General features: G+C 60.3%; 58 protein-coding genes, 1 pseudogene and 1 riboswitch (2 of these 60 cut by a window edge). Of the genes and pseudogenes, 32 read left to right on the top strand and 27 right to left on the bottom strand.

Translation table 11 applies throughout. The features are described from left to right. From WIN67_RS25485 to WIN67_RS25460, 6 genes are all read right to left on the bottom strand, one after another. Positions 1 to 370 carry the 5' portion of a nuclear transport factor 2 family protein gene (locus WIN67_RS25485; protein ID WP_102860266.1) on the bottom strand. 56 nt of this gene lie to the left of the window's left edge, so the window shows 370 of its 426 coding nt (coding positions 1-370); the start codon lies at positions 368 to 370; its stop codon lies beyond the left edge, outside the window. Beyond that, complete coding sequence (gene phrB, locus WIN67_RS25480) at positions 363 to 1,808, bottom strand: deoxyribodipyrimidine photo-lyase (RefSeq protein ID WP_273906683.1); 1,446 nt, start codon at positions 1,806 to 1,808, stop codon at positions 363 to 365. Before phrB ends, WIN67_RS25485 begins: the two co-directional genes overlap by 8 nt. Before the next feature lie 13 nt (positions 1,809 to 1,821). Next, positions 1,822 to 2,754, bottom strand: a complete 933-nt coding sequence (locus WIN67_RS25475; protein WP_306399848.1) for a MerR family transcriptional regulator — start codon at positions 2,752 to 2,754, stop codon at positions 1,822 to 1,824. A 3-nt stretch (positions 2,755 to 2,757) separates the two neighbouring features. Continuing rightward, complete coding sequence (locus WIN67_RS25470; protein ID WP_110652233.1) at positions 2,758 to 3,708, bottom strand: YbgA family protein; 951 nt, start codon at positions 3,706 to 3,708, stop codon at positions 2,758 to 2,760. Between the two features lie 120 nt (positions 3,709 to 3,828). Continuing rightward, complete coding sequence (locus tag WIN67_RS25465; protein WP_102860270.1) at positions 3,829 to 4,044, bottom strand: TIGR02450 family Trp-rich protein; 216 nt, start codon at positions 4,042 to 4,044, stop codon at positions 3,829 to 3,831. Next, the gene (locus tag WIN67_RS25460) at positions 4,041 to 5,027 is read right to left on the bottom strand and encodes an NAD(P)/FAD-dependent oxidoreductase (RefSeq protein ID WP_102880897.1); all 987 of its coding nucleotides are present in this window, start codon (positions 5,025 to 5,027) and stop codon (positions 4,041 to 4,043) included. Before WIN67_RS25460 ends, WIN67_RS25465 begins: the two co-directional genes overlap by 4 nt. Before the next feature lie 194 nt (positions 5,028 to 5,221). On the opposite strand from WIN67_RS25460, the gene WIN67_RS25455 reads away from it, so the two are divergent. Both WIN67_RS25455 and hemH read left to right on the top strand, forming a co-directional pair. Next, positions 5,222 to 6,124: a TIGR01777 family oxidoreductase gene (locus tag WIN67_RS25455; RefSeq protein ID WP_339070187.1), complete on the top strand. Its 903-nt coding sequence runs from the start codon at positions 5,222 to 5,224 to the stop codon at positions 6,122 to 6,124. 13 nt (positions 6,125 to 6,137) lie between these two features. After that, positions 6,138 to 7,163: a ferrochelatase gene (hemH, locus tag WIN67_RS25450; RefSeq protein ID WP_339070186.1), complete on the top strand. Its 1,026-nt coding sequence runs from the start codon at positions 6,138 to 6,140 to the stop codon at positions 7,161 to 7,163. A 55-nt stretch (positions 7,164 to 7,218) separates the two neighbouring features. Here the strand turns inward: hemH and WIN67_RS25445 are convergent, their stop codons facing one another. Further along, positions 7,219 to 8,493, bottom strand: a complete 1,275-nt coding sequence (locus WIN67_RS25445; protein ID WP_016965962.1) for a uracil-xanthine permease family protein — start codon at positions 8,491 to 8,493, stop codon at positions 7,219 to 7,221. Positions 8,494 to 8,495: 2 nt separating this feature from the next. Beyond that, entirely contained in the window at positions 8,496 to 9,134 is a 639-nt protein-coding gene (gene upp, locus WIN67_RS25440) for a uracil phosphoribosyltransferase (RefSeq protein WP_011063386.1), read from the bottom strand. Positions 9,135 to 9,299: 165 nt separating this feature from the next. Between upp and WIN67_RS25435 the strand changes: the two genes are divergently transcribed. The 4 genes from WIN67_RS25435 to WIN67_RS25420 all read left to right on the top strand — a co-directional run bounded on the left by WIN67_RS25435 (position 9,300) and on the right by WIN67_RS25420 (position 11,284). Further along, positions 9,300 to 9,857 (top strand): hypoxanthine-guanine phosphoribosyltransferase, encoded by a 558-nt coding sequence (locus tag WIN67_RS25435; protein ID WP_042941423.1) that lies wholly within the window; start codon positions 9,300 to 9,302, stop codon positions 9,855 to 9,857. Between the two features lie 3 nt (positions 9,858 to 9,860). Further along, complete coding sequence (locus tag WIN67_RS25430) at positions 9,861 to 10,334, top strand: WbuC family cupin fold metalloprotein (RefSeq protein ID WP_273906688.1); 474 nt, start codon at positions 9,861 to 9,863, stop codon at positions 10,332 to 10,334. A 113-nt stretch (positions 10,335 to 10,447) separates the two neighbouring features. Next, complete coding sequence (locus WIN67_RS25425) at positions 10,448 to 10,933, top strand: hypothetical protein (protein WP_102860276.1); 486 nt, start codon at positions 10,448 to 10,450, stop codon at positions 10,931 to 10,933. Between the two features lie 63 nt (positions 10,934 to 10,996). Then, on the top strand, positions 10,997 to 11,284 hold the full coding sequence (locus WIN67_RS25420) for a PA4642 family protein (protein ID WP_102860277.1): 288 nt from the start codon (positions 10,997 to 10,999) through the stop codon (positions 11,282 to 11,284). Positions 11,285 to 11,351: 67 nt separating this feature from the next. Here WIN67_RS25420 and mqo read toward each other — a convergent pair whose 3' ends face one another. Then, positions 11,352 to 12,863 carry a malate dehydrogenase (quinone) gene (gene mqo / locus WIN67_RS25415; RefSeq protein ID WP_102860278.1) on the bottom strand — a complete coding sequence of 504 codons (1,512 nt, stop codon included), beginning with the start codon at positions 12,861 to 12,863 and terminating at the stop codon, positions 11,352 to 11,354. A gap of 740 nt (positions 12,864 to 13,603) precedes the next feature. Further along, positions 13,604 to 13,837, bottom strand: coding sequence for a hypothetical protein (locus WIN67_RS25410; RefSeq protein WP_102860279.1), 234 nt, complete (start codon positions 13,835 to 13,837; stop codon positions 13,604 to 13,606). Positions 13,838 to 14,045: 208 nt separating this feature from the next. Between WIN67_RS25410 and WIN67_RS25405 the strand changes: the two genes are divergently transcribed. Further along, positions 14,046 to 14,630 (top strand): YajG family lipoprotein, encoded by a 585-nt coding sequence (locus tag WIN67_RS25405; RefSeq protein ID WP_102860280.1) that lies wholly within the window; start codon positions 14,046 to 14,048, stop codon positions 14,628 to 14,630. Between the two features lie 90 nt (positions 14,631 to 14,720). On the opposite strand, the gene WIN67_RS25400 is transcribed toward WIN67_RS25405, so the two are convergent. After that, on the bottom strand, positions 14,721 to 14,927 hold the full coding sequence (locus tag WIN67_RS25400) for a hypothetical protein (RefSeq protein ID WP_011063378.1): 207 nt from the start codon (positions 14,925 to 14,927) through the stop codon (positions 14,721 to 14,723). Between the two features lie 189 nt (positions 14,928 to 15,116). On the opposite strand from WIN67_RS25400, the gene WIN67_RS25395 reads away from it, so the two are divergent. Next, on the top strand, positions 15,117 to 15,398 hold the full coding sequence (locus tag WIN67_RS25395; protein WP_162884090.1) for a hypothetical protein: 282 nt from the start codon (positions 15,117 to 15,119) through the stop codon (positions 15,396 to 15,398). Between the two features lie 66 nt (positions 15,399 to 15,464). Here the strand turns inward: WIN67_RS25395 and WIN67_RS25390 are convergent, their stop codons facing one another. After that, positions 15,465 to 16,631: a 1-acyl-sn-glycerol-3-phosphate acyltransferase gene (locus WIN67_RS25390; protein ID WP_102860282.1), complete on the bottom strand. Its 1,167-nt coding sequence runs from the start codon at positions 16,629 to 16,631 to the stop codon at positions 15,465 to 15,467. A gap of 139 nt (positions 16,632 to 16,770) precedes the next feature. Between WIN67_RS25390 and WIN67_RS25385 the strand changes: the two genes are divergently transcribed. From WIN67_RS25385 to WIN67_RS25375, 3 genes are read left to right on the top strand one after another with little or no spacing between them, the layout of a single operon-like run. Beyond that, positions 16,771 to 16,953, top strand: coding sequence for a CPXCG motif-containing cysteine-rich protein (locus WIN67_RS25385; protein ID WP_016967048.1), 183 nt, complete (start codon positions 16,771 to 16,773; stop codon positions 16,951 to 16,953). 16 nt (positions 16,954 to 16,969) lie between these two features. Further along, entirely contained in the window at positions 16,970 to 17,230 is a 261-nt protein-coding gene (locus WIN67_RS25380) for a putative signal transducing protein (protein ID WP_102860283.1), read from the top strand. 35 nt (positions 17,231 to 17,265) lie between these two features. Then, positions 17,266 to 17,886 (top strand): SOS response-associated peptidase, encoded by a 621-nt coding sequence (locus tag WIN67_RS25375; RefSeq protein WP_110596342.1) that lies wholly within the window; start codon positions 17,266 to 17,268, stop codon positions 17,884 to 17,886. 100 nt (positions 17,887 to 17,986) lie between these two features. Here the strand turns inward: WIN67_RS25375 and WIN67_RS31225 are convergent, their stop codons facing one another. Beyond that, on the bottom strand, positions 17,987 to 18,730 hold the full coding sequence (locus WIN67_RS31225) for a methyl-accepting chemotaxis protein (protein ID WP_372820917.1): 744 nt from the start codon (positions 18,728 to 18,730) through the stop codon (positions 17,987 to 17,989). Between the two features lie 111 nt (positions 18,731 to 18,841). Further along, a pseudogene (locus tag WIN67_RS31220) lies at positions 18,842 to 19,039 on the bottom strand (HAMP domain-containing protein); the annotation flags it as partial. A 1,363-nt stretch (positions 19,040 to 20,402) separates the two neighbouring features. On the opposite strand from WIN67_RS31220, the gene WIN67_RS25365 reads away from it, so the two are divergent. Next, positions 20,403 to 21,221, top strand: a complete 819-nt coding sequence (locus WIN67_RS25365; RefSeq protein ID WP_339071743.1) for a M48 family metallopeptidase — start codon at positions 20,403 to 20,405, stop codon at positions 21,219 to 21,221. A gap of 84 nt (positions 21,222 to 21,305) precedes the next feature. On the opposite strand, the gene WIN67_RS25360 is transcribed toward WIN67_RS25365, so the two are convergent. From WIN67_RS25360 to WIN67_RS25350, 3 genes are all read right to left on the bottom strand, one after another. Next, entirely contained in the window at positions 21,306 to 21,890 is a 585-nt protein-coding gene (locus WIN67_RS25360; protein WP_102860988.1) for a TMEM165/GDT1 family protein, read from the bottom strand. A 91-nt stretch (positions 21,891 to 21,981) separates the two neighbouring features. Next, a riboswitch (yybP-ykoY riboswitch) is annotated at positions 21,982 to 22,105 on the bottom strand. Between the two features lie 50 nt (positions 22,106 to 22,155). Continuing rightward, entirely contained in the window at positions 22,156 to 23,154 is a 999-nt protein-coding gene (locus WIN67_RS25355) for a class I SAM-dependent methyltransferase (RefSeq protein WP_110652237.1), read from the bottom strand. A 31-nt stretch (positions 23,155 to 23,185) separates the two neighbouring features. Continuing rightward, on the bottom strand, positions 23,186 to 24,151 hold the full coding sequence (locus tag WIN67_RS25350; protein WP_110596345.1) for a 2-hydroxyacid dehydrogenase: 966 nt from the start codon (positions 24,149 to 24,151) through the stop codon (positions 23,186 to 23,188). 84 nt (positions 24,152 to 24,235) lie between these two features. Between WIN67_RS25350 and WIN67_RS25345 the strand changes: the two genes are divergently transcribed. The 5 genes from WIN67_RS25345 to WIN67_RS25325 all read left to right on the top strand — a co-directional run bounded on the left by WIN67_RS25345 (position 24,236) and on the right by WIN67_RS25325 (position 33,385). Next, positions 24,236 to 24,865, top strand: coding sequence for a LysE family translocator (locus WIN67_RS25345; protein WP_102860289.1), 630 nt, complete (start codon positions 24,236 to 24,238; stop codon positions 24,863 to 24,865). A gap of 171 nt (positions 24,866 to 25,036) precedes the next feature. Further along, positions 25,037 to 26,719 (top strand): fatty acid--CoA ligase, encoded by a 1,683-nt coding sequence (locus WIN67_RS25340; RefSeq protein WP_102860290.1) that lies wholly within the window; start codon positions 25,037 to 25,039, stop codon positions 26,717 to 26,719. A 337-nt stretch (positions 26,720 to 27,056) separates the two neighbouring features. Next, positions 27,057 to 28,949 carry a DUF1302 domain-containing protein gene (locus WIN67_RS25335; protein ID WP_306383191.1) on the top strand — a complete coding sequence of 631 codons (1,893 nt, stop codon included), beginning with the start codon at positions 27,057 to 27,059 and terminating at the stop codon, positions 28,947 to 28,949. A 30-nt stretch (positions 28,950 to 28,979) separates the two neighbouring features. After that, positions 28,980 to 30,344, top strand: a complete 1,365-nt coding sequence (locus tag WIN67_RS25330; RefSeq protein ID WP_115580891.1) for a DUF1329 domain-containing protein — start codon at positions 28,980 to 28,982, stop codon at positions 30,342 to 30,344. A 308-nt stretch (positions 30,345 to 30,652) separates the two neighbouring features. After that, the gene (locus WIN67_RS25325; RefSeq protein WP_102860293.1) at positions 30,653 to 33,385 is read left to right on the top strand and encodes a LuxR C-terminal-related transcriptional regulator; all 2,733 of its coding nucleotides are present in this window, start codon (positions 30,653 to 30,655) and stop codon (positions 33,383 to 33,385) included. A gap of 90 nt (positions 33,386 to 33,475) precedes the next feature. Here WIN67_RS25325 and WIN67_RS25320 read toward each other — a convergent pair whose 3' ends face one another. The 3 genes from WIN67_RS25320 to WIN67_RS25310 form a co-directional block, all read right to left on the bottom strand. Continuing rightward, positions 33,476 to 34,378: a LysR family transcriptional regulator gene (locus tag WIN67_RS25320; protein ID WP_102860294.1), complete on the bottom strand. Its 903-nt coding sequence runs from the start codon at positions 34,376 to 34,378 to the stop codon at positions 33,476 to 33,478. Between the two features lie 224 nt (positions 34,379 to 34,602). Continuing rightward, complete coding sequence (locus tag WIN67_RS25315; protein WP_339070184.1) at positions 34,603 to 35,934, bottom strand: HAMP domain-containing sensor histidine kinase; 1,332 nt, start codon at positions 35,932 to 35,934, stop codon at positions 34,603 to 34,605. Then, entirely contained in the window at positions 35,927 to 36,601 is a 675-nt protein-coding gene (locus WIN67_RS25310) for a response regulator transcription factor (protein ID WP_339070183.1), read from the bottom strand. Before WIN67_RS25310 ends, WIN67_RS25315 begins: the two co-directional genes overlap by 8 nt. A 302-nt stretch (positions 36,602 to 36,903) precedes the next feature. Here WIN67_RS25310 and WIN67_RS25305 point away from each other — a divergent pair, with 302 nt between their 5' ends. The 4 genes from WIN67_RS25305 to WIN67_RS25290 all read left to right on the top strand — a co-directional run bounded on the left by WIN67_RS25305 (position 36,904) and on the right by WIN67_RS25290 (position 39,374). Next, entirely contained in the window at positions 36,904 to 37,158 is a 255-nt protein-coding gene (locus WIN67_RS25305) for a hypothetical protein (RefSeq protein WP_102880883.1), read from the top strand. A gap of 165 nt (positions 37,159 to 37,323) precedes the next feature. After that, positions 37,324 to 37,824 carry a methylated-DNA--[protein]-cysteine S-methyltransferase gene (locus WIN67_RS25300; protein ID WP_265073732.1) on the top strand — a complete coding sequence of 167 codons (501 nt, stop codon included), beginning with the start codon at positions 37,324 to 37,326 and terminating at the stop codon, positions 37,822 to 37,824. 59 nt (positions 37,825 to 37,883) lie between these two features. Continuing rightward, positions 37,884 to 38,528, top strand: coding sequence for an MBL fold metallo-hydrolase (locus tag WIN67_RS25295; protein ID WP_102880881.1), 645 nt, complete (start codon positions 37,884 to 37,886; stop codon positions 38,526 to 38,528). A gap of 111 nt (positions 38,529 to 38,639) precedes the next feature. Beyond that, positions 38,640 to 39,374 (top strand): OmpA family protein, encoded by a 735-nt coding sequence (locus tag WIN67_RS25290; protein ID WP_102860300.1) that lies wholly within the window; start codon positions 38,640 to 38,642, stop codon positions 39,372 to 39,374. A 76-nt stretch (positions 39,375 to 39,450) separates the two neighbouring features. On the opposite strand, the gene WIN67_RS25285 is transcribed toward WIN67_RS25290, so the two are convergent. Beyond that, a complete protein-coding gene (locus WIN67_RS25285; RefSeq protein ID WP_102880880.1) occupies positions 39,451 to 39,885 on the bottom strand; it encodes a YhcB family protein in 435 nt (144 codons plus the stop codon). Positions 39,886 to 40,029: 144 nt separating this feature from the next. On the opposite strand from WIN67_RS25285, the gene WIN67_RS25280 reads away from it, so the two are divergent. From WIN67_RS25280 to zapE, 3 genes are all read left to right on the top strand, one after another. Beyond that, complete coding sequence (locus tag WIN67_RS25280) at positions 40,030 to 40,659, top strand: alpha/beta hydrolase (RefSeq protein WP_110652239.1); 630 nt, start codon at positions 40,030 to 40,032, stop codon at positions 40,657 to 40,659. Between the two features lie 24 nt (positions 40,660 to 40,683). Beyond that, positions 40,684 to 42,039, top strand: a complete 1,356-nt coding sequence (locus WIN67_RS25275) for a tryptophan--tRNA ligase (protein WP_339070182.1) — start codon at positions 40,684 to 40,686, stop codon at positions 42,037 to 42,039. An 88-nt stretch (positions 42,040 to 42,127) separates the two neighbouring features. Continuing rightward, on the top strand, positions 42,128 to 43,222 hold the full coding sequence (gene zapE, locus WIN67_RS25270; RefSeq protein WP_339070181.1) for a cell division protein ZapE: 1,095 nt from the start codon (positions 42,128 to 42,130) through the stop codon (positions 43,220 to 43,222). Between the two features lie 42 nt (positions 43,223 to 43,264). On the opposite strand, the gene WIN67_RS25265 is transcribed toward zapE, so the two are convergent. Next, complete coding sequence (locus WIN67_RS25265; RefSeq protein WP_170001537.1) at positions 43,265 to 44,164, bottom strand: GlxA family transcriptional regulator; 900 nt, start codon at positions 44,162 to 44,164, stop codon at positions 43,265 to 43,267. A gap of 244 nt (positions 44,165 to 44,408) precedes the next feature. Here WIN67_RS25265 and WIN67_RS25260 point away from each other — a divergent pair, with 244 nt between their 5' ends. After that, on the top strand, positions 44,409 to 45,545 hold the full coding sequence (locus WIN67_RS25260; protein ID WP_339070180.1) for an acyl-CoA dehydrogenase family protein: 1,137 nt from the start codon (positions 44,409 to 44,411) through the stop codon (positions 45,543 to 45,545). A gap of 65 nt (positions 45,546 to 45,610) precedes the next feature. Here WIN67_RS25260 and WIN67_RS25255 read toward each other — a convergent pair whose 3' ends face one another. Next, positions 45,611 to 46,651, bottom strand: coding sequence for an NADP(H)-dependent aldo-keto reductase (locus tag WIN67_RS25255; protein ID WP_339070179.1), 1,041 nt, complete (start codon positions 46,649 to 46,651; stop codon positions 45,611 to 45,613). Between the two features lie 247 nt (positions 46,652 to 46,898). Between WIN67_RS25255 and rplM the strand changes: the two genes are divergently transcribed. The 7 genes from rplM (at position 46,899) to WIN67_RS25220 (ending at position 51,771) form a co-directional block, all read left to right on the top strand. Next, a complete protein-coding gene (gene rplM, locus WIN67_RS25250) occupies positions 46,899 to 47,327 on the top strand; it encodes a 50S ribosomal protein L13 (protein WP_007928449.1) in 429 nt (142 codons plus the stop codon). A gap of 14 nt (positions 47,328 to 47,341) precedes the next feature. After that, on the top strand, positions 47,342 to 47,734 hold the full coding sequence (gene rpsI, locus WIN67_RS25245; RefSeq protein WP_003228056.1) for a 30S ribosomal protein S9: 393 nt from the start codon (positions 47,342 to 47,344) through the stop codon (positions 47,732 to 47,734). Positions 47,735 to 47,987: 253 nt separating this feature from the next. Next, the gene (gene petA, locus WIN67_RS25240; RefSeq protein WP_102860308.1) at positions 47,988 to 48,581 is read left to right on the top strand and encodes a ubiquinol-cytochrome c reductase iron-sulfur subunit; all 594 of its coding nucleotides are present in this window, start codon (positions 47,988 to 47,990) and stop codon (positions 48,579 to 48,581) included. Then, positions 48,581 to 49,792: a cytochrome b gene (locus WIN67_RS25235; protein ID WP_102860309.1), complete on the top strand. Its 1,212-nt coding sequence runs from the start codon at positions 48,581 to 48,583 to the stop codon at positions 49,790 to 49,792. The genes petA and WIN67_RS25235 overlap by 1 nt, the downstream gene beginning before the upstream one ends. Continuing rightward, positions 49,792 to 50,571 carry a cytochrome c1 gene (locus tag WIN67_RS25230; protein WP_102860310.1) on the top strand — a complete coding sequence of 260 codons (780 nt, stop codon included), beginning with the start codon at positions 49,792 to 49,794 and terminating at the stop codon, positions 50,569 to 50,571. Before WIN67_RS25235 ends, WIN67_RS25230 begins: the two co-directional genes overlap by 1 nt. 152 nt (positions 50,572 to 50,723) lie before the next feature. Beyond that, the gene (locus WIN67_RS25225) at positions 50,724 to 51,341 is read left to right on the top strand and encodes a glutathione S-transferase N-terminal domain-containing protein (RefSeq protein WP_102860311.1); all 618 of its coding nucleotides are present in this window, start codon (positions 50,724 to 50,726) and stop codon (positions 51,339 to 51,341) included. 16 nt (positions 51,342 to 51,357) lie between these two features. Then, positions 51,358 to 51,771, top strand: coding sequence for a ClpXP protease specificity-enhancing factor (locus WIN67_RS25220; RefSeq protein WP_102860312.1), 414 nt, complete (start codon positions 51,358 to 51,360; stop codon positions 51,769 to 51,771). Between the two features lie 53 nt (positions 51,772 to 51,824). Here the strand turns inward: WIN67_RS25220 and WIN67_RS25215 are convergent, their stop codons facing one another. The 4 genes from WIN67_RS25215 to WIN67_RS25200 form a co-directional block, all read right to left on the bottom strand. Then, complete coding sequence (locus WIN67_RS25215; protein WP_102860313.1) at positions 51,825 to 52,403, bottom strand: BON domain-containing protein; 579 nt, start codon at positions 52,401 to 52,403, stop codon at positions 51,825 to 51,827. Further along, positions 52,400 to 52,993: a phosphoheptose isomerase gene (locus WIN67_RS25210; RefSeq protein WP_015636934.1), complete on the bottom strand. Its 594-nt coding sequence runs from the start codon at positions 52,991 to 52,993 to the stop codon at positions 52,400 to 52,402. Before WIN67_RS25210 ends, WIN67_RS25215 begins: the two co-directional genes overlap by 4 nt. Positions 52,994 to 53,097: 104 nt before the next feature. Continuing rightward, on the bottom strand, positions 53,098 to 53,469 hold the full coding sequence (locus tag WIN67_RS25205) for a YraN family protein (RefSeq protein WP_339070178.1): 372 nt from the start codon (positions 53,467 to 53,469) through the stop codon (positions 53,098 to 53,100). Further along, positions 53,469 to 54,056, bottom strand: partial view of a penicillin-binding protein activator gene (locus WIN67_RS25200; protein WP_339070177.1) — the 3' end only. It continues 1,224 nt past the right edge of the window; the window shows 588 of its 1,812 coding nt (coding positions 1,225-1,812); the start codon falls outside the window, past its right edge — the gene reads right to left on this strand; the stop codon is at positions 53,469 to 53,471. Before WIN67_RS25200 ends, WIN67_RS25205 begins: the two co-directional genes overlap by 1 nt.

Below are 54,056 nucleotides of genomic sequence, written 5' to 3'. Positions count from 1 at the left end.
CATAGAGCAAGGCACCGGCGTCGAAATAGTCCCGATGACGGTAGACCTTGCCGTCGCGCCAGTGCAGGTGCGAGCAGCCGGGGACCCGGATCATCTGGCCGCCCTTGAGGCGCGGGTGGCGGTAGCTCATGGTCCAGCGCAGATAGCCTTGGCCTTCGGTGCAGGTGTCGACACCGTGGAATTCGAAGCGCAGTTCGCTGACATTGGCGTACAGCTCTGCAAAGTAATGCCGCAAGCGTGGCAGACCATTGACCTCGTGCAGCGGGTCGGTGAACTGGATGTCCTCGCTGTAGAGCTGGTCCAGGCGTTGCAGGCTGTGCTTGTCGAGGCTGGCGAAATCCCGGGCGAAGCGGTCGAGGAAGTCACTCATGGGCGCCTCCCACATCCTGGCGCGAAGGCAGCGCCTTGAACGCCGCCAATGCCCGATCCCGGGACATCGACAGGTTGACCATAGGCGCCGGGTAATCGGCGACAGCGAACAGGCCGCCCATGGCTCCGGGGTTGTGGATATCTTTTTTGTTCAACCCCGCCAGTTGTGGCAGCCAGTGCTTGATGAAGCGTCCTTCGGCGTCGAAGCGTTCCGACTGGCTTACAGGGTTGAAGATGCGGAAGTAGGGCGCGGCGTCGGTGCCGGTGGAGGAGCTCCACTGCCAGCCGCCATTGTTCGCTGCCAGGTCGCCGTCGATTAGGTGGCGCATGAAGAAACGCTCGCCCTCGCGCCAGTCGATCAACAGATTCTTGGTCAGGAACATGGCCACCACCATCCGCAGGCGATTGTGCATCCAGCCGGTTTCCAGCAGTTGGCGCATGGCGGCGTCGATGATCGGCAGGCCGGTGCGGCCTTCCTGCCAGGCGGCGAGTTCCTCAGGGGCGTCGCGCCAGGCCACAGCTTCGGTTTCCGGGCGAAAGGCACGGTGCCGGGAAACCCGTGGGTAGCCCACCAGGATGTGTTTGTAGAACTCGCGCCACAGCAGTTCGTTGATCCAGGTGACGGCCCCGGGATTACCGCTTTCGAACTCTCCCTGGTTACAGCGCAAGGCAGCGTGCAGGCACTGGCGGGGCGAGATCACCCCGGCGGCGAGGTAGGGTGAAAGCTGACTGGTGCCGGGCTTGGCCGGGAAGTCGCGTTCGCTCTGGTAGTAGTCGATCTGCTCGTCGGTGAACTGTTGCAGACGGCCCAGGGCTTGATCTTCACCTGCCGGCCACAGATCACGCAGTGACTGGCTGGGGCGTGGGAAACCATCGATATGGCGGGGTACAGGATCGGCTTGGATCGACAGTGGCGATTGCGCCTTGGGGCTGGCGACCAGGGCTGGCAGCGCGCTGTGCAAGCGGCTGTAGCAGACCTTGCGGAACTGGCTGAACACCTGGAAGTAGCCGCCGCTCTGGGTCAGCACGCTGCCGGGCTGGAACAGTAACTGATCGAGGTAACCCTGGACGCTGATGTCGGCTTCTTCCAGGACCCTGGTCACGGCGGCATCGCGGCGGCTCTCGTGAATGCCGTACTCCTGGTTGAAGTGCAGCATGCGTACCTGCAGTTGCCGGCACAGTTCCAGCAGGACGTGGGGCGCCTGGTCCCAGGTGGCTGCGCTGCGAATCAGCAGAGGAATGTTCAGCCGGCCCAGGGCATTGCTCAGGTGCTGCAGGTTGCGCAGCCAGAAGTCGACCTTGCAGGGGGCATCGTCATGGGCTTGCCATTGTTCCGGGCTCAGCAGGTACACGGCCACGGTGGGGCCACGCTGGGTGGCGGCGCAGAGGGCGGTGTTGTCATTTAGGCGCAGGTCGCTGCGCAGCCAGATCAATTGCATGCTGATTCCCGGTTCAAAAGAGTCCTCGCTCAAGCAGCGCCTGGCAGGCCGAGATCGGGTCTTGGGCCAGGTACAGATCAGCGATTTCAGTGATACATACGGACCAGTCGTCGGGGTGGATGCACACCGCGGGTCCGGCGATGATTTTTTTGCAGGCAATGCCGTTGAGCAGCCTGGGCAACAGCGCAGGATTGAGCGCCTTGCTGGAATACAGCAGCAGGCCGCGAGCTTGCAGGCGTTCGATGGCCAGGGCCAGTTCGGCGCCGGGCAGCGGCCAGTCGAAGACCTCCACCGGGCAGTCGGCACTGCTGGCCAGCCAGGCGGTCAGCCACAGATGGGGTTCCAGGGCCAGGTCCGACTGGTTGACCAGCAGCAGCGGTGGGCCCTGCAGTTGGCGGTTGTTGTGGTAGATCCGCGCGCCCAGCTTGCTGCGCAGCCAGGAGTAGAAAAACACCTGTTCCATCTGGCTGCCGAACTGGCCCTGCCAGTGTTGCTCCAGCTCCGCCAGCAGCGGCATCAGCAGGTGTTCGCACAACGTGCGGGGTGGGTACAGCGCCATGGCCTGGTTGAAGGTGTCGTCGACCTTGCGTTCGGCCAATTGGCTGATGGCCAGGCTCAGGGTCTGACGCAGGCGCTGCCAGTCATTCTCGGCCGGTGTGCTGGCGGTGGGGGCACTGTCCAGCAGGTGCTTGACCTGGCTGACCGCGACCCCGCGATTGAGCCAGGTAAGGATGGTCTGGATCTCTAGCACCTGATCCTGGGAATACAGGCGATGACCCTTGGGCGTACGCAAGGGCACGATCAATCCGTAGCGGCGCTCCCAGGCCCGCAGGGTCACGGCGTTGACCCCGGTCTGGCGCGCCACTTCGCGAATCGGCAGCCAACCCTGATCCAGGGCGCGGCGGTACTGGGCGCTGTTGTCGGTTTCTTGAGCGGGTTGTTTCATGGCTCAGATCGCGTTGCGCAGGCTGAGGTTTTCCGGGTGTGGCTGCAGGTACAGCTGCTGGGCGATGTAGGGATCGGGGTGCTGGCGAAAGTGGTGCTTGAGCAGGGTCAGCGGCACGACTAGCGGCACGATGCCGTGGCGGTACTGGCCGATCACGTGTTGCACTTCCTGCTTGTCTTCGGGGCTGATGGACTGCTTGAGATAGCCGCTCAGGTGCTGCAGCACATTGCTGTGGGTGCCCCGGGTCGCGCATTTGCTCAAGGCCGCCATCAGCTCGCTGAAATAGCGCGGGCCGATCAGGTTCGGATCGCCCTTGCCCATGCTGCCCAGCAGATTGCCCAGGGTCTTGTACTGCACGGGATGGTGAGCCATCAGCAGGTATTTGCAGCGCGAGTGGAAGTCGGTGAGGGCGCGGCGGGTCAAGCCTTGCTTGAGCAGCGCTTGCCAGTCGCGATAGACGTAGACCCGGGTCAGGAAGTTTTCCCGCAGGACCGGGTCGTTCAGGCGTCCGGCTTCTTCCACCGGTAGATCGGGGTGCTGTGCGCAGAATGCCTGGGCGTAGATGCCCCGGCCGCCGTTTCTATGGGGAATGCCATTGGCCTGGTACACCTTGACCCGCTCCAGACCACAGGATGGCGAGTTCTGCATGAAGATGTAGCCACAGATGTCATCTACCTGGGCCGCCATGCGCTCGCCGTATTCCGCCAGGGGCAAGGTGACATCCAGGCTGGCGTCCACGGTGCCTACGGCCCGGGGTTGCTCAGGGTCGCCGACCAGCCGAATAGGTTCGCGGGGGGTGCCCATGCCGATTGCGACTTCCGGGCACAGGGGCACGAAATCGAAGTGCTCGCTGAGTACTCGGCTGCACAGGCGAGACTCCTTGTGCCCACCGTTGTAGCGGACCTCGACGCCCATCAGGCAGGCGCTGATGGCAATTTTCGGCTTGGCGGACATGATGCAACCTCCGGGGTTTACCTGTACAAAAACGAAACGTTGTACAACTTGTCTTCATCATAGAATTAAAGTTGTACAAGTCAATTTATTTGTACAGGTATTGCCAGGCAGGTTGTCGAATTACTGCCAGCCCATTCGCCAGTCGCTGTCGTTGAGCAGGGTTTGCCAGCTTAGGCGCTGGCTGCGCCGGGTGAGTACGGCTTGCAGTTCGATGTCCAGCACGGTGCCTTCTTCGTCGCAGAAAAGCTCAGTGACCAGAAAGTGTTTCTCGCGGTGTTGCGGGTGGGCTGCTGTCCATTTCGACAGCAGCAGTTTGCGCGGGTTGAGTCGATTCACTGCAGGCTCTCGTGCAAACGGCGTGCGGCTTCCTGGCCACTGAGCCAAGCGCCTTCGACCCGGCCGGACAGGCACCAGTCGCCACATACGTACAGCCCCAGGTCGGCATCGGCCAGGGCACCCCATTCATGGCTGGCGGCCGGTCTTGCGTAGAGCCAGCGATGGGCCAGGCTAAAGGTTGGGGCGGGCATGACACTGTGCAGCAATTCGGCGAAGGCCCCGTGCAATTGCTCGGTCACGGCCTCTTTGCTGAGGTCGATGTGTTGCCGGCTCCAGGCACTGGTGGCGTGCAGTATCCAGGTGTCGAGATGGCTGTCGCGTCCGGGCTTGCTGCGGTTGCGGGCCAGCCAGTCCAGCGGGCTGTCCTGGACGAAGCAGCCTTCCATGGGGGTTTCCAGGGGCGTATCGAAGGCCAGTGCGACAGCCCAGGTCGGGTCCATTTTCACCCCGGCGGCGACTCCGGCGAGCTTCGGCGCGGCGGCCAGCAAAGCGGTGGCTTGCGGTGCCGGCGTGGCGATCACTACGTGGCTGAAGGGGCCGTGGGTAAAGCCCTCGGCGTCCTGCAGGTGCCAGTGCTGTTCGCCACGGAAGACTTCAGTGATGCGGCAGGCGAAGTGCACTTCGAGGTCGCCGATCAGGGCGCGGGTGATGGCGCTCATGCGTGGCGTGCCGACCCAGCGGGTCTGTTCATCGGGAGAAGGGCTGAGTTGTCCGCCGTGGGAGTTGTAGAGTTGCGGCGCCCATTCGGCGACCCAGCCCTTGGCTTGCCAGCGCTGGACTTCGGTAACGAAACGGCGGTCGCGAGCGGTAAAATACTGGGCCCCCAGGTCCAGGCTGCCGGCATCGCTGCGTTTGCTCGACATGCGCCCACCGCTGCCGCGGCTCTTGTCGAAGAGTTGGACGCTGTGCCCGGCATCTCGAAGTGCCTGGGCGGCGGAGAGTCCGGCGATGCCGGTACCAATGATTGCGATGGGTACTGTCATAGGGGCCTCGTTTACCAGTCTGTACAGATTACGCCGCTACTAAAACCTGTACAATATTGTTTTTTGGTATAGCTTTCGGCGTCATCGGTTGTGCAAGTTGTCTATCGTTAAGTCACAGCCTGTCCGATTGAAAAGATCCCTGCCTATAAAAATAGACTAGTGATTCGGGTAAAACGCCACGCGAGGAAGATGTCATGCATATATTGCTGACCGGCGGTACTGGTTTGATCGGGCGTGCGCTGTGCCGTTACTGGCAGGCCCAGGGTCACCAATTGAGTGTATGGACGCGCCATCCCGAAAAAGTGGCCGCTCTGTGCGGTCCCCAAGTGCGGGCCATCAGAACTTTGCAAGAGCTGGACCAGGCGCCGCTGGATGCGGTGATCAATCTGGCCGGAGCGCCGATTGCCGATCGGCCCTGGACCCACAAGCGCAAGGCGCTGCTGTGGAGCAGCCGTATTGCCCTCACCGAAACCCTGCTGGCCTGGCTTGAAACTCGCGAGCATAAACCCCGGGTTCTGGTTTCTGGCTCGGCAGTAGGTTGGTATGGCGACGGTGGCGAGCGGGAACTGAGCGAGGATTCACCTCCGGTCAACGAGGATTTTGCCAGCCAGTTGTGCATTGCCTGGGAAGAAACCGCTCAGCGGGCCGAGGCCTTGGGCGTGCGCGTAGTGCTGGTGCGCACCGGTTTGGTGCTGTCGTCCGAGGGCGGCTTTTTGTCGCGCCTGCTGCTGCCGTTCAAGCTGGGGCTGGGCGGGCCGATCGGTAGCGGTCGGCAATGGATGCCGTGGATTCATATCGATGACCAAATCGCCCTGATTGATTTTCTTGTGCATCAGGATGAGGCACGCGGTCCTTATAATGCCTGCGCGCCGAAGCCGGTGCGCAACCGCGAGTTCGCCAAGAGCCTGGGGCGGGTGCTGCACCGGCCGGCGCTGATACCGCTGCCGGCCTTTGTCTTGCGCCTGGCGCTGGGTGAGCTGTCGTTGCTGTTGCTGGGCGGCCAGCGTGCCGTTCCCGCGCGTTTGCTGGAGACGGGATTCACTTTCCAGTTCACTGATTTGTCCGCGGCCCTGGACGATGTGTCCAGCCGCCTTTGAAATAGGACGTTGCATGACCGATCACGCGTTGCTCCTGGTCAATCTCGGTTCGCCGGCCTCCACTTCGGTGGCGGATGTGCGCAGCTACCTCAACCAATTTCTCATGGACCCTTATGTCATCGACCTGCCTTGGCCGGTGCGGCGCTTGCTGGTGTCGCTGATCCTGATCAAGCGCCCGGAGCAGTCCGCCCACGCCTATGCATCGATCTGGTGGGAGGACGGTTCGCCGTTGGTGGTGCTCAGCCGCCGGTTGCAACAGGTGATGAGCGAGCAGTGGAAACAGGGGCCTGTGGAGCTGGCAATGCGTTATGGCCAGCCTTCGATCGAGTCGGCACTGCTCAAGTTGGTGGCCCAGGGGCAGAAGAAAATCACCCTGGCACCGCTCTATCCACAGTTCGCCGACAGTACCGTGACCACGGTGATCGAAGAGGCCAAGCGCGTGGTGCGCGAGCACAAGCTGGATGTGCAGTTCAGCGTGCTGCAACCCTTCTACGATCAGCCGGAGTACATCGAGGCCCTGGCGGCCAGCGCCAGACCCTACCTGGCCCAGGAGCATGATCATCTGCTGCTGAGCTTTCACGGTCTGCCGGAGCGGCACCTGACCAAACTGGACCCGACCGGCCAGCATTGCTTCAAGGATGCCGACTGTTGCCGCAACGCCTCTGCGCAGGTGCTGGCCACCTGTTACCGCGCTCAGTGCATGCGGACGGCCTCGGCCCTGGCCGAGCATCTGGGGTTGGCGCAAGGCTCCTGGTCGGTGTCGTTCCAGTCGCGTTTGGGGCGGGCCAAATGGATCGAGCCCTACACCGAGGCACGGCTTGATGAGTTGGCCAGGCAGGGGGTGAAGAAGGTCATGGTGATGTGCCCGGCTTTTGTTGCCGATTGCATCGAGACCCTGGAGGAAATTGGTGATCGCGGTCGTGAGCAGTTCCGCGAAGCCGGAGGTGAGGATCTGGTGTTGATCCCGTGCCTGAATGACGACCCGCAATGGGCGCAGGCCTTGAACACCTTGTGCGCCAGAGCGCCTTTGGCGTTGTAAACAGCTTCGCCGGCAAGCCAGCTCCTGCGGAGCGGACTTGCCGGCGAACGCGTCTTCAGATCAGAGGCTCGTCGGCCTTCTTGTTCTTCCAGCCGTCATTACCCGGCAGTACCAGATTCAGCACGATGGCGACGATGGCGCACAGGGCAATGCCCTTGAGGCCGAAGTCGTCCGGACCGGTACCGGTTCCCACCAGTACGCCGCCGATGCCGAACACCAGGGTCACCGAAACGATCACCAGGTTGCGGGCTTCCCCCAGATCGATCTTGTGACGGATCAGGGTGTTCATGCCCACCGCTGCAATTGAACCGAACAGCAGGCAGAGAATCCCGCCCATCACCGGCACCGGGATGCTTTGCAGCAGCGCGCCGAACTTGCCGATAAAGGCCAGGGTGATGGCGAAGACCGCCGCCCAGGTCATGATTTTCGGGTTGTAGTTCTTGGTCAGCATCACCGCGCCAGTGACTTCGGCATAGGTGGTGTTGGGCGGGCCGCCGAACAGGCCGGCAGCGGTGGTGGCGATGCCGTCACCGAACAGGGTGCGATGCAGCCCGGGTTTCTTCAGGTAGTCGCGACCGGTGACGCTGCCGACGGCAATCACACCGCCGATGTGTTCGATGGCCGGAGCCAGGGCGACCGGGACAATGAACAGGATCGCCTGCCAGTTGAACTCCGGAGCAGTGAAATGCGGCAGTGCCAGCCAGGGAGCGGCGGCGATCTTCGCGGTGTCCACCACGCCGAAGTAGAAGGACAGGGCAAAGCCCACCAGCACCCCGGAAATGATCGGCACGAGACGGAAGATGCCTTTGCCGAACACCGCGACAATCAGCGTGGTGAGCAGCGCCGGCATCGAGATCATCATCGCCGTCTGGTAATGAATCAGCTCACTGCCGTCGCCAGCCTTGCCCATGGCCATGTTGGCGGCGATCGGGGCCATGGCCAGGCCGATGGAGATGATCACCGGGCCGATGACCACGGGTGGCAGCAGGCGGTCGATGAAACCGGTGCCCTTGATCTTCACCGCCAGGCCCAGAAAGGTGTAGACGAAGCCTGCCGCCATCACCCCGCCCATGGTCGCCGCGAGGCCGAACTGGCCCTTGGCGAGAATGATCGGAGTGATGAAGGCAAAGCTTGACGCCAGGAAGACCGGCACCTGGCGGCCGGTCACTACCTGGAACAACAGAGTCCCGAGACCCGCCGTGAACAGCGCCACGTTCGGGTCAAGACCGGTAATCAGCGGCATCAACACCAGGGCACCAAAGGCCACGAAGAGCATCTGCGCGCCAGACAATACCTGGCGCCAGAGCGGATCGTTGAACTCATCCTGCATGATCAGGAGTCCTTCTGCTTGGTGCCGAAGATCTTGTCACCGGCATCACCCAGGCCTGGAATGATGTAGCCATGCTCGTTGAGCTTCTGATCGATGGAAGCGGTGTAGATGGTCACATCCGGGTGCGCCTGCTCGACGGCGGCGATGCCTTCGGGGGCGGCCACCAGGACCATGGCGCGGATATCCCGGCAGCCGGCTTTTTTCAGCAGGTCGATGGTGGCAACCATGGAGCTGCCTGTGGCCAGCATCGGGTCGATGATCATCGCCAGACGTTCGTCGATCTCCGGAACCAGTTTTTCCAGGTAGGTGTGGGCCTGCAGGGTTTCTTCGTTGCGGGCCACGCCCACGGCGCTGACCTTGGCGCCCGGAATCAGGCTCAGCACGCCTTCGAGCATGCCGATACCGGCGCGCAGGATCGGCACCACGGTAATCTTCTTGCCGGCGATTTTCTCGACCTGGACAGGGCCGCACCAGCCTGGAATTTCATAGCTTTCCAGGGGCAGGTCTTTGGTGGCTTCGTACGTCAGCAGGGCACCGACTTCCTGAGCGAGCTCGCGAAAGTTCTTCGTGCTAATGTCTGCGCGGCGCATAAGGCCAAGTTTGTGTCGGATCAGCGGATGGCGGATCTCACGGATGGGCATAGGGAAAGGCTCCGGCGGCGGGCAAAAAAAACGGCCTAGATTAATCTATCCGGGGTTGTTGTCCTATAGACATAAAGTACGTTAGTCCAGAAACGCTTGATCTGATCGGGCCGGATGCGTACCTTTGCCCGCTTTTCCGAAACTGCCACCCCCTTGGAGAGCGCCATGTCCGCTGATCTCGAGCATATCCGTCAAATCATGCGCGAGGCTGACTGCCTGTACACCGAAGCTGAAGTCGAGGCGGCCATCGCCCGGGTCGGTGCACAAATCACTGAAGAACTGGCTGAGCGCAATCCGGTGGTGTTCTGCGTCATGAACGGCGGCCTGATCTTCGCTGGCAAGCTGCTGACCCACCTGCAGTTCCCCCTGGAAGCCTCCTACCTGCACGCCACGCGCTATCGCAACGAAACCAGCGGCGGCGAGCTGTTCTGGAAGTCCAAGCCGGAAGTCTCCTTTATCGACCGTGACGTGCTGATCATCGACGACATTCTTGATGAAGGTCACACCCTGGGCGCCATCATCGACTTCTGCAAACATGCCGGTGCCCGTGCGGTGCACACCGCGGTGCTGATCGACAAGGAGCACGATCGCAAGGCCCGTCCGGACCTGAAGGCCGACTACATGGGCCTGCCTTGCGTCGACCGCTATGTCTTCGGCTACGGCATGGATTACAAAGGTTACTGGCGCAACGCCGCCGGCATCTATGCCGTGAAGGGGATGTAAGGCATGTCCGGGCCGAGCTTTCTCGATCAAGCGTTGTTCAGCGACCTGGCTGAGAAGGCCTTGGCCAATCCCCGTGGGCGTCAGCACCACAACTTCCACGCCATGGAAGAGCCCTGCCATCGCATGGCAGTGGGGCTGCAACCTTCCACCTACGTTCCGCCGCACCGGCACCTGAGTGCCGACAAGGCTGAGACCTTGCTGGTGCTCAAGGGGCGGCTGGGCGTGCTGATTTTCGATGAGGCGGGCCAGGTGCTGGGCAAGCGCGTCTTGCAGGCCGGTGGTGACTGCGTCGGTGTCGATCTGCCGGCCGGGGTTTTCCATGGCCTGGTGGTGCTTGAGCCCGACAGCCTGATGTTCGAATGCAAGGCCGGGCCTTACCGTCCGGTGGGCGAGGGCGAACTGGCCAGTTGGGCGCCTCGGGAAGGCGAGCCGGGAGTGGCGCAATACCACGCCTGGATGCGTGCGCAATTCGACTGATTGTGTTCCCCCGTTTGTCGTATCCGCAGCCTGCGGCAGGCGCCTCAGACTGCGGTGCAGGATTTGCAGCAAAAACCCATGCTAGAGTGCTCAGCCCTTGATTGGAGCCTGTCATGAGCCTGTTGATTCGCACTAGCGCGGCCCTTCTTCTGAGCTTGAGCCTGCCCCTGGCAGCCGCCCCGGCGCCTCTGCACGGGCAATTCTTGCCGCCTGACGACCTGACCCTGCGCGACTCGGTCCCTGAACAGCAGCAGCTGTTGCAGGTGACCGAGTATTCCGTGGTGATCGGCAGCCAGCGCCAATCCAATCAGCAGCCGATTCCGGTGACATCGCCGGTGTGGGTGCGCCTCAAGGGCAAGCCGCTGAACAAGGGGGCCACCATCAGCCAGGTACTGGTGAATTTCGACGGTGAAAGCAAAAGCCTGAAAAAGCCCCAGTACGACGCCAAGTCCAGGACCTTGACCCTGTATTACCCCCTGGCCCAGTACCGGGCAGTGATGGACCTGCTGCGGAACGACACGGTGTATTGCCAGTTTCTCAGTTATGCCAATGGTCATATCTGGGCTGACTTGCACACCGGCAGCGTGCGTCCGCGTTGAGGCCCGAGGCGGGCTGAGGGTAAACTGCCCGCCCCGTGAAATGTCTGCGAGCTGGAGTCGGCGATGCGTAAAGATAAGAAACAAGTGATTGGTGACGAGATCAGCGACGAGCAGATCAAGTTGTTCCTCGATTTCGAGCCGGTCGACGCCACTTCGCCGTCCCTGCACAAACTGATCAAGGCCTACCGTGGCCTGCGCATCGACGATTTCGAGCGCTTCCTGACCTTCTTCGTAGCAGCCGGTCTGGATCTGGATGGCAAGGATGAGCACGGCCAGACCTTCGTTGATCTGATCAAGGATCAGCGCAACGCCGCCGACTACATCGAGCTGATGGACAACGCCCGCGGCTGACCCGCTCGGAAGGCATAAAAAAACGCCCCGTCCTTTGCAGGCCGGGGCGTTTTTTATGGGCGTCAGATCAGGCGCAGCTTTCGGTTTCCTTGCTGGGCTCGACCAGTTCCAGGCTCAGGTTATTTTCGCTGTTGATCTTGTGATACAGCGCTGCGTCGGTTTCCAGGGCCTTCTCCCGCGCCGGGAAAATTTCCTTGAGCTTGGTAGCCCATTCGCCGCTGGCCTTGGCCGGGAAGCAACGCTCGATCAGCTCCAGCATGATCGACACGGTCACCGATGCACCTGGCGAAGCGCCGAGCAGGGCGGCCAGAGAACCGTCCTTGGCCGCCACCAGCTCGGTACCGAACTGCAGGATGCCGCCTTTCTTCGGGTCTTTCTTGATGATCTGCACCCGTTGCCCGGCCACTTCCAGGCGCCAGTCTTCCGCCTTGGCCTGTGGATAGAAGCGGCGCAGGGACTCCAGGCGCTGCTCCATGGACTGCATGACTTCGCTGACCAGGTATTTGGTCAGGTCCATGTTGTCCCGGGCTACGGCCAGCATTGGACCGATGTTGCCGGCGCGAACCGACATTGGCAGGTCGAGGAACGAGCCGTGCTTGAGGAACTTGGTGGTGAAGCCGGCATAAGGTCCGAACAGCAGGGATTTCTTGCCGTCGACCACGCGGGTGTCCAGGTGCGGCACCGACATCGGTGGCGAACCCACGGCGGCCTGGCTGTAGACCTTGGCCTGGTGCTGCTTGACCACTTCCGGATTGTCGCAACGCAGCCATTGGCCGCTCACCGGGAAGCCGCCAAAGCCTTTGCTCTCTTCAATGCCGGAAGCCTGCAGCAGCGGCAGGGCCGCGCCACCGGCGCCGAGGAACACGAACTTGGCGTCGACTTCGCGGCTGTTGCCGCTGTTGACGTCCTTGATGCTCACGGTCCAGCCGTTGTCCTTGTTGCGCTTGAGACCGGTCACGCGCTTGCAGTACTTGACCTGGGCATCGGGTGCGCTGGTCAGGTGCTTGAGCAACTGGTTGGTCAGGGCACCGAAGTTGACGTCGGTGCCATTGATCACCCGGGTCGCGGCGATGGTTTCATCTGCCGGACGGCCTGGCATCATCAGCGGCATCCACTCGGCCATCTTGGCCTTGTCTTCGGTGTATTCCATGTCCGCGAAGGCATGGTGCTGGCTCAGCACTTCAAAACGCTTCTTGAGGAAGGACACACCCTTGTCGCCCTGCACGAAGCTCAGGTGCGGCACTGGGCTGATGAAGGACTTGGACGAGCCGAACGTGCCTTTCTTGGTCAGGTAGGACCAGAACTGTTTCGACACTTCGAACTGGGTATTGATGTGTACGGCTTTCTTGATGTCGATGCTGCCATCGGCGGCCTGTGGCGTGTAGTTCAGCTCACAGAGGCCTGCGTGGCCGGTACCGGCGTTGTTCCACGGGTTGGAACTCTCCGCGGCACCCGAATCCATCAACTCGACGACTTCCAGCTTGATTGCGGGGTCGAGCTCTTTGAGCAGTACAGCGAGGGTGGCACTCATGATGCCGGCCCCAACCAATACGACGTCTACTGCTTCGTTATGCGCCATTAACGCGTCTCCAAAATCTGCAGCACCAAATTGACGGCATGGCTGCCAGGAGTGACGGGGCGGTTCACGTAATGCCCCAGGTTACCCATGGCCAGGATCGCCATGTCCGAATCTTCGCAATTCTTTGCAACTACTGCGGACGCTGCCAACCGGGCCTCAAGGTGCATATGAACGCATCTCGGGGCGCCTCAGGCAATTCGACTTATGGTCGATACATCCGCTCGTGCAACCAAATCCGTCAGCGGACAGGCTTCAAGCACCAGTTCTTGAGGAGTGCTCGGTCCTGTGTAATCGGGCTGTTGTAGAGGCCAATGGTGCCAGTTCAGACGCAAAACTATTCATTTGCTCGCCACACTCTTGTGAAGTTGTGAAAACCCGTTTTTTCACGCTCTTTTGAAGACGTGAACCTCAAAAAAGGGCTGCCTCGGCCTGGCACCTGGCCCGAGCGGTGTTGCCGGCATGCAAGGCATGCGGGCACAACGGGCAAACAGCTTTAAGTGGCCGAGCAATGGCAGCTCTGCAGATTCGCGAAAAGTGGAGGTTTGCAAGGTGGTACAGCAAGCACGCCAGCTTCACTCGATCTGTGTGGGCGGCTCTCTGTGGGCGGTGCGGGGTGCCAATGCAGTGGCGTTGGCGGTACTGCGAGGCCCGATCAGGAGACGTCCTTATAATCGGGGGGAGATTGTAACGAAGAAATGCGCAGAAATGATCCTGTTTCGTGACTTTTATTAGGCTATTGGTCAGGTGGCCAGTATCGGTCGCACCAAGGAGCTGGCGCAGCGTGGGCTGATCCGGGCGCTGGCGGGTAATACCTGGTGCAACCAGTTCAGGCGAATCTCTTGGATTTCCACCCAACCGTCACCCACGGGAGCCGCCGGGCAGTGTTTGAAGGCGCGGCAACGGCCTTGGCCATCGAGCAGGGCAAAACTGCGGAACTGCTGACGCGGGGCGAACAGGGAGCGAAGGAAGTTCATAACCGAACACCTGTGAGTGGGTCATTGACGATAAGAGTGCCCTTGAGCCGTTACATCATGATGTATTGCGAGTGAACGGCAGGTTACAGGAACCTGGTTGTACGGCACCTGTCTGAGACTTGACTAACTCTTGCCTGACGCTGGTTCGTCGCGGTTATGCACCGCTATACTGCGGCCCTGTTTGTGCCTGATTCCTGGAGAGATGAGCATGTTGCAACGCCTGTTGTTCGGTTTGATCACTGTGACCAGCCTGTCGCTGGTGGGTTGCGCCCACAGCCCGCAACAACTGAGCCCGGAGCCGAAGCTCACGACCCAGTTGGCCCCCGTCGGCCATGGCCAGCCGGTGGTGGTGAAAGTGGTTGATGGACGTCCATCGCCAACCCTGGGTACCCGTGGCGGCCTGTACCCGGAAACCAGCGCCATTACTGTGCAGAGCGCGCAGATCCTGCCGAAACTGCAGGCCCAGGCCGAAGCCGCGGTACGTCTGTTGGGCTTCACTCCGACCGCCGGCGGTAGCAATGCCCCGCAGTTGACCGTGACCCTGGCCGAGCTCAAGTACCAGTCGCCCAAAGAGGGCCTGTACGTGACCGAGGCCACCATTGGTGCCACTTTCCGTTCCGATGTGCAGAACGCCAACCGTCGCTACAGCGGTCGTTATGGCGCGTCCCTTGACCAGCGTTTCGGCATGGCGCCGAACCAGGACACCAATACCAAACTGGTGAGCGACGTACTGAGCGATGCGCTGACCCGTCTGTTCAAGGACCCGACCGTCGGCCAGATCCTCGGCGAGTAAGGCGCCGCTGCGGCTTCATGCTCGCTACTGGCTCCGTCACTAAAAAGCCCGGCTGCCCATCAGGCAGCCGGGCTTTTTGCTGTTCGCGTGTCAGGCCGCCTCGACGTAGAAGTCCAGCATGCTGACGCCGGTCAGCAGATCGGTTTCCGGCAAGTCCGCATGCTGATGTCCGCCCAGGGCGCAATACACCAGCCAATGCCGGTCCTGAACGTTGAAGGCCAGGGCGCCCACTAGCGCTTGCTGTTCTTCACTGGGGGCTATCAGGTAAAGGCGATCCTGGTTTTCTGCGTGCAGCATGACAAGCTCCGTGGGGCATCGAGGGGCAACAGACTGGCTTGTTTAGATGACGAAAAGATGACGTTTCAAATTAATTGATCGACACCTCGTTACTGGTCGGAAAGCCCCCGCGTTTATCCGGGGATTGAGTAGAATCCGCGCCGCGGGTGCACTCGACGACCCGAATACAGGTTTCAATCGAGGTTCATGATGTCGCTGCAACTGATCTGGTCGATGTTCAACGCCCACCCTGCCAAATTGATCAACCTGCTGGCCCTGCTGTTTGCTTGCCCGGGCAGTTGGCTGCTGCACGCCACTCGTTGCCGTGAACGGCGGGCCCTGGCCAACCTGGCCGTCCAGAGTGAAGACCGGGGGCTGGGTCAACCCATGCTGGACCCCGCTACTTTGCGAATGAACCGATTCTTCTACCGCTTCGGTTTCGCCTGCCTGGGGCTGGCATTGCTGGTGTCCTGGATCAGTACGCGTTTCTGACCGATCCTTGAACCGCAGACATGACAACGGCGCCCGCAGGCGCCGTTGTGCGTTGCAGTGCCGCGATTACAGCGCCAGGCCTGCCTTGACCCGGTACTGATTGCGCACCGGATTGGCATATTGCAGCACCAGGTAAGGGCGGTGCTCCGGTGGGCAGGCGTCCAGCCGGCGCTGCCATTCTTCCTCGGCCTTGGCCAGTTCCTGTGGCGCGAAGACCTCGGCGGCGCTCGGTACCTGCAGTTGCGGGTCGGCATCGCTCCACTGGGCATACGCCAGGTAATGCACCGGGAACAGGCGGTAGCCGCCGAGAATCTGCCGGTCCATTTCCATGGCCAATTGCTTGGTGTCTTCGAACAGTTCGCTGATGGGGGCGGCGAAGTTCACGTGGACCCGGCCCTTATAGCCAGTGATGCCTTTGGCGATGCTCACGTCATCCTCCCCTGGCGCTTTGGTGTAGCTGCCGGTGGTGGCGCGGATGTACAGCTCCCGGGCCTTGGCCTGGTCGCAGGGGTCATATTCGTAGCTGATGGACACCGGGGTCAGGTTCAGCGATTGGATGACCTCGCCAAACGGCTCGTCCTTGCGGCTCATGTGGAACATCTTGAGGATCGCCGACTCGGTGCGGTCGTCACCATCCTTGGCCCGACCTTCGGCCTGGGCGATCCAGATCGACTGGACGTCGTTGCGGATCGAATGATTGATATAGGCCGAGAGCAGTTGATAGGCCGCGAGTTTTTCCCGTCGCCCGCTGATGGAGCGATGGACGATGAAACTCTTGTTCAGGCGCATCAGGTCGCTGACGAACGGCTTCTGCAGCAGGTTGTCGCCAATGGCGATGCGCGGTGTCGGCAGTCCGGCGTGATACACCGCGTAATTGACGAAGGCCGGGTCCATGACGATGTCGCGATGGTTGGCCAGGAAGACATAGGCGGTGCCGGATTTGAACTGCTCGACGCCGGTATAGGTCACGCCGTCGGTGGCACGTTCAATGGTGTGGTCGACGTAGAACTCGACCTTGTCCTGCAGGGTCGCCACCGAAGTGACCCCGGCGAATTCGCGGCGCAGGCGATGGGCAATCAGGGGTTTGAGCAGCCAGCCGAACGTATTGGCAAAACGCGGGAAGCGGAAGTGGGTGAGGATATCTAGAAACGCCTTGTCGCTGAGCAGCCGGGCCAGCACCGCTGGTACTTCGCTGTCGTGGTAAGGTCGGATGGCATCGAATTCGCCCATCATGCTCTCTTGTTAGAAACGGCTAGGGTAAGAAAAGGTCTGTATCGAAAAAAGCCGGGCATGGTCTGAAAGTTCAGCTCAAACAAAAAAAGCCCTGCAAATAGACCGGCGATTATACGCATAAGTCACTCTGGAGACGGCGATGCTGGAAACCGACCATTATCAATGCCCTTACTGTGGCGAACAGGCAGAAGCTGTATTGGACCTGTCCGCCGGCGACCAGACCTATATCGAAGACTGCCCGGTGTGCTGCCGGCCCATTGTCTTCACGCTGCAAACCGATGGTCGGGAGTGGATGCTCGATGTCCACAGTGAAAATGACTGAGTGGGGCGTGGTTCTTATGCAGCGCATCTATGAGCCGGAAAATCTGATGGAAGGCGAGTTGCTCCAGTGCATGCTGGCGAGCGAGGGTATCGAGGCACACCTGCAAGGGCGCGATTTGTTGGGCGGGGCGGGGGAGTTGCCGCTGTTCGGACTGCTGGGGCTGACGGTGGAGAATGATCAGGCGCAGCAGGCGCTGGAACTGATCGCTGCGTACAATGCGGCCCAGCCATTGCCCTTTGAAGAACCGGATAGTTTTACCGGGGTGCTGGTCTGTTAGGCTGAGCGCCGATTTGCCGAGAGTTGTATTGCCCCATGTGTGGACGTTATGCCCTGTTTCGTTGGAACCCCGCTTTTGCCGCCTTGCCGGGATTTCCCGAGGATCAGCGCGCGCAGTGGAATATATCGCCCAATGATTCGGTGCTGATCCAGCGGGCCGAAAACGGCCAGCGCACTCTGGCTCGGGCCCGTTGGGGGCTGACCCCGCCCTGGCTGACGGACCTGTCGCGTACTCCGGCTCATGCCCGGGCGGAAACCCTGGCGGAGCAGCCGATGTTTCGTCAGGCGTTCCGTGAGCGCCGCTGTCTGTTACCGGCCAACGGCTTCTATGAATGGCGCGGCGGAAGTCGTAAACGGCCTTATTGGCTGACGCCGGGTGAGGGTTCGTCGATCTTCTTTGCCGCGATCTGGGAGGCCTATCCGGTACAGGAACAGGTCTGGCTGAGTACTGCGGTGGTGACTCAGGCGGCTGCCAATCTGCGTCGCCCGTTGATCCTGGATGCCGCCGCCCAGGAAGTCTGGCTCGATCCCGAGACGCCGCTACCTGCCTTGCAAGCCTTGCTCGCCCGCCCACCCGCCGCGTTGCGCGAGCGGGTCCTGGCCAACCTGGTCAACGACCCCAAGCTCAACGGCCCCGAGTGCCTGACCCCCGCCTGATTGGCTGGCAATAGAAGCTGGCTTGCCGGCGAAAGGGCCTTGAGCCACCTTCGCCGAAAGCCGGCTCCCAAGAGGGATGGAGCGGCGGCGTGCTGCCGGATTAAACCTTGAACTGATTGATCAGGCGCCGTTGCTGTTCGGCGAGCTTGGTCAGCCCGGCGCTGGCGGCGCTGGACTCATCGGCACCGCTTGCTACCTCGTTGGCCACCTGGCCGATGTTGATCACGTTGCGGTTGATGTCCTCGGCCACTGCGCTCTGCTCCTCGGCGGCGCTGGCGATCTGGGTGTTCATGTCGTTGATCACCGATACCGCCTGAGTGATGGTTTCCAGAGCCTGGGCTGCCTTGGCCGCATGCTCCACGCTTTGGTCGGTCTTGTGCTGGCTGTCTTCCATGACCCGCACCACTTCCCGGGTGCCCTGCTGCAGTTGCTGGATCATCGACTGGATTTCTTCCGTGGCCTGCTGGGTCTTCTGGGCCAGATTGCGCACTTCGTCGGCGACCACGGCAAAGCCGCGGCCCTGTTCGCCTGCTCGTGCCGCCTCGATCGCTGCGTTAAGGGCCAGGAGGTTGGTCTGCTCGGCAATCCCACGGATGGCAATAAGAATGGCGTTGATGTTCTCGCTGTCCTTGGCCAGGGTCTGCACCACGCCCACTGCGCGGCCGATTTCCTCGGCCAGGGCGCCAATCGAGCTGGAGGTGTCGCGCACGATCTGCATGCCCTGGCTGGCGGCCTGATCGGCATGACTGGCCGCTTGCGCAGCCTGGGTCGCATTGCGGGCCACGTCCTGGGCGGTGGCGGTCATTTCATGCACTGCCGTGGCCACTTGGTCGATTTCCACCATCTGTTTATGTACGCCCTGGTTGGTGCGAATGGCGATATCGGCGGTGTGTTCCGAGGAATCGCTGACGCTTTGCACCGAGGTCACCACTTGGCTGATCATTGCCTGCAGCTTGGCCAGGAAGGTGTTGAACCCTTTGGCGATGGAGCCCAGCTCGTCGGCCCGGTCGCTGGTCAGGCGCCGAGTCAGGTCACCTTCGCCCTGGGCGATATCATCGAGCATGGCCACCATCTGCCGCAGTGGACGTGCGATGCCGTGTCCCACCAACCAGATCACCAGCAGGCCGAGGCCAGCAATCACCAAGCCGACCATGGCCATGCCAAATGTGTCGGCCTTGCGCTGTTCGGCTAGGTCGCCTTGCAGCTTGTCCAGATCGGCCATCACCGCCCCCAGGGGCAGTTGCAGCATCAGCGTCCAGTTGGCATCGGTCTGGCCGATACCGAACGGCAGGTACAGGGCAATCTGGCCGTTGGCCTGGTCGACGTTGTAGGTCACTTCGCCGCGCTTGAGGTTGGACAGTCTGGCCACGGTGTCTTGGCGCAGCACGTCGCTGACTTTCTCGCCGAACTTGCTCGAATCCTTGGTGTAGGCCACCAGACGGCCGTTGCCGCCGATCAGGGCCATTTCCCCGGCACCGTTGTAGAGCTTCTGATTGGCCGCTACCAGCATGTCCTGAATGAAGTTCACCGACAGGTCAGCGCCGACGATGCCCTGGAATTTGCCGTTGAGCAGGATGGGCTGAATAAAGGAGGCGAGCATCACCACCTTGTCGCCGACCTTGTACGGAGCGGGGTCGATGACGCAGGACTTGAGGCTGTCCTGGGAGCACAGGTAGTACTCGCTGGTACGCACGCCGGTGGAGAGCAGGGTCCGGTCGTTGACGTCGGCCAGCTTGTCCAGGCCCAGGCTGCCGTCTTCGTTGCGGAACCACCAGGGCAGGAAGCGCCCGTTGGCGGCGTCCATGCCTACCACCGAGGTGCCGATGTAGGCCGCGTCGTTGTGGTCGATGGCGCCCGGCTCCCAGGCGATGTAGGCGCCGAGGATCTTCGGATTCTGGGTGACGTTCTCCTTGATCAGGGCGATCAGCTGTTCACGGTTCAGGCTGAGTCCGGCATGGCCTTGGGAGTCCTGGGTGCCCATCAGGGCATTGACCCGCACCAGGCCGCCGGCAATCAGCAGTGGCGCTTCCAGTTCCCGTTGGATCTGGCTGACCTGAGTCTGCGCCAGGCCGCTCAGGCGCTGTTCGATGACTTGCTCGAATTGGGCCTGGGTCCGTTCCTGCACCATTTGCTGGGTCTTGGCCCCGGAGAACAGGGCGTACAGCACCAGGGCTACAACCACGCTGAGGACAATGGCACCGGCCAGGGCGGCGACGGAAAACTGGATCGACTTGAACTTCATAGAGGCTCCGGGCGCAGGAATTTAGGTCTGCCGTGCTGTATCGGCCGCAGCCTCACCGGTCATTAGCCTGGAGAGGAGAAATGACTGTTTCAGATGGTTAAAGGTCGTTATTGACGGGGGCGTGTTGCAGGCCGTTGGCGGCCTTGGGCGGTATGTGAAGTTTTTTCGTCAGGCTCTGGATGTATCTGAATTGCGACTGAATGCGTGTTTTGCATCTGGCGCGGACACAGTTCCGCCCTTAGGATACGCGCCATGTTTTCAGGGAGGTTTCATGATGAAGAAGTCGTTACTCGTATGTGCATTGAGCGCTGCTGTGCTGCTGACCGGCTGTGAAACGGTCAATACCACCAGCGGTGGCGTGGTGGGTGTGGATCGCAAACAGTCGATGTTCAGCATGGTGTCCAGCGCTGAAGTCAACCAGTCCTACGCCCAGTCCTATCAACAGACTCTGGGTGAGGCCAGCAGCCAAGGCGTACTGGACAAGACCAGTGCCAATGCCAAGCGCCTGCAGGTCATTGCCAATCGCCTGATTGCCCAGGCACCGACCTTCCGTCCCGACTGCGCGCAGTGGAAATGGGAAGTCAACCTGATCAAGAGCGACGAGCTCAACGCCAACTGCGGTCCTGGCGGCAAGATCATTTTCTATTCCGGGCTGATCGAAAAACTGAAACTGACCGACGATGAAATCGCTGCGGTCATGGGTCATGAAATTGCCCACGCCCTGCGCGAGCATGGTCGTGAAGCGATGTCCAAGCAGTACGCGGTCGGTGCAGGCAAGCAAATCGCTACCCTGTTAGGTGTCTCGCAGGAAACCGTAGCCCTGGGCGACAACGGGGTGAGCCTGCTGATGACTCTGCCCAACAGCCGCGAGAATGAAAACGAAGCGGACCTGATTGGTCTGGAGCTGGCTGCCCGCGCCGGTTACAACCCGAACGCGGCCATCAGCTTGTGGAACAAGATGGGCCAGGCTGCCGGTGGTTCTGCGCCGCCCGAGTTCATGAGTACTCACCCGGCTTCCACCAGCCGTATCGCCTCCCTGCAGGCGGCGATTCCAAAGGTGATGCCGTTGTATGAGCAGGCCAAGAAGTCCTGATCCATTGCTTCATTTGCGCTGACGCTTTCGCCGGCAAGCCGGCTCCTGCAGGTTGTGTAGGAGTCGACTTGCCGGCGATTTCATTTACAGCCAGCCACTGATCTGCATGGCCTTGTACACCGCCACTACGGCGAGGATGAAGAAGGCCGTCGCCGCCAGGCGACGAATCAGGGTCAGGGGCAGCTTGTCCGCGGCGAAGTTACCCGCCAGAACCACCGGCACGTTGGCAATCAGCATGCCCAGGGTGGTGCCGATGATCACCAGCCACAGATCCGGATATTGCGCCGCCAGCATGACGGTAGCGACTTGGGTCTTGTCGCCGATTTCAGCCAGGAAGAACGCGATCAGGGTCGTGAGGAAAGGCCCGAACTTGCGTGCGGTAGTGGCTTCATCGTCATCCATCTTGTCTGGAACCAGGGTCCACAGGGCGGTGGCGGTGAAGCTAGCGGCGAGAATCCAGTGCAGGGTCGCGTCCGAGAAGAAGCTGCCGAACCAGGCACCTACCGCGCCGGCGGCCGCATGGTTGGCCAGGGTCGCGGCGACGATGCCGGCGATGATGGGCCAGGGTTTGCGAAAGCGCGCGGCAAGAATCAGGGCGAGCAGTTGCGTCTTGTCGCCGATTTCGGCCAAGGCAACAATCGCGGTGGGAACGAGGAGAGAATCCAGCATCATCAGGGTTTTCCTAAGGGGCGGGTCGACACGGCTATGACACGTACAGCCTTCCCGCCCCGGGTAAGGTGTGCGTGTCATAGGTCTTGTCAAACCCTGCGGTCCGTCTGTGCGGACTCTTGGGTCGCATGCGCCATGGTCTGAGGACCAAGTATGTTGACGCATGCCGGACGAGCGTGGCGCTCGTGGGAGACTACTCCCCTAGGACGGAGCGGATTCTGCCTAGGCAAACTCCATTCGGCAAGCCTTGTTTGCGAAAAGAAGGTCAGCCGCGTTTGGCCCGATAAATCCGAAATCCCTGGCCTTCGGCCTTGATTGCGCAGGGTCCAAGGTGCTCTTCGATCAGGGGTTGGTAGCGCAGGAAGCTGTTGGCTACTACCCGTAGTTCGCCGCCTTTTTGCAGATGTTTGGCCGCTTTTCGCAGCAGGTTTTCTGTGGCTTGGTAATCGGTGTGGACCCCGGTATGGAAGGGGGGATTGGTCAGAATGCAGTTCAATTCCATGGGCGCGGCATCAATCCCGTCGCCGGTCAGTACCTCGGCTTCAAGACCGTTGGCGGCCAGGGTCAGGCGACTGCTGGCGGCGGCAAAGGCGTCCACATCCAGCAAGGTCACGCTGTTGTCCGGGTAGCGGCGCTTCACTGTGGCCCCCAGCACCCCGGCGCCACAGCCGAAGTCCAGCAGGTGGCCGGCGGGCAAGTGATCCAGATGCTCCAGCAACAGCGCGGTGCCGCGGTCCAGGCGCCCGTGGCTGAACACTCCCGGCAGGCTGACGACCGTCAATGGACCTTCGGCCAGGGGCAGTTCGTATTCCTGGGCCAGACTCTCCAGCGCCACCGGTTCGGGAGCGTTGGCGACCGTGACCTGCCACAGCTGGCAGTGGCGCGCGCTGTCGAGCTTGCGCGGTTTGCCGAAAGGGTTGAGTTGTTTGGCGGCGCTCTCCACGCCGCTGCGCTTCTCGCCCACCAGATACAGCTCGCGTCCGGCCAGGCGTGAGGCCAGGGCGTTGAGCAGGTAGTCGGTGAGGTCCTTGGACTTGGGCAGGAACAGCACGGCGCTGTCGAAGGATTCTGCCGGTGCTTCTACGCCAAAGTGGCTGCGGCCTGGAAAGCGTGCCTCCAGGGCTGCGTGGTCACCGGCGTGCCAGCTCCAGCCACGGGCATTGGGCAGACGCCCGAGCAGGTCATCCGCGGTCAGGCCGGCCAGCAGCAGTGAGCCTTGAAACAATTGAGCCTGGCGTAACAGTACTTCACTGCGTGTGTCCATGATCCGCACCCGAAAAAAGTGGCGAAGTTTATCAACTCACGACACGCAGTGGGGCGCCGCTGAAGAAGGCTTGGGCATTTTCCGTCAGTTGCCCGACGATTCGCTGGCGAGCTTCGCGGCTGCCCCAGGCGTTGTGCGGGGTGACGATCAGGCGTGGGATATCACCGGCTAGCAGTGGATTGCCGTTCACCGGCGGTTCGACGCTCAGGACGTCGGTGGCCGCACCACCCAGATGACCACTGCGCAGCGCATCGGCCAGGGCCTGTTCGTCAATCAGGCCGCCGCGGGCGGTGTTGACCACCAGGGCGCCGGGCTTGAGCAGGGCCAGTTCCCGGGCACCGATGAAGTTTCGGGTGTGTTCGTTGAGTGGGCAGTGCAGGGTCAGGGCATCCACTTGTGGCAGCAGTTCCTCCAGCGGCAGGCGATCCGGTCGAGCCGGGCGTCCGGGGATCTGCCCCAATACCACGCGCATGCCAAAGGCTTCGGCCAGGCGTGCCACGGCGCTGCCCAGCTCGCCATTGCCCAGCAGACCCAGGGTCTTGCCCGCCAGTTCGATGATGGGGAAGTCCAGCAGGCAGAACTGCTTGGCCTGTTGCCAGCGGCCGGCGGCCACGGCTTGTTGGTAGTCGGCAACCCGAGTGGCGAGATTGAGCAGCAGCATCAGGGTGTGCTGGGCCACCGACGGAGTGCCATAACCCTGGCAGTTGCTGACGCTGATGCCTTGTTGGCGGGCAGCGGCCAGATCGACATTGTTGGTGCCGGTGGCGGCCACCAGGATCAGTTGCAGATCAGGGCAGGCCGCCAGGGTCTCGGCGCTCAGGGCCACCTTGTTGCTGATGGCGACCTGTGCACCCTGCAAGCGCTCGGTCACTTGGTCCGCGGGGGTGTGGGCATGCACTTGCAGGGGGCTGAAGCACTCATGCAGCGCACTCAGATCCAGGTCGCCCAGGTCCAGTGAGCTGTGATCGAGGAAGACGGCGCGGCGATTGTTGATCATGAACTGTACCTTTTGCACGAGAGATCTAAGGCGTAATCTGCCGAGCCTAACAGATGAAATAATTAGACATACACAGGAGCCTGCATGTACCTCACCGAGTTCTTGACCGTTGCCCTGATCCACTTGCTGGCGGTGGCCAGCCCCGGCCCGGACTTTGCCGTGGTGGTGCGCGAAAGCGTCACCCACGGCCGCCGCGCCGGTACCTGGACTGCCCTGGGAGTGGGCTGTGCGATCTTCCTGCACGTGGGTTACTCGCTGCTGGGGATCGGCCTGATCGTTTCCCAGTCCATCGTGCTGTTCAACGCCCTGAAGTGGTTGGCGGCGGCGTATCTGCTGTACATCGGCTACAAGGCCCTGCGTGCTCAGCCGGCCAAGCCGGCGGCGGACGACCTGCACAAGGAAGCCGGAGAGCGTACCGCGCGCGGTGCCTTTACTTCCGGTTTTGTCACCAATGGCTTGAACCCCAAGGCGACCCTGTTCTTCCTCTCGCTGTTCACTGTGGTGATCAACCCGCACACGCCCCTGGCGATCCAGGCCGGTTATGGGGTGTATCTGGCGGCGGCCACCGCTGTCTGGTTCTGCCTGGTAGCCATGCTCTTCAGTCAGCAACGGGTGCGTGCCGGCTTCGCCCGCATGGGGCACTGGTTCGACCGCACCATGGGCGCGGTGCTGATCGCCATCGGCGTGAAACTGGCCTTCACCGAGATGCATTGAACACTCTCCCCGGACAGGGCACGCAGGATCTCCTGAACCGCGCGAATACTGGCCTGGAGCTAGTATTGGTGCGGCCCTGCAAATCATCCCTTTGGCTGATTTAGCCGGCGCACGGGAACTTTAGAGTGGTCATCCTCCAGTCACGACCGAGCCGTCAGAAAAGGGATTCTTATGTTGCAGACTCGTGTTATTCCCCCCGCCGAAGGCGCTTATCAATACCCGCTCCTGATCAAGCGGTTGCTGATGTCCGGCGCGCGCTACGAGAAAACCCGCGAAATCATCTATCGCGACCAGTTGCGCTACACCTATCCGACCCTGATCGAGCGGGTGGCGCGTCTGGCCAATGTGTTGACTGCGGCCGGGGTCAAGGCCGGAGATACCGTGGCGGTGATGGACTGGGACAGCCATCGCTACCTGGAGTGCATGTTCGCCATCCCGATGATCGGTGCGGTGATCCACACCATCAACGTGCGCCTGTCACCGGAGCAGATCCTCTACACCATGAACCACGCCGAGGACCGCTTCGTGCTGGTCAACAGCGAGTTCGTCGGTCTGTATCAGGCCATCGCCGGGCACTTGACCACGGTGGAGAAAACCCTGCTGCTCACCGACGCACCGCAGAAGACTGCCGAACTGCCGAATCTGGTGGGCGAGTATGAGACCTTGCTGGCCGCCGCCAGCCCCCAGTATCAGTTCGAGGACTTTGACGAGAATTCGGTGGCCACCACCTTCTACACCACCGGCACCACCGGCAATCCCAAGGGGGTGTATTTCACCCATCGGCAACTGGTGCTGCACACCATGGGCGTCTCCACCATCATGGGCTCCATCGACAGTGTGCGCCTGCTAGGCACCAACGATGTGTACATGCCCATTACGCCGATGTTCCATGTGCATGCCTGGGGGCTGCCTTATGTGGCCACCATGCTTGGGCTCAAGCAGGTCTATCCCGGGCGTTACGACCCGGAGTACCTGGTGGAGCTGTGGCGCCGGGAGAAGGTCACCTTCTCCCACTGTGTGCCGACCATCCTGCAGATGGTGCTCAATGCCAAGGCGGCCCAGAACACCGATTTCGGTGGCTGGAAGATCGTCATCGGCGGCAGTGCGCTGAACCGTGCGCTGTACGAGGCGGCCAAGGCCAAGGGGATTCAACTGACGGCCGCCTACGGCATGTCGGAGACTGGTCCGCTGGTGTCCTGCGCCCACCTCAACGATGAACTGATGGCGGGCAGCGAAGACGAGCGCACCACTTACCGGATCAAGGCCGGGGTGCCAGGGCCCTTGGTGGAGGCAGCGATTATCGATGCCGAGGGCAACTTCCTGCCGGCGGACGGTGAGTCCCAGGGCGAGCTGGTGCTGCGTGCGCCCTGGCTGACTGAAGGCTATTTCAACGAGCCGCAGAAGGGCGCCGAGCTCTGGGACGGCGGCTGGCTGCACACCGGCGACGTGGCGACCCTGGACAGCATGGGGGTGATCGACATCCGTGACCGGATCAAGGACGTGATCAAGACCGGTGGCGAGTGGATCTCCTCCCTGGACCTGGAAGACCTCATCAGTCGCCATGCGGCGGTACGTGAAGTAGCAGTGGTGGGCATCGCCGATCCACAGTGGGGCGAGCGCCCGTTTGCCTTGCTGGTGATCCGCGAAGGCCATGAGATTGGTGCCCGTGAGCTCAAGGAACACCTCAAGCCGTTCGTGGAGCTGGGGCACCTGAGCAAGTGGGCGATTCCCAGCCAGATCGCCCTTGTTACTGAAATTCCCAAGACCAGCGTTGGTAAGCTCGACAAGAAGCGCATCCGCGTCGACATCAGCGAATGGCAAGCCAGTAACAGCACCTTCCTCTCCACGCTTTGAGCGTCCTCTGCCGTGCCCGTCCGGGCACGGCATGCCCATCCGACAAGCCTTTGCCTTGTGCTCACGAGATTTTCAGCCATCCTTACCGCGCCGTCTTTCAACGGTTGTGGCAAAGGACTGTTCCAATGCGGTGGTCGGCTGCAAATCACACTTTAGAGGGATCAAGCAGTAATCCCTGCTGGATATAGTCCGCCTACGGATTTTTCTGAACAACGGAGCACTGTGGGGTGCTCGCGCCATGCAACTTCGGAACCGGGCAAGTGTTCATCCAACCGGTATTCGAAGCGTTTTCAGAAGAGCGTACTGCCATAAAAATAATGCACATGGAGTAGCGTCGATGACATCAGCAAACCAGTTCTGGCGCCGGGCGAAACTGCCCCTGGCCGTCGGTCTCGCCTCCACGCTCGCCGGGCCTGCATTCGGCGTCAGCTTCAATATCGGTGAAATCGAAGGCAGCTTCGATTCGTCCCTGTCGGTGGGGGCCAGTTGGTCGACCGCCGGACGCAACAAGGACCTGATCGGGGTCAACAATGGCGGCAAGGGTCTGTCCCAGACCACCGATGACGGCCACTTGAACTTCAACAAGGGGCAGACCTTCTCGAAGATCTTCAAGGGCATTCATGACCTGGAATTGAAGTACGGCGATACCGGTGTGTTTGTTCGTGGCAAGTACTGGTATGACTTCAAGCTCAAAGACGAAGACATGGACTTCAAGAACATCAGTGACAACAACCGCAAGGAAGGCGCCAAGTCCTCCGGCGGTCAGATCCTCGATGCCTTTGTCTATCACAACTACTCCATCGCCGATGAGCCGGGCTCGGTGCGTTTGGGCAAGCAGGTAGTGAGTTGGGGTGAAAGTACCTTCATTGGTGGCGGTATCAACTCGATCAACCCGATCGACGTGTCGGCATTCCGCCGTCCCGGTGCCGAGGTCAAGGAAGGGTTGATCCCGGTCAACATGTTCTACATCTCCCAGAACCTGACCGAGAACCTGTCGGCCGAAGCTTTCTATCAATTGGAATGGGACCAGACCGTTACCGACAACTGCGGGACCTTCTTTTCGCAGCCGGACAACATTTCCGATGGCTGTGACGACAATCTGCGTCTGCTCGCCAAGCGTTCGACCATCACCGCCACGGCCCCGGGCCGGGCGGCCCTGGCGGCGATGCAGGCTCGTGGCGTCGATGTCAATGAAGAGGGTGCGCTGGTGCGTCGCAGTGGCGACCGCGATGCCCGTGACAGCGGCCAGTTCGGTGTGGCTTTCCGTTACAACTTCGAGCCGCTGGACACCGAGTTCGGCGCCTACTTCATGAACTATCACAGCCGTGCGCCGATCTTCAGCGCCACCGGTGCACCTCGGTCGGCCTATACCATCGCCCCGGGCTTTGGCACGTTGGCGCCGGTGTGGATTGCCGGTAACTCGAAGTACTTTGTCGAGTATCCGGAAGACATCCGCCTGTACGGGCTGAGCTTCTCCACCACCTTGCCTACAGGGACCGCCTGGAGCGGCGAACTGAGTTATCGGCCGAATGCGCCGGTTCAGTTGAACAGCACCGATATCCTCTACTCCGCTGTCCGGCCTCTGGGAGGCAACTTCACCAATGCTTCCTTGCTCGATGGGATTCCTGGACAAGACCTTCATGGCTATCGCCGTAAAGAGATTACCCAGTTCCAGACCACCTTCACGCACTTCTTCGACCAGGTCATGGGTGCCAGCCGCCTGACCCTGGTAGGCGAACTCGGGATCACTCGTGTGGGTGGCCTGGAGAGCAAATCGGATGTGCGTTATGGCCGCGATCCCGTGTTCGGCCCTGGTGCCCTGCCTGCCACTCCCGGTGGACAGAACAGTTGCCGGGTGCTCAATGCCGCCACCATTGCCGGCGCAGGCCCAGGAGCCGATGCCAGTAACCTCACTTCCAACTGCAACAACGACGGCTTCACCACCGCCACCTCCTGGGGTTACCGCGGCCGGGCGATCTGGGAATACCCGGATGTATTCGCTGGTGTGAACCTCAAGCCGAACGTGGCCTGGTCCCATGACGTCAAGGGCTACTCGCCAGGTCCTGGCGCCAACTTCGAGGAAGGCCGCAAGGCCATCAGCCTGGGGCTGGATGCCGAGTACCAGAACACCTACACCGCGAGCCTGGCCTACACCAACTTCTTTGGTGGTGACTACAGCACCGTGGATGACCGGGACTTCCTCGCCTTGAGCGTTGGCGTGAACTTCTAAGCACACTGCATTTTCAGGAAGAACAACAATATGAACATCACCAAGAGTCTGTTGCACATCGGTGTGCTGGGACTGTCACTGCTGGCCACCGGGGTCATGGCCGCGGTCTCGGCCGATGAAGCGGCCAAGCTGGGCACCAGCCTGACGCCGATGGGCGCGGAAATGGCCGGTAACGCTGCCGGTACCATTCCCGCCTGGAAACCCCTGGCAACCAACGCCGGTACCGTGGACAGCAAGGGTTTCCTGTCCAACCCATACGGCAGCGAGCAGCCGCTGTTCACGATCACGGCGCAGAACGTCGAGCAGTACAAGGACAAGTTGGCCCCCGGGCAGTACGCGATGTTCAAGCGCTACCCGGAAACCTTCAAGATGCCGGTTTACCCGTCTCATCGCGGGGCCACGGTGCCTGCTGAGGTGTTCGCCGCCATCAAACGCAATGCCACCAACACCAACCTGGTGTCCGGCGGCAACGGCCTGGAGAACTTCGAAACCGCGATTCCGTTCCCGATCCCGAAAAGCGGTGTGGAAGTCATCTGGAACCACATCACCCGCTATCGCGGTGGCAGCGTGACCCGTCTGGTGACCCAGGCCACGCCACAGGCCAACGGCTCCTACAGTCTGGTGTACTTCCAGGACCAGTTCGTGTTCCGCGACAAGATGAAGGACTACGACCCGAAAAACCCGGGCAACATCCTGTTCTACTTCAAGCAGAAGGTGACGGCCCCGGCGCGTCTGGCCGGTGGCGTGCTGCTGGTCCACGAAACCCTCGACCAAGTGAAGGAGCCGCGTTCGGCCTGGGTCTACAACGCTGGCCAGCGTCGTGTGCGCCGTGCCCCGCAAGTCTCCTATGACGGCCCGGGTACCGCCGCCGATGGTCTGCGGACTTCCGACAACCTGGACATGTACAACGGTGCGCCGGATCGCTACGACTGGAAACTGGAAGGCAAGAAGGAGATGTACATCGCCTCCGACAGCTACAAGCTCGACTCGCCGAGCCTGAAGTACGCCGACATCATCAAGGCCGGGCACATTAACCAGGACTTGGCTCGCTACGAGCTGCGTCGGGTCTGGCATGTGGTCGCCACCTTGAAGGAAGGTCAGCGGCACATCTATGCCAAACGTGACTTCTATATCGACGAAGACACCTGGCAGGCTGCGGTGATCGACCACTATGACGGTCGTGGTCAACTGTGGCGTGTGGCCGAAGCCCATGCCGAGAACTACTACGACAAGCAAGTACCGTGGTATGCCCTGGAAACCCTCTACGACCTGCAGTCCGGCCGCTACCTGGCACTGGGCATGAAGAACGAAGAGAAGCAGGCGTATGACTTTGGCTTCACCGCGACCACCAGCGACTTCACTCCAGCCGCCTTGCGTCAGGACGGGGTTCGCTGATCCGCTGCAAATAGAGGCCGCATCCTCGGAAATTGCCCCGACTGGCTCGGGGCTTTTTTTTGCCTGGAAGATTGTGGATTCGCAGATATGCACAACAATCTAGGCTGTTGCGGCAGGCTTTCTCCAGGTGAATTAGTAGGTTGCCGGATAAACAACCGAAATAACGACTGATCAATCAGCTGTATCTGACCCATTTGGTCATAGTCTTTTTCACTCGAATGGTCGCAAAAATCTTCAACAGGTCGCTTTTTACCGCTAGTCTGCGGGCATCTGCTACGCCGACAACCCTACATCAATAAGAGTTGGCCATGACTGAGCTGTCCCCCCTTCAACGGTCTGCCAGCGCGGTGATTCCTGCGTTGGAAGGGCGTTTCTATCGACCCCCTCTGCCCGACGGATACGTGCAGCGGCCGCGTCTTTGCGAGCGCTTGAGTGCCGGGTTGAAGGGCAGGCTGTTGCTGGTCAGTGCGCCGGCCGGGTTCGGTAAGAGCTCGTTGGCGGTGGAGTTTTGCCAGGGCTTGCCGGGCAACTGGCAGAGCCTATGGCTGGGGTTGAGCCGCCGGGACAGCGATCCCGGGCGTTTTCTCGAACGCTTGCTGGCCGGTTTGCAGCAGTACTTTCCCCAATTGGGCCGGCAGTCTCTCGGTCTGTTGAAAATGCGCCAGCGCCATCAGCCTTTCGCCTTTGAAGAGTGGCTGGATGGCTTGCTGGACGAACTGGCGCTTCACCTGTCTAGCAGCAGGCCGTTGTTGCTGGTCCTGGACGACTATCACCTGGCCCAGGGGCCGGTGCTTGATCGTTGCTTGCAGTTTTTCCTCAATCACCTGCCCGACGGCCTGCTGGTGCTGGTCACCAGCCGCCAGCGTCCGGATTGGCATCTGGCGCGGCTGCGACTTTCACGACAGTTGCTGGAGCTGCATGAGCAGGATTTGCGCCTGACCCATGACGAGTCCCTGAGCTTGTTGGACCGCCACAGCAGTTCCTTGCGCGGCGAGGCTCTGGAAAGTCTGATCCAGCGCAGCGAGGGCTGGGTTGCCGGGCTGCGTTTCTGGCTGTTGGCAGCGTCCGAGGCTGGTGCGTTGGGCACCTTGCCTCAGGGACTGCATGGGGGCGAAGGGCTCATCCGCGACTACCTGCTGGAAGAGGTCATCGACTGCCTGCCCGCCGAGGTCCAGGCATTCCTCTATGACACGGCGCCCCAGGAGCGCTTCTGCGCCGAGCTCTGCGACGCCCTGCGCGAAGCGCATGACAGTGCCGAGATCCTGGGTTTCCTGCAGGCTCACCAAGTGTTCCTGGTGCCATTGGACGAACACGGGCACTGGTATCGCTATCACCATCTGTTTTCCGATCTGCTGCGTACCCGACCCACGGCCAATACCCTGGTGCCGGCCGCCAGCCTGCATTTGCGTGCCTGTCGTTGGTTCAACGCTCAGGGGCTGCTGGATGAAGCCGTGGAGCAGGCGCTGCGTGCCGGACACCTGGATGTGGCGGCCAACCTGGTGCAGAACCTGTCGGAGGAGCAACTGCTGGCGGAGCAGAATGTCGGCATGCTGCTGCGCTGGAAGATGGACCTGCCCGACAGCCTGCTGATCAGCACACCGCGGCTGATCGTGCTCTACAGCTGGGCCCTGGGCCTGGCCTGCCAGTTGGACGCGGCAGAGGAACTGGCGGATCACCTGAGTCGTTTCCTGCCGGCGCCTTCGGCCACTGCGCAAAAGTCGATGCTGGCGCAATGGCTGGCCTTGAGCGGGATCATCGCTCGCGGGCGGGGCCAGCGGGAACGGACCCTGGCCTACTGCGGCGAGGCTCTGGAAAGCCTGCCGCACAAGCGTTACGGACAGCGTCTGATGTGTCTGTCGACCTTGTCCAACCTGGCGATTACCGACGCCGACCTGTGGCGCGCCCGCAGTCTCAATCGCGAATCCCTGGAGTTGGCGCAGCGGGTCGGCAATCCGCTGTTCGAGGCCCTGGCCCATTACGATCGGGCCCGGGTTCTGCAGGCGCGGGGCGAGGTGCTCAGAGCGCTGGAGGAGGTGCACCAAGGGCTGCGACGGCTGCAGGGACTGTCGGCTCAGCGGCTTTACGCGGTGCGGGCCCGGCTGACCCTGTATGAAGGTTATCTGCTGACGCTGCGTGCCCAGCCTGAGGCCGGCCTGGTGCGTTTACAGGCCGGGTTGCTGGAGGCGCGGGCCTGCCGCGACATCAGCGTGTTGATCGCCCATTGCGTGATCGCCAAGCAGGAAGGCCTGCGGAGCGAGTTTTCCCGGGCCTTTGCCGAGTTGGCCGAGGCCGAGCGCCTGATGCATATCTGGGACGTGCCGCCGATCTACTACTTGGCGATGATCACCTTGGTGAAGTGCGAGCTCTGGCTGGCCCAGGGCCGCATCGACCTGGCCGAGGCCTGGCTGGCGCGTCTGGGCCAGACCTACACTGGAGAACAGGCTGCGGCGCCGCCGGAGTTCCATCCGCAGTTGCCCTTGCACATCGAATTGCAGCAAGCCCAACTGGAAACCATCAAGGGCGACTCCGCCCGGGCCGAACAGCGCTTGAGTCGATTGGTGGAGCATGGCCAGCAAAGCGGTCGGCAGTTGTTGAGCGTTATGGCCCTGACCCAGAAAACCCTGCTGTTGCTGGCGTCCGGGCGCGGCGCAGAGGCACGACGGGACTTTGCCCAGGCCCTGGAAGCAGCGGTGGGGGGCGCAGTGCAACCTTTCGAGAGCTTGATCCGCAGTCACCCCTGCTGGATGCGCGAGCAATTGCAGCACTGTGTGTCGACCGCTTTGACCCAGGCTCTGTTGCAGCGTTTGCCTGCTGCCCCCCGTGAGCTTCCCGAGGCGGCTCATAGTGAGTCGTTGAGTTCCCGGGAGTTGTCGGTGCTGCAATTGATTGCTCAGGGGTGTTCCAATCAGGAAATCAGCGAGCGCTTGTTCATTTCGCTGCATACGGTGAAAACCCACGCCAGCCATATCAACAGCAAGCTGGGGGTTGAGCGACGTACACAGGCAGTGGCACGGGCCCAGGAGTTGGGGTTGCTGGGGTAGGCGCTACTCTGCCGGCCAGGGCTTGTAGCGGTCGCGTCGTGGTCGGCCGACCGGCTGCAGCTGCGCCGTGATACAGCGTCGGGCCCGGGGTTATCGGGCCAGGTGCTGTTTGCAGTAATCGGCGAACAGGCGCGCCGGCTTGGTCAACTGGCCACGCTTGAGCCAGGCCGCCACCAGGCCGGAGCCGGTCACGTCCTCGACAATATCCACGCACACCACCGGCTTGCCGTCGTAGGAGCACTGGGAGTGGGGGCGGGTTACCAGAATCGAAAAGCCGAAGCCCTGGCCCACCATGCCCCGCACCATCTCGATGGAGGGCGAGCTGAAGGCGATCTGTGGCGTCAATCCCAGTTCCTCGAACAGGCTGACGAAGTAGGTCCGGCTCGGTTGCACATCCAGCAGGATCATTGGTTCCAGGCTCAGGTCACGCAGTGAAACCTGGGCCTGCTGGGCGTAGCGGTGGTCGGCGGGAAGCAACGCATAGGGCCGTTGCGGTGGCATCAGTGGTTCGGTTTCGATGGTGCCGTCCAGTTCGTGCTCGTACAGGATCACCAAGTCGAACGCACCGCCGGTCAAGCCCTGTACCAGTTCCTGCTGTTCGCCATCGCGGATGCGGATTTCCACCCCGGGATACAGGGCACTGAAGCCGGCGATCAACTGCGGCAGATACAGCGGTGCCACGGTTTCAAAGCAACCGATGTCGATCTGTCCGGCCACCACGTCGTTGTCCGCCAGGGCGTTCTGCTCGAACTCCTTGGCCATGCGCAGCAGTTCCTGAGCCTTGCGGTAGAAGCGTGCACCACTTGGGGTCAGGGACACACCCAGGGCGTGGTGGCGGATCAGCAATTGCACGCCGAAGCTGTCCTCCAGGCCCTTGATGGCGGTGGAGATCGACGGCTGGGCGATATACAGCTTGCGTGACGCTTCAGCGACGCTGCCGCATTCGACGGTGGTGATGAAGTACTTGAGTTGACGCAGATTGTAGGCGGCCACAGCGAACCTCGTTCTGATCCGGCTCTAGAGTGCACTGCGAAAGATGCAGCCCGCTTCCTGCAAGCAAGTTATGCACCGACAAGCCTCCCGGGCTTGGTTTCTTGTCCGTCAACGATACTCACAAACGCTGTCGGAAAGGGCGGGGTCTAGGCAGTTTTTTCATCGCTTGTGAACAGGTATTTCCTGGCCTTAACCGATCTCGGCCAGGACGATGGTTTTCAACTTTACGCCTCTGGAGCGCTCTGCGGTGCAGGCAGCTCCTCGGCGGGCGGGGCGGCATTGAAGTCCAGGGTGACCGTGAAGCGTTGCTGTTCCATCAGCACCTCAATGCGCCAGCCGAGCCGGGCACTGAGTTGCCGCATCAGTTCCAAGCCCAGGCCATAGCCAAAGTCGTTGGATGGCTCCAACTGCTTGGCTTCCCGGATGCGGTTGACGATGCGCAGTTGTGGGTAGTCGAAATTGATCTCGACACTGCCCTCATCGGCGTATTGCAAGGCATTGCGCAGGAAGTTGCCCACCACGATGCGGCAGGCGGTCAGAGGCAGGCGGCAAGGGGTACTGCTGATGTTCAGCCGCAGTTCGATATCCCGTGTACCGATCAGGTAGCGGTGTTCCTCGATCAATTCAGTGACCAGGCCGCTCATGTCGATGGGCTCCTCGGGCAAGGGTTCTGGCAGTTCCCGACTCATCCACAGCAAGGTTTCGGCGATGCGCTGCATGTTCAATACCGAGCGCTCGATACGTTGCAGGGGCGGCGGCAGGACGCCGCCGGATTGCAAGGTCAGCAGTTCGATATTGGCCTTGAGCACCGCCAGTGGGGTGCGCAGCTCATGGCTGGTGTAGCGCAGCAGGCGGCCTTCGCGCAGGCTGGCGGCCTGCACCTGCTGCACGCTTTGGGCCAGGGCATCGGCCAGCATGTTGAACTCCTTGAAGCCGAAACTCGGCCGCTGACTGGATACCGCGTCCGCATCCTTGAGGGTGGAGGACCATTGGGCCAGGCGCCCCAGGGGCCGTACCAGCCACCAGACCAGCAGGGCAATGATAATCAGCGCCGGGACGAACACCGCCAGGCTGATGAAGTTGACGCCGCGCAACTCTCGCTCGATGTAGGCGTCGGATAGTGGCGTCTCCACTTCACCGCCTTCTTCCTGGTCGTGGTCGACGTCGTACATGTACAGGGTCTTGCCGTCGCTAAGCGGCTGGGCCAGTACCGCCCGCCCTTCATCCTCGTCATCGGACTCCAGGTCGCCAAACACCTGCACCGCACCGAAGGACAGGCTGGGTGGGGTGTCCAGCATCTGACGGATTTTCTCCGGCAGCGCCTCTTTACCGATGACGCTGGTATAGAAGTAGTTGTGCGGCGGTGGGGTGTTTGGATCTTTCTTGTAATGCCTGGCGAAGTACTGGGCTTCCTCCTCCATCATTGCGCTGGCGGTATAGAGCAGGCCACGGACACTGTATTCGGGCAGCAGCAGGCTGTAGATCAGCAACACCACGGCAATCAGCAGCAGGAAGCTGCCGCTGATCACCCATTTCAGACCCAGACCGTTACGCATGTGACCTCATCTGAATGCCAATACCAGGGAGGGTGTGGATCAACGGTTGGCCGAAGGATTTGTCCACGGTCTTGCGCAATCGGTGCATGTGCACCTTGAGGGTGTTGCTGTCCGGGGGCTCGTCGCCCCAGATCGTTGCCTCCAGGCGTTCCCGGGTTACCGGTTCCGGACTGGCACGCATCAGGCACTCCAGCAGGGTCCAGCAAATGGGTGACAGATGCAGCTCTTGCCCGGCGCGGCTGACCTTGCGGGTAGACAGCTCCATCACCAGGTCGGCCACTTGCAGGCGGCTTGCCTGGCCGCTGCGGCGCATGCTCAGGGCTCGGATTCGGGCCACCAGTTCCGCCATTTCAAAGGGCTTGACCAGATAGTCGTCGGCCCCGGCGGCGAAGCTGGCGAGTTTGTCGGAAAGGGCGTCCAGCGAGGTGAGCATCAGGATCGGCGTCTGGCTGCCTTGCTGGCGCAACTGTTGGCACAGCTGCTGGCCGTCCAGTCGCGGCAACATGATGTCCAGCAGGATGACGTCGTAGTGCTGGCTTAAAGCCAGGTTAAGGCCGGTTTGGCCATTGCTGGCGTGGTCGCAGACGATGCCGCTGATTTCCAGGTACTCGATGACGGTGTTGGCCAGGTCGAGGTTGTCCTCGACCAATAGCAGTTGAATATGCACGGAAACGTCCCCTTGGACCCTTGGCGCTCGATGGGCCGAAGGATAGCGGAGTCAGGCCGGTTTCTGCGGATGTTTACCCGGTGTTAACCCGGCCGTCTCTAAGCTCGGGCTCTTCTTAACTCCAGAGCGTGGCACAGCCATGAACCTGATTTCGGTAGTCAAAGGAATCCTACTGGTCCTGATACTTCTCGTCCTGATGGCCTGCGTCCTGCCTTCCCAGGCACCTTTGGGGCGCCTGGGAGGGGGCGGTCCCCTGAGTTGGTTACTGATTGGCCACAGTGTTGAGCGGGCGGGATCCGAGCATGTCATCACTGCATGCTGATAAGGCCGGCGCCAGCTACACCGATCAGTTGGTGCTGTGCCTGGTGCTGATTCTCTGTGTATCGATCTCCCTGGGGATCTACATCATGCGCTTCAATGCGCAGATCGACCGGCAGCGCGAATTGTCCCCGGTGCACCTGCTCGAATGCGGCCAGGGGCGCGGGGCATTCATTGTTGACCCTTATGGCCAGCGCAGTAGCAGTGACAACTGTTTCCTGGTGGATGAGGACGATTAGCTTCGGGTCCGCTCGGCACTCAGATTGCTTCGCCGTCGAGTTCAAGCGCAAGAAACGTGGTTCTTGCGCTTGAATCTCGTTTTACAGTGTTGGCGTACTAAGAGGACGGCCATGGACCACTGGGTTCCGGGTCCGATTCCACTGACGGATTGAAGGAGACCTGAGATGTCCTGCGTATTCAAACTGATGCCGTCCCCCGTTGGCCAACTGACCCTGGTGGCCAGAGGGAGCAAGCTGGCGGCGATTCTCTGGGAGCACGAACGGCAGAACCGGGTACGTCTCGGGCCGTTGCAGGAGGCGGTTGATCATCCCATGCTGCTGGAAGCCGAGCGCCAGCTTCGGGAATACTTTGCAGGCAGCCGTGAGCGCTTCGAGCTTGAGCTGGATTTCGTCGGTACCGAGTTTCAGTGCAAGGTCTGGCAGGCTTTGCTGACCATTCCTTTCGGTGAGACCCGCAGCTACAGCCAGATCGCCCAGCAGATTGGCAGTCCCAAGGCGGTGCGGGCGGTGGGCGCAGCCAATGGCCGGAACCCGATCTCGATTGTGGCCCCCTGTCACCGAGTGATCGGTGCATCGGGGAGCCTGACCGGCTTTGCCGGAGGGCTTGAAGCCAAGCAGTTCCTGCTGGCGCTGGAGGGGGAGGAGACGCTGCAACTGGCGTTCTGAGTGAGTGCTGGCGGCGAGCTGTGCCAGAATGGGCCATCGATTTTTTCTGGAACGCTTCCATGGACGCCGCCAAACCCAGCCTTATCCGCGAAACCTTCCCCGTCGGCCCTTTGCAGTGCAACTGCACCATCATTGGCGACCCGCTGACCAAGAAAGCCATAGTTGTCGATCCGGGAGGCAATCCCGATTTGATCATGGCTCGCCTCGATGCCCTGGGGTTGAAGGTGGTGAGCATCATTCATACCCATGCGCACCTGGATCATTTTCTCGCCTCCGGGCAGATGAAGGAAAAGACCGGCGCCACTTTGCATCTGCATAAGGACGACCAGTTCCTGTGGGACAACCTTGAGATGCAATGCAGCATGTTCGGCGTACCCTACACGCCTGTTCCGTCCCCGGACCGCTGGCTGGGCGACGATGAAGAACTGGACTGCGGTTGCGGCGTGGCCCTGCATACTCCCGGGCACACTCCGGGTTCCATGAGTTTTTGGTTTTCCGAGGCTAAGCTTCTGATTGCCGGCGACACGCTGTTCAAGCGTGGGGTCGGGCGCACGGACTTGTGGGGTGGGGATCAGGCCACCCTGGTGCGTTCGATCAAGCAGCGTCTGTATACCCTTGATGAAGATGCCACAGTGGTTGCCGGGCACGGTCCAGACACTCGATTGGGCGATGAGATGCGCCAGAATCCGTTTGTGAGGGCCTGACTTTTAGCCAGGCCGCTGACGGAATTTTTGCCACTCTGTGTGTTCCAACGCTAGCTAAGGTCTGTTGCCAACGTCCGCTGCACCACAGAATGCAAAATGTAGGAGTTTTCCATGTTCACCTCGCGTCGTTTGATTGTTGTCGCTACTGCTGTGGCCTTGTTGTCCGGCTGCGCTTCGCCTAACCCCTATGACAATCAGGGGCAGGCCGACGGCGGCTCGTCGGGCATGAGCAAAACTGCAAAATACGGTGGCCTGGGTGCCCTGGCTGGTGCATTGGCCGGTGCTGCCATTGACCACAATAACCGTGGCAAGGGCGCGTTGATCGGTGCCGCGGTGGTGGGAGCATCCGCCGCCGGTTACGGTTACTACGCCGACCAGCAGGAGAAGAAACTGCGCGCCAGCATGGCCAATACCGGGGTTGAAGTGCAGCGTCAGGGTGATCAGATCAAGCTGATCATGCCGGGCAACATCACGTTCGCCACTGATTCGGCGAATATCGCCCCAAGCTTCTATCAACCGCTGAACAACCTGGCCAACTCCCTGCGCGAGTTCAACCAGAACCAGATCGAGATCGTCGGCTACACCGACAGCACTGGCAGCCGTCAGCACAACATGGACCTTTCCCAGCGTCGTGCCCAGAGCGTGGCGACCTACCTCACGTCTCAGGGGGTGAGCAGTGCCAACCTGTCCGCTCGCGGTGCTGGTCCGGACAATCCGATTGCCAGCAACGCCGACGTCAATGGCCGTGCGCAGAACCGTCGTGTAGAGGTCAACCTCAAGGCGATTCCTGGCCAGCAGTATCAGCAGCAAGGTCAGCAGTACCAGCAGCCCTACCAGCAGTACTGATCGACTCGACTGCAATCCCAGGTACAAAAAAGCCCGCCCGATGCAAATCGGGCGGGCTTTTTAATGACTGAAGCGGTTACTTCTTCAGGCCGTAGTGCTCGTCGAGCATGCCCGGAGCGTTTGGCGTCTTCGGCGCGTAGTCCCGTGGTGGCTCCTGATCCCGCGGTGGAGTCAGGCGCTCCCGTGGAGCTTGTGCCGACTCGGAATGCAGTGCGGCCAGCAGGCGTTGCCGGGTCAGTTCGTCCAGGGCCAGGCGGTTGGCACCCTCGGCGAGATGGTCCTGCACTTCCTGATAGCTCTGGGTGAGCTTTTTCACCAGGGTGGCAGTGCTGTTGAAATGGGTGACCACTTCATTTTGATAATTGTCGAAACGTTCCTGAATATCGTCCAACTGACGCTGCGTGCGGTTAGGCGCGGCATTGGGCAGCAGGCGAGCAACCAGGAATCCAATGGCGACACCCGCGACCAGGGCAAGAGTCGGCAACAACCAAACTAAGAGCGAGTGTTCCACGAGTCCTTCCTCTATAAACGGCTTTGCTTTACGTTAACGGCTCGAACCTGCGCTGTATACCGCGATTCACTCGCAATAGATTGGCACAGACCATTTGCTAGACGAGTCGACCCCCTTCGAGGTCACGGAGTTCCTTCCTTGCTAATGCGTGAAACCCCTGTAGTGATTGCCGGCCCGGTGGGCCAATTGGAAGCCCTGTATCTGGAGGTGCCCGATCCTCGTGGCGTGGCACTGATCTGCCACCCCAACCCGGTGCAGGGTGGCACCATGCTCAACAAGGTGGTGTCCACCTTGCAGCGCACCGCGCGGGATGCCGGCCTGATTACCTTGCGCTTCAACTACCGGGGTGTTGGTGCCAGTGAAGGCAGTCACGACATGGGCAGTGGCGAAATCGATGACGCCCAGGCTGCCGCCCAGTGGTTGCAGGCCAAACATCCTGAACTGCCATTGACCCTGCTGGGGTTCTCCTTCGGCGGTTTTGTCGCCGCCAGCCTTGGCGGGCGCCTGGAGGCCCAGGGCGTGCAGCTCAAGCACCTGTTCATGGTGGCGGCGGCGGTGACCCGTCTGCGGGATACCGACCAGTTGCCAGAAAACTGCCCGCTGACCCTGATCCAGCCGGAAACCGATGAAGTCATTGACCCTCAAGCGGTCTATGACTGGTCCGACGCGCTTGTTCGCCCCCATGAGCTGCTGAAAGTGGCAGAATGCGGGCACTTTTTTCATGGCAAGCTCACTGATCTCAAGGATCTGGTGCTGCCGCGACTTTCGAATTGATAGCAGTCTGATAAGCGATTACCCATGACTACTCGTACGCGTATCCTCACCGGCATCACCACCACCGGTACCCCGCACCTGGGCAACTACGCTGGCGCGATTCGCCCGGCGATCCTTGCCAGCCGTGACAGTAATGCCGATTCCTTCTACTTCCTGGCCGACTATCACGCGCTGATCAAGTGCGATGACCCGTTGCGCATTCAGCGTTCGCGCCAGGAAATCGCGGCGACCTGGCTGGCGGGCGGCCTGGATGTGGAACGTGTGACCTTCTATCGTCAGTCGGACATCCCGGAGATTCCGGAACTGACCTGGCTGCTGACCTGCGTAGCCGCCAAGGGCCTGCTCAATCGTGCCCATGCGTACAAAGCATCGGTGGACAAGAACCTCGAGGCCGGTGAAGACCCGGATGCCGGCATCACCATGGGGCTCTACAGCTACCCGGTGCTGATGGCCGCGGACATCCTGATGTTCAACGCGCACAAGGTGCCGGTGGGCCGTGATCAGATCCAGCACGTGGAAATGGCTCGGGACATCGGCCAGCGTTTCAACCATCTGTTTGGCCAGGGCAAGGAGTTTTTCACCATGCCCGAGGCGCTGATCGAGGAGAGCGTCGCCACCCTGCCTGGCCTGGACGGTCGCAAGATGTCCAAGAGCTACGACAACACCATCCCTTTGTTCACCAGTGCCAAGGACATGAAGGACGCGATCTCGCGGATCGTCACTGACTCCAAGGCGCCGGGTGAGGCCAAGGACCCGGACAACTCCCATCTGTTCACTCTGTTCCAGGCATTTTCTACCCCGACGCAGGCTGCCGAGTTCCGTACTGAGCTGTTGCAGGGGCTGGGCTGGGGCGAAGCCAAGAACCGCCTGTTCCAGTTGCTGGATGGTGAATTGGGTGAGGCTCGTGAGCGTTACCACCAGTTGATCGCCCGTCCCGGGGATCTTGAAGACATTCTGCGTGCCGGTGCCGCCAAAGCTCGGGCTGTGGCCACGCCGTTCCTTGCCGAGCTGCGTGAGGCCGTGGGCCTGCGCTCCTTTGCCAGTCAGGTGCAAGTTGCCGCCACGACCAAGAAAAAGGCCGCCAAGGCCGCGCGCTTCATCAGCTTCCGTGAAGACGATGGTAGTTTCCGTTTCCGCTTGCTGTCCGCCGATGGCGAGCAGTTGCTGCTGTCGCGTCACTTCGCCGATGGCAAGGCTGCCGGTGCGGTGACCAAACGACTGCAATCGGGGCAGGAGCTGGATCTGCGTAGCGAAGCCGGCAGTTTCAGTGTTTGGCTGGATGGCGCCTGCGTGGCTGACAGCCCAGCCTTCGCTGACGCTGCCGCGCGTGACGCAGCCATTGATGCGCTGCGGATTGCGCTGACCCCAGCGCAGGACTAATCGGAATCTTCCCGACCAAGGGCTGATTGCCATTCCCCAGGGCCGTCGCTAAAGTGACGGCCCGTTTTTGTTGCCTTGCTAACGAATTATGACGCCCCTAGAACGATACCAAGCAGATCTGAAACGCCCGGACTTCTTTCATGACGCGGCACAGGAAACCGCTGTGCGTCATCTGCAGCGCCTGTATGAGGATCTGATTGCAGCCGAGCAAAACAAGCCGGGCTTGCTCGGCAAGCTCTTTGGCAAGAAGGATCAGGCGCCGGTCAAGGGGCTGTACTTCTGGGGCGGAGTAGGGCGTGGAAAGACTTATCTGGTAGACACCTTCTTCGAAGCCTTGCCGTTCAAGGAAAAGGTTCGTACGCACTTTCACCGCTTTATGAAGCGCGTACACGAAGAAATGAAAACCCTGGGTGGCGAAAAGAATCCGCTGACCATCATTGCCAAGCGTTTCTCACAAGAGGCGCGGGTGATCTGCTTCGATGAATTCTTCGTGTCTGATATTACCGATGCGATGATTCTCGGCACCCTGATGGAAGAGTTGTTCAAGAACGGTGTGACCCTGGTGGCGACGTCGAACATCGTTCCGGATGGCTTGTACAAGGACGGTCTGCAGCGTGCGCGCTTCTTGCCGGCCATTGCCCTGATCAAGCAGAACACCGAGATCGTCAACGTAGACAGCGGCGTCGACTACCGTCTGCGGCATCTGGAGCAGGCGGAGCTGTTTCACTATCCATTGGATGAAGCTACCCATGAAAGCCTGCGCAAGAGCTTCCGTGCGCTGACGCCAGAGTGCACTCAGGCGGTGGAAAACGATGTATTGATCATCGAGAACCGAGAAATTCGTGCGCTGCGCACCTGTGATGATGTGGCCTGGTTCGACTTCCGTGAGCTGTGTGATGGTCCTCGTAGCCAGAACGACTACATCGAACTGGGCAAGATCTTTCATGCCGTGCTGCTCAGTGGCGTGGAGCAGATGAGTGTTACCACGGATGATATTGCTCGGCGTTTCATCAACATGGTCGACGAGTTCTATGACCGCAACGTCAAGCTGATCATCTCCGCCGAGGTCGAGCTCAAGGACCTCTATACCGGAGGGCGCCTGACGTTCGAGTTCCAGCGCACTCTCAGCCGGTTGCTGGAGATGCAGTCCCACGAGTTTCTGTCGCGGGCGCACAAGCCATAATCTCGAGTCGATGAAAAAGGGCCTGCATTGCAGGCCCTTTTTTTATGCCGCCTGCTGCTGAAACTGCTGGCGGTACTGATTGGGTGAGAGTTCGGTGTGTTGGCGGAACAGGCGGGCGAAGAAACTGGCGTCGTCGTAGCCGACTTCATAGCTGATGGTCTTGATGCTCTTGCGCGTTCCCGAAAGTAGGCCCTTGGCGGTTTCGATGCGTAGACGCTGCAGGTAGTGCAGGGGCTTGTCGCCGGTAGCCGTCTGAAAGCGGCGCATGAAATTGCGAATGCTCATGCCATGTTCGCGAGCCACGTCCTCGAAGCGGAACTTGTCGGCGAAGTGCTCTTCAAGCCAATGCTGGATCTGCAGGATGATTACGTCCTGATGCAGTTTCTGGCCGCCGAAGCCGATGCGTCCGGGGGCGTAGCTGCGCTGCACTTCATAGAGGATGTCCCGAGCCACGGCCTGGGCCACGTTGGCTCCACAGAAGCGTTCGATCAGGTAAATGTACAGGTCGCAGGCCGAGGTGGTGCCGCCGGCGCAATAGAGATTGTCGGCGTCTGTCAGGTGCTTGTCCTGGTTGAGCTGGACCTTGGGGAAGCGCTCGCTGAAGGCGTTGAAGAAGCGCCAGTAAGTGGTGGCTTCCTTGCCGTCGAGCAGTCCGGCTTCAGCCAGCCAGAAAACCCCGGTGGCTTCACCGCAAAGCACCGCACCGCGGGCGTGCTGGGCGCGCAGCCAGGGCAGTATTTGTGGATAACGCTGGCACAGGGTGTCGAAATCATCCCAGAAGGCCGGGAGAATGATCACATCGGTATCTTCCAGCGCACCGTCCACCGGCATGATCACATTGCTGAAGCTGCAGACTGGCTGGCCGTCGGGGCTGACCAGGCGAGTTTCGAACGCCGGAGTCAGGCCTTGGCCCAGCTGTTTGCCGTAGCGCAGGCTGGCCAGATGAAAAAAATCTTTTGCCTGCATGAGGGTGGAAGCGAAAACCCGGTTGATAGCCAGGATGCTGACGCGCCGCAAGGGCGTGGAGGTTTGGTTAGACATAATTCAATTGTTCTTATAGGGGAAAGTGGTCACCAGACGGCTGGATCGTCTTATTTTTTGTCGGATGTGTCCAGTGTCCCGTGCAGGTGCCTGGGCTTAGGCTCTGGCAGCCAACCCATGATCAATCAACATCACAGGTGCCTGCATGATCCCTAGAACCTTGTTCAGTTCCGAGCATGAACTCTTTCGTGACAGCGTGCGTACGTTCCTTGAAAAAGAGGCTGTGCCTTTCCATGGTGAGTGGGAAAAACAGGGCTTCATCGACCGTCAGTTGTGGAGCAAGGCTGGGGAGGCGGGGATGCTGTGTTCGCACATTCCCGAGGAGTACGGAGGTCTGGGGGCGGATTTTCTCTACAGTGCGGTGGTGATCGAGGCGATCGGCCGTCTGGGTCTGACCGGCATTGGTTTTTCTCTGCATTCGGACATTGTTGCGCCCTACATCCTGCACTACGGCAGTGAGGCGCTGAAACGCAAATACCTGCCCCGTCTGGTGTCGGGGGATATGGTCACGGCCATTGCCATGACCGAGCCGGGTGCGGGCTCTGACTTGCAAGGGGTGAAGACCACGGCAGTGCTCGACGGCGACGAGTATGTGATCAATGGGTCCAAGACCTTTATTACCAACGGCTACCTGGCGGACCTGGTGATAGTCGTGGCCAAGACCGATCCCAAGGCAGGAGCTAAGGGCACCAGCCTGTTTCTGGTTGAGGCCGATACACCCGGGTTCTCCAAGGGCAAGCGCCTGGAGAAGGTTGGAATGAAGGCTCAGGACACCTCCGAGCTGTTCTTCCAGGATGTGCGAGTGCCCAAGGAAAATCTGCTGGGGCAGGCTGGGGCTGGTTTTGCCTACTTGATGCAGGAGTTGCCCCAGGAGCGCCTGACCGTGGCCATTGGTGGCCTGGCCAGTGCCGAGGCCGCGTTGCAGTGGACTCTGGAATACACCCGCGAACGCAAGGCCTTTGGCAAGGCAATTGCCGATTTCCAGAATAGCCGCTTCAAGCTGGCTGAAATGGCCACGGAAATTCAGATCGGCCGGGTCTTTGTCGATCGCTGCCTGGAACTGCATTTGCAGGGCAAACTCGATGTGCCGACGGCGGCCATGGCCAAGTACTGGGGCACCGATCTGCAGTGCAAGGTGCTCGATGAGTGCGTGCAACTGCACGGCGGCTACGGCTTCATGTGGGAATACCCGGTGGCCCGGGCCTGGGCCGATGCGCGGGTGCAGCGCATTTATGCCGGGACCAACGAGATCATGAAGGAAATCATCGCCCGTTCACTGTAGGGACCGGCTTGCCGGCAAATGGTGCGACGTGCCCATTCGTTGGCAAGCCAGCTCCTGTAGACCAGTTAAGGCGCAGGGTTGGGGTGATCCTTGTGGATTGCCTCGATCCCGGCGAGGACCTCTTCCGACAACTTCAAGGTGGCGCTGGCGATGTTGCTGTCCAGCTGTTCCAGTGTGGTGGCGCCGATGATGTTGCTGGTCACGAACGGCTGTTGAGTGACGAAGGCCAGGGCCATCTGTGCCGGGTCCAGACCATGCTCGCGGGCCAGCGCCACATAACGGCCGCAGGCCGCTTCCGACTGAGGGTTGAAGTAGCGGCTGAAGCGGCTGTAGAGGCTCAGTCGAGCCTTGGCTGGTCGCGCGCCTCCCTCGTACTTGCCGGACAGGTAGCCAAAGGCTAATGGAGAGTAGGCCAGCAGGCCGCATTGTTCGCGAATGGCGATTTCCGCCAGGCCCACCTCAAAGCTGCGGTTGAGCAGGTTGTAGGGGTTCTGGATCGAAACCGCGCGAGGCCAGCCACGACTTTCGGCCAGGGCGAGGAACTTCATGGTGCCCCAGGGCGTTTCGTTGGACAGGCCGATATGGCGGATCTTGCCGGCCTTGACCTGTTCGTCCAGCGCTTCGAGGGTTTCCTCCAGAGGTGTGAAGTCTTCATCGGGCTGATGCTTGTAGCCCAGTTGGCCGAAGAAGTTGGTGCTGCGCTCGGGCCAGTGCAGTTGGTAGAGGTCGATCCAGTCAGTCTGCAGGCGCTTGAGGCTGGCATCCACGGCTTCGACTATGTGTTTGCGGTTGTGCTTGAGTTGTTTGTCGCGGATGTAGTCGATGGTGTTGCCTGGGCCGGCGATCTTGCTGGCCAGGACCCAGTCGGCGCGGTCGCCACGTTGCTTGAACCAGTTACCGATATAGCGTTCGGTGGTGGCGTAGGTTTCGGCCTTGGGGGGCACCGGATACATCTCGGCGGTGTCCATGAAGTTGATTCCGGCATTCTTGGCCCGCTCGATCTGAGCGAAGGCCTCTGCCTCGGTGTTCTGCTCACCCCAGGTCATTGTTCCCAGGCAAATCGCACTCACATTCAGATCGGTTCGGCCCAGCTGGCGGTAGTCCATCGGGTACTCCCTTGGCAAAACAATCATAAAAGCAGGTTGAATTTTTTTTCGCAATCTGCATAATTCGGCAGCTCTTTCTGCAGTGGAAGTGATGCGCCGCCTGCCGAAGAATCTTGCCGTATATCAGACGCGCTGACCCGAGCCCCCGATAGCGTCTGTATCCGGCTGCCTTTGACCTTGTCAAAGTACGCACTATTCAGTAAGATCCGCCGTCTATTTTGCTGGGCGGCCCCTGAGGCTATAAAGAATGAAAACTTTTACTGCTAAACCGGAAACAGTAAAGCGCGACTGGTTCGTCGTCGACGCTGCTGGTCAGACCCTGGGTCGTCTGGCCACCGAAATCGCGAGCCGTCTGCGTGGCAAGCACAAGCCTGAGTACACTCCTCACGTTGATACCGGCGACTACATCGTCGTAATCAATGCCGAGCAGGTACGTGTTACTGGCGCTAAAACCACTGACAAAATGTACTACTCCCACTCCGGTTTCCCGGGCGGCATCAAGTCGATCAATTTCGAAAAGCTGATCGCTAAAGCCCCTGAGCGCGTGATCGAGACCGCGGTAAAAGGCATGCTGCCTAAGAACCCGCTGGGTCGCGACATGTACCGTAAGCTGAAAGTCTATGCGGGCGCTGCTCACCCTCATACTGCTCAGCAGCCCCAAGAACTGAAGATTTAACGGAATAGTTCATTATGTCGGCGACTCAAAATTACGGCACTGGCCGTCGCAAGACTGCAACCGCACGCGTTTTCCTGCGTCCGGGCACTGGCAATATCTCGATCAACAACCGCTCCCTGGATAACTTCTTCGGTCGCGAAACTGCCCGCATGGTAGTTCGTCAGCCGCTGGAGCTGACCGAGACTGTTGAGAAGTTCGATATCTACGTTACCGTTATCGGCGGCGGTGTAAGTGGTCAAGCTGGCGCAATCCGCCACGGTATCACTCGCGCTCTGATGGATTACGACGAAACTCTGCGCAGCGCTCTGCGTAAAGCTGGCTTCGTAACCCGTGACGCACGTGAAGTTGAGCGTAAGAAAGTGGGTCTGCGTAAAGCGCGTAAGCGTCCGCAATACTCCAAGCGTTAATTCGCTACTGCGTTCAAAAGCGCCCAGTCTCCTCGCGGAGCTGGGCGTTTTTTATTGTCTGAAATTTGCGCTGTGACAACTTGCCACATCCGCGCAGGCCCTATACTACAAGGCTTCGGGCTGGGTCGGCTTGGTAATTACCTTGTCAGAATAGGGGCTTTTCATTACCATTCGGCAAAATTTTTATAAGTTCAGATTTTTACTTAGTAGATGCCTGATTTAACAGGCCACAAAGCTGATGGGAGAGGACTGAATGAGCAATGACGGCGTGAATGCAGGCCGGCGTCGCTTCCTAGTAGCAGCCACATCCGTGGTGGGTGCTGCTGGAGCGGTGGGGGCTGCGGTCCCGTTCGTGGGGTCATGGTTTCCCAGTGCCAAGGCGAAAGCCGCAGGTGCACCGGTGAAAGTGAATATCAGCAAGATCGAACCAGGTCAGCAGATGATTGCTGAGTGGCGTGGTCAACCGGTATTCATCGTCCGCCGTACAGAGGAAATCCTGGGGAATCTTAAAAAGATCGAGGGCCAGCTGTCTGACCCTGACTCCAAGAACTCGGTACAACCAACCTACGTCGATCCGGAAGTGCGTTCGATCAAGCCAGAGATTCTGCTGCTGATCGGAATCTGTACTCACCTGGGTTGTTCTCCGACCTTCCGTCCTGAAGTGGCGCCCGCTGATTTGGGCAAGGACTGGGTAGGTGGCTATTTCTGCCCTTGCCACGGCTCCCACTACGACCTGGCTGGTCGCGTCTATAAAGCGCAGCCTGCGCCCCTGAACCTGCCAGTACCCCCGCATTCCTATGAGTCGGATGACATCATCGTCATTGGCGTCGACACGGAGAAAGCGTGATGAGCAAGTTCATGGATTGGGTTGATGCGCGCTTCCCTGCGACCAAGATGTGGGAAGACCATCTCAGCAAGTATTACGCTCCGAAGAACTTCAACTTCTTCTATTTCTTTGGCTCCCTGGCACTGCTGGTTCTGGTTAACCAGATCGTTACTGGTGTCTGGTTGACCATGAGCTACACCCCTTCGGCGGAAGAAGCCTTTGCTTCCGTTGAATACATCATGCGCGACGTCGAGTACGGCGCGATCCTGCGTTTGCTTCACTCCACCGGCGCTTCGGCGTTCTTCATCGTGGTCTATCTGCACATGTTCCGTGGCTTGCTCTACGGTTCCTACCAGAAGCCTCGTGAGCTAGTGTGGCTGTTCGGCATGCTGATCTACCTGGCGCTGATGGCCGAGGCCTTCATGGGCTACCTGCTGCCTTGGGGGCAGATGTCCTACTGGGGTGCCCAGGTGATCATCTCGCTGTTCGGTGCGATCCCCGTTATTGGTGACGACCTGACTCAGTGGATCCGTGGTGATTACCTGATTTCCGGGATTACCCTGAACCGCTTCTTCGCTCTGCACGTGGTAGCCCTGCCGATCGTGATTCTCGGTCTGGTGGTGCTGCACATTCTGGCGTTGCACGAGGTGGGTTCGAACAACCCGGATGGCGTAGACATCAAGAAGAACAAGGATGAGAACGGTATCCCGCTGGATGGCATTCCTTTCCATCCTTACTACACCGTGAAGGATATCGTCGGCGTAGTTGTGTTCCTGTTCATCTTCTGTTCGATCGTGTTTTTCTTCCCTGAGATGGGTGGTTACTTCCTCGAGAAGCCGAACTTCGAACCGGCCAACCCGTTCAAGACACCTGAGCATATTGCTCCTGTTTGGTACTTCACTCCGTTCTACGCGATTCTGCGTGCGGTGCCAGACAAGCTCTTGGGTGTTATCGCCATGGGCGCTGCAATTGCGGTCCTGTTCGTGCTGCCTTGGCTCGACCGGAGTCCGGTCAAGTCCATGCGCTACAAAGGCTGGCTGAGCAAGATCTGGCTGCTGGTGTTCTGCGTCTCGTTCGTGATCCTGGGTGTGTTGGGTGTGTTGGCGCCGACTCCAGGCCGTACGCTGTTGTCGCAGGTGTGTACCTTCCTGTACTTCGCCTACTTCATTCTGATGCCGTTCTATACCAGGCTCGAGAAGACCAAACCGGTTCCGGAAAGGGTGACTGGCTGATGAAAAAGCTATTTGCTGTACTGATTCTTGCTGCTATGCCTGTGTTGTCTTTCGCGAATACCGCGGGTCCTGAGTTGGAGAAGGTTGATATTGACCTGTCCGACAAGGCTGCCTTGCAAGACGGTGCGCGTACCTTCGCCAACTACTGCATGGGCTGCCACAGCGCCAAGTTCCAGCGTTATGAGCGGGTCGCCGATGACTTGGGCATTCCTCACGACTTGATGTTGAGCAAGCTGGTTTTTACCGGTGCCAAGATCGGTGACCACATGAACATCGGCATGCAGCCGGCTGATGCCAAGACCTGGTTCGGCGCTGCGCCGCCAGATTTGACCCTGGTGGCTCGCGTTCGTGGTACCGATTGGCTTTATGGCTACCTCAAGTCCTTCTATGAAGATCCTGCGCGCCCTTGGGGCGTGAACAACAAGGTCTTCCCGAACGTTGGTATGCCTAACGTCCTGGTCGGTCTGCAAGGGCGTCAAGTTGTCGGTTGCAAGCAGGTGCAAATCGTTGAAGACGGTAAGAAACAATACGATCCGCTGACTGGTACGCCCCTGACTCACGAGGCGTGCGACCAGCTGACAGTCAAAGAGGGTACCGGTACTCTCAATGAGGCTCAGTTCGACGAGAAGGTCAAGAATCTGGTGACCTTCCTGGCTTACTCGGCCAACCCTGTCAAACTGCAGCACCAGCGCATCGGTACTTACGTGCTCTTGTATCTGGCCTTCTTCTTCGTATTCGCCTATCTGCTCAAGCGCGAATACTGGAAGGATGTGCATTGATAGCGTTTTAAGCATCAGTTGTTGAACATGCGCGCCCAGGGGCGTCTCTGAAACTGTAACAACCCTGTATCATTCGGGGGTTACCAGAGGCGCCCTGAGGGCGCGCTTGTTTTTTCTGCTTCCGATAATTTCAACAAGCGAGGAGGATCGCCATGGGCGTGACCAATCGGTTGGCCTGTTACTCCGACCCCGCCGACCACTATTCCCACCGGGTGCGCATTGTGCTTGCGGAGAAGGGTGTCAGCGCCGAGATCATCAGTGTGGAGGCGGGGCGTCAGCCGCCGAAACTGATCGAAGTGAACCCTTACGGGAGCTTGCCGACGCTGGTCGATCGGGACCTGGCGTTGTGGGAATCGACAGTGGTGATGGAATACCTGGATGAGCGTTACCCTCATCCTCCATTGCTGCCGGTTTACCCTGTTGCGCGTGCCAACAGTCGCTTGCTCATCCATCGGATCCAGCGTGATTGGTGCGGGCAGGTGGATCTGATTCTGGATTCGCGGACCAAGGAGGCGGTCCGGGTGCAGGCGCGTAAGGAATTACGCGAAAGTCTGACAGGGGTTTCCCCGCTGTTCGCCGATAAGCCATTTTTCCTCAGTGAGGAACAAAGCCTGGTGGACTGCTGCCTACTGCCCATACTCTGGAGGTTGCCAATCCTGGGTATCGAACTGCCGCGGCAGGCCAAGCCGCTGCTTGATTATATGGACCGCCAATTTGCGCGTGAGGCTTTCCAGGCAAGTTTGTCTGGCGTCGAACGTGATATGCGCTGAGGCTTAAGGAGCCGCTATGAACTCCAGTCGACCTTATCTGGTCCGCGCGCTCTATGAGTGGATTGTGGACAACGATTGCACCCCGCACATGCTGGTCAACTCCGATTACCCGGCTGTACAGGTGCCTCAGGGTTTCGCCAGCGATGGGCAAATTGTTCTGAATATTTCTCCCAGTGCCGTGCGCCATCTGCATATGGACAACGATGCAGTAACTTTCGAGGGGCGCTTCGGCGGTGTGCCTCACAGCCTGCACGTACCGGTTGCTGCGATCCTTGGGATCTATGCGCGCGAGAATGGGCAGGGCATGGTCTTTGATCTGGAATCGCCTCTGGATGAGGAGGACGATATTGAGCCGGATGACGACCTGCCTCCACCGGGCAGTGAGCCACCGCGACCTAGCGGCCGGCCGAGCCTGAAAGTGGTCAAGTAATAAAAAAGGCGATCCGAATGGATCGCCTTTTTTGCATCTGCTGCAGTGCTTTGTCAGTCGATGTATTCGAACAGCTTAACGATTTTCTGTACGCCGGAGACGCCCTGTACCAAATTGGTGGCTTGGGCGGCTTCCTGTTGGGTCAGCAAGCCCAGCAAGTAGACAATGCCGTTCTCGGTCACCACCTTGATCCGTGAAGCGGGAATGCTGGCGTCGGTGAGCATCTGTGTCTTGATCTTGGTGGTCAGCCAGCCATCGTTCTGCCGTGCCAGGAATCCTGATGGTGGCAGCACCTGCAGTTCGTTATGCACCTTCTTGACTCGCTGTACCTCGCTGGCGGCCTGTTCGGCTGTTGCCTTGAGGTCGGGGCGCGGTGTCTGGCCGGCCAACAGGACGATACCGTTGAAGCTGGTGACGACAATGTGCGAGTTGTTTTCCAGATCCGGGTTGGCCTTGGCAACGTTGACGGCGACTTTGGTTTCTATCAGCGAATCGTCGATCTTGCTGCCGAAGGTGCGGGTGCCGCGATCGTCATCGATTGGTTTGTCGCGGGTGGCGGTAATCACCGAGCTGCAACCAGTGATGCCGAGGCACAAGGTCAAGGCCAGAAGGCCAAGGCGATTAAGGGTCATTCTTCACTCCCGAACAATTGGCTGTCGATCAAGTCGCAAAGGCAATGGATCGCCAGCAGGTGGACTTCTTGAATACGTGCAGTGACGGTGGCCGGTACGCGAATTTCCACGTCTTCAGGCAGTAGCAGTGAGGCCATGCCGCCGCCGTCGCGACCAGTCAATGCTACGACAATCATTTCACGATCATGTGCGGCCTGGATGGCTTGAATAATGTTCGCCGAGTTGCCGCTGGTGGAAATTGCCAGCAACACATCGCCAGGTTGGCCTAGAGCGCGAATCTGCTTGGAGAAGACTTCGTTGTAGCTGTAGTCGTTGGCAATCGAAGTGATGGTCGAGCTGTCGGTGGTCAGGGCGATGGCGGGCAAGCTGGGGCGCTCACGCTCGAAGCGGTTGAGCAACTCGGAGGAGAAGTGCTGGGCGTCGCCGGCGGAGCCACCGTTGCCACAGGAGAGCATTTTGCCCTCGTTGAGCAAGGCGTTGACCATGACCTGGCTGGCTTGCTCGATGTGCGGTGCAAGTACGTCCATCGCCTGTTGCTTGGTGTCGATGCTGGCCTGAAAAAGCTGGCGAATTCGGGATTGCATGTCCATCTGTGTGACCTTAAGTGGCGCGGCTTGGTGGCACGTGAATGTGCAGCCCGCAAAGCAAAGAGCAAAAAAGTTGAGTGAAAATGGGTGCGGCCTGAAGGCGTCTTTCAGCTATCAAAGGCATTGCGTAGCCAGTTCAAACGGGCTTCTGCACCCGGGGCGCCTTCAATGGCGACCACGTCGAAACGGCAGGGGTGGTTGGACCAACATGATTCGCGTTGCAGGAAAATCTGCGCGGCAAGAATCAGTTTTTGACGCTTGCGTCCATCGACACTGCCCAGAGCTCCACCCCATTGCGTGTGTTGTCTGTAGCGGACTTCGACGAATACTACTGTATCGCCGTCAAGCATGACCAGATCAAGCTCGCCGCGTTTGCACAGCCAGTTCTGCGCCAATAGGCGCAGCCCGTGCTGTTGGAGATGCCGGAGTGCTTGGCTCTCGGCATCTCTTCCGCTTTGCTGGCGTGACCCTTGAATCATTAGCGCGGTGTGTCGGGCAGGCGGGTGACCTGGCCATTGACGAACTTGGCCCAGGGCAGTTGACGCTCAATGCGCTGACCGGCGGCCATGCCCAGGCTTCCGGATTCGCCTTCGATACGGCTGTCGGGCAGAGCCTTGAGCTGACCCAGGCGTGGCGCCAGGCGATAGGCATCGACACCCATTGCGTACAGGCGACCGAGGCTGCCTCCAGCTTGTGGCCATTGTGCAGTGACCTGGCGACGCAGAAGGCCGTTGGCATCCAGCAGCCAAGGCGTTTCGCAGAACATTACACCGTTCATGTCGTTGTATTGATTCTGATCGCCGCTGGCGCTGAACACGTTGGAAGTTGCGTACACCGGAACATCGCCAGCGTACTGGAAGTTCAGGGTCGGCTTGATCTGCTGTGCTTGCTGTGGAGTGGAGGCGAGAAAAATGAACTCGATATCCTGGCGGCGCGACGGTTGTGCGGCGACTTGAGTGCCTACAGTGCTCTGCAGGCTCTTGGCGCGGCTCTCGCTTTGGCGCAGTCGGAACAGGTCGGCAATTTGCTGAGCTAAGGCGACAGGCTGGTCAACTCGTTCGATGCC

Origin of the sequence: Pseudomonas idahonensis (genome assembly GCF_037903935.1) — a bacterium.
GTDB lineage: Bacteria > Pseudomonadota > Gammaproteobacteria > Pseudomonadales > Pseudomonadaceae > Aquipseudomonas > Aquipseudomonas danubii.
The sequence above is the reverse complement of the archived record's forward strand: the minus strand, read 5'-3'. Positions and strand labels throughout refer to the sequence as shown.

Excerpts from the sequence above, each read along its gene's own strand:
- phrB (WP_273906683.1), bottom strand. The coding sequence starts at position 1,808 with ATGCAATTGATCTGGCTGCGCAGCGACCTGCGCCTAAATGACAACACC.
- WIN67_RS25475 (WP_306399848.1), bottom strand. The coding sequence starts at position 2,754 with ATGAAACAACCCGCTCAAGAAACCGACAACAGCGCCCAGTACCGCCGC.
- WIN67_RS25470 (WP_110652233.1), bottom strand. The coding sequence starts at position 3,708 with ATGTCCGCCAAGCCGAAAATTGCCATCAGCGCCTGCCTGATGGGCGTC.
- WIN67_RS25460 (WP_102880897.1), bottom strand. The coding sequence starts at position 5,027 with ATGACAGTACCCATCGCAATCATTGGTACCGGCATCGCCGGACTCTCC.
- WIN67_RS25455 (WP_339070187.1), top strand. The coding sequence starts at position 5,222 with ATGCATATATTGCTGACCGGCGGTACTGGTTTGATCGGGCGTGCGCTG.
- hemH (WP_339070186.1), top strand. The coding sequence starts at position 6,138 with ATGACCGATCACGCGTTGCTCCTGGTCAATCTCGGTTCGCCGGCCTCC.
- WIN67_RS25445 (WP_016965962.1), bottom strand. The coding sequence starts at position 8,493 with ATGCAGGATGAGTTCAACGATCCGCTCTGGCGCCAGGTATTGTCTGGC.
- upp (WP_011063386.1), bottom strand. The coding sequence starts at position 9,134 with ATGCCCATCCGTGAGATCCGCCATCCGCTGATCCGACACAAACTTGGC.
- WIN67_RS25435 (WP_042941423.1), top strand. The coding sequence starts at position 9,300 with ATGTCCGCTGATCTCGAGCATATCCGTCAAATCATGCGCGAGGCTGAC.
- WIN67_RS25430 (WP_273906688.1), top strand. The coding sequence starts at position 9,861 with ATGTCCGGGCCGAGCTTTCTCGATCAAGCGTTGTTCAGCGACCTGGCT.
- WIN67_RS25425 (WP_102860276.1), top strand. The coding sequence starts at position 10,448 with ATGAGCCTGTTGATTCGCACTAGCGCGGCCCTTCTTCTGAGCTTGAGC.
- WIN67_RS25420 (WP_102860277.1), top strand. The coding sequence starts at position 10,997 with ATGCGTAAAGATAAGAAACAAGTGATTGGTGACGAGATCAGCGACGAG.
- mqo (WP_102860278.1), bottom strand. The coding sequence starts at position 12,863 with ATGGCGCATAACGAAGCAGTAGACGTCGTATTGGTTGGGGCCGGCATC.
- WIN67_RS25410 (WP_102860279.1), bottom strand. The coding sequence starts at position 13,837 with ATGAACTTCCTTCGCTCCCTGTTCGCCCCGCGTCAGCAGTTCCGCAGT.
- WIN67_RS25405 (WP_102860280.1), top strand. The coding sequence starts at position 14,046 with ATGTTGCAACGCCTGTTGTTCGGTTTGATCACTGTGACCAGCCTGTCG.
- WIN67_RS25400 (WP_011063378.1), bottom strand. The coding sequence starts at position 14,927 with ATGCTGCACGCAGAAAACCAGGATCGCCTTTACCTGATAGCCCCCAGT.
- WIN67_RS25395 (WP_162884090.1), top strand. The coding sequence starts at position 15,117 with ATGTCGCTGCAACTGATCTGGTCGATGTTCAACGCCCACCCTGCCAAA.
- WIN67_RS25390 (WP_102860282.1), bottom strand. The coding sequence starts at position 16,631 with ATGATGGGCGAATTCGATGCCATCCGACCTTACCACGACAGCGAAGTA.
- WIN67_RS25385 (WP_016967048.1), top strand. The coding sequence starts at position 16,771 with ATGCTGGAAACCGACCATTATCAATGCCCTTACTGTGGCGAACAGGCA.
- WIN67_RS25380 (WP_102860283.1), top strand. The coding sequence starts at position 16,970 with ATGCAGCGCATCTATGAGCCGGAAAATCTGATGGAAGGCGAGTTGCTC.
- WIN67_RS25375 (WP_110596342.1), top strand. The coding sequence starts at position 17,266 with ATGTGTGGACGTTATGCCCTGTTTCGTTGGAACCCCGCTTTTGCCGCC.
- WIN67_RS31225 (WP_372820917.1), bottom strand. The coding sequence starts at position 18,730 with ATGGTGGAAATCGACCAAGTGGCCACGGCAGTGCATGAAATGACCGCC.
- WIN67_RS25365 (WP_339071743.1), top strand. The coding sequence starts at position 20,403 with ATGAAGAAGTCGTTACTCGTATGTGCATTGAGCGCTGCTGTGCTGCTG.
- WIN67_RS25360 (WP_102860988.1), bottom strand. The coding sequence starts at position 21,890 with ATGCTGGATTCTCTCCTCGTTCCCACCGCGATTGTTGCCTTGGCCGAA.
- WIN67_RS25355 (WP_110652237.1), bottom strand. The coding sequence starts at position 23,154 with ATGGACACACGCAGTGAAGTACTGTTACGCCAGGCTCAATTGTTTCAA.
- WIN67_RS25350 (WP_110596345.1), bottom strand. The coding sequence starts at position 24,151 with ATGATCAACAATCGCCGCGCCGTCTTCCTCGATCACAGCTCACTGGAC.
- WIN67_RS25345 (WP_102860289.1), top strand. The coding sequence starts at position 24,236 with ATGTACCTCACCGAGTTCTTGACCGTTGCCCTGATCCACTTGCTGGCG.
- WIN67_RS25340 (WP_102860290.1), top strand. The coding sequence starts at position 25,037 with ATGTTGCAGACTCGTGTTATTCCCCCCGCCGAAGGCGCTTATCAATAC.
- WIN67_RS25335 (WP_306383191.1), top strand. The coding sequence starts at position 27,057 with ATGACATCAGCAAACCAGTTCTGGCGCCGGGCGAAACTGCCCCTGGCC.
- WIN67_RS25330 (WP_115580891.1), top strand. The coding sequence starts at position 28,980 with ATGAACATCACCAAGAGTCTGTTGCACATCGGTGTGCTGGGACTGTCA.
- WIN67_RS25325 (WP_102860293.1), top strand. The coding sequence starts at position 30,653 with ATGACTGAGCTGTCCCCCCTTCAACGGTCTGCCAGCGCGGTGATTCCT.
- WIN67_RS25315 (WP_339070184.1), bottom strand. The coding sequence starts at position 35,934 with ATGCGTAACGGTCTGGGTCTGAAATGGGTGATCAGCGGCAGCTTCCTG.
- WIN67_RS25305 (WP_102880883.1), top strand. The coding sequence starts at position 36,904 with ATGTCATCACTGCATGCTGATAAGGCCGGCGCCAGCTACACCGATCAG.
- WIN67_RS25300 (WP_265073732.1), top strand. The coding sequence starts at position 37,324 with ATGTCCTGCGTATTCAAACTGATGCCGTCCCCCGTTGGCCAACTGACC.
- WIN67_RS25295 (WP_102880881.1), top strand. The coding sequence starts at position 37,884 with ATGGACGCCGCCAAACCCAGCCTTATCCGCGAAACCTTCCCCGTCGGC.
- WIN67_RS25290 (WP_102860300.1), top strand. The coding sequence starts at position 38,640 with ATGTTCACCTCGCGTCGTTTGATTGTTGTCGCTACTGCTGTGGCCTTG.
- WIN67_RS25280 (WP_110652239.1), top strand. The coding sequence starts at position 40,030 with ATGCGTGAAACCCCTGTAGTGATTGCCGGCCCGGTGGGCCAATTGGAA.
- WIN67_RS25275 (WP_339070182.1), top strand. The coding sequence starts at position 40,684 with ATGACTACTCGTACGCGTATCCTCACCGGCATCACCACCACCGGTACC.
- zapE (WP_339070181.1), top strand. The coding sequence starts at position 42,128 with ATGACGCCCCTAGAACGATACCAAGCAGATCTGAAACGCCCGGACTTC.
- WIN67_RS25260 (WP_339070180.1), top strand. The coding sequence starts at position 44,409 with ATGATCCCTAGAACCTTGTTCAGTTCCGAGCATGAACTCTTTCGTGAC.
- WIN67_RS25255 (WP_339070179.1), bottom strand. The coding sequence starts at position 46,651 with ATGGACTACCGCCAGCTGGGCCGAACCGATCTGAATGTGAGTGCGATT.
- rplM (WP_007928449.1), top strand. The coding sequence starts at position 46,899 with ATGAAAACTTTTACTGCTAAACCGGAAACAGTAAAGCGCGACTGGTTC.
- rpsI (WP_003228056.1), top strand. The coding sequence starts at position 47,342 with ATGTCGGCGACTCAAAATTACGGCACTGGCCGTCGCAAGACTGCAACC.
- petA (WP_102860308.1), top strand. The coding sequence starts at position 47,988 with ATGAGCAATGACGGCGTGAATGCAGGCCGGCGTCGCTTCCTAGTAGCA.
- WIN67_RS25235 (WP_102860309.1), top strand. The coding sequence starts at position 48,581 with ATGAGCAAGTTCATGGATTGGGTTGATGCGCGCTTCCCTGCGACCAAG.
- WIN67_RS25230 (WP_102860310.1), top strand. The coding sequence starts at position 49,792 with ATGAAAAAGCTATTTGCTGTACTGATTCTTGCTGCTATGCCTGTGTTG.
- WIN67_RS25225 (WP_102860311.1), top strand. The coding sequence starts at position 50,724 with ATGGGCGTGACCAATCGGTTGGCCTGTTACTCCGACCCCGCCGACCAC.
- WIN67_RS25220 (WP_102860312.1), top strand. The coding sequence starts at position 51,358 with ATGAACTCCAGTCGACCTTATCTGGTCCGCGCGCTCTATGAGTGGATT.
- WIN67_RS25215 (WP_102860313.1), bottom strand. The coding sequence starts at position 52,403 with ATGACCCTTAATCGCCTTGGCCTTCTGGCCTTGACCTTGTGCCTCGGC.
- WIN67_RS25210 (WP_015636934.1), bottom strand. The coding sequence starts at position 52,993 with ATGGACATGCAATCCCGAATTCGCCAGCTTTTTCAGGCCAGCATCGAC.
- WIN67_RS25205 (WP_339070178.1), bottom strand. The coding sequence starts at position 53,469 with ATGATTCAAGGGTCACGCCAGCAAAGCGGAAGAGATGCCGAGAGCCAA.